General features: G+C 54.9%; 41 protein-coding genes and 1 CRISPR repeat array (2 of these 42 only partly in view). Of the genes, 4 read left to right on the top strand and 37 right to left on the bottom strand.

What is annotated here, in order from left to right:
• The 8 genes from FEF65_RS07030 to carB all read right to left on the bottom strand — a co-directional run.
• A protein-coding gene (locus FEF65_RS07030) for a type II toxin-antitoxin system RatA family toxin (protein ID WP_138239093.1) crosses the window boundary here: on the bottom strand, positions 1 to 392 show its 5' portion. 37 nt of this gene lie to the left of the window's left edge; only the first 392 of its 429 coding nucleotides appear in the window; the start codon lies at positions 390 to 392; its stop codon lies beyond the left edge, outside the window.
• Between the two features lie 54 nt (positions 393 to 446).
• Positions 447 to 1,829, bottom strand: coding sequence for a ribosome biogenesis GTPase Der (der, locus tag FEF65_RS07025; RefSeq protein WP_138239092.1), 1,383 nt, complete (start codon positions 1,827 to 1,829; stop codon positions 447 to 449).
• Positions 1,830 to 1,848: 19 nt separating this feature from the next.
• Positions 1,849 to 3,042: an outer membrane protein assembly factor BamB family protein gene (locus tag FEF65_RS07020; protein WP_238701241.1), complete on the bottom strand. Its 1,194-nt coding sequence runs from the start codon at positions 3,040 to 3,042 to the stop codon at positions 1,849 to 1,851.
• Between the two features lie 8 nt (positions 3,043 to 3,050).
• Positions 3,051 to 3,713, bottom strand: a complete 663-nt coding sequence (locus FEF65_RS07015; RefSeq protein WP_138239090.1) for a tetratricopeptide repeat protein — start codon at positions 3,711 to 3,713, stop codon at positions 3,051 to 3,053.
• A gap of 341 nt (positions 3,714 to 4,054) precedes the next feature.
• Positions 4,055 to 5,122 carry an AI-2E family transporter gene (locus FEF65_RS07010; RefSeq protein WP_138239089.1) on the bottom strand — a complete coding sequence of 356 codons (1,068 nt, stop codon included), beginning with the start codon at positions 5,120 to 5,122 and terminating at the stop codon, positions 4,055 to 4,057.
• Entirely contained in the window at positions 5,107 to 5,610 is a 504-nt protein-coding gene (locus tag FEF65_RS07005; protein WP_138239088.1) for a DUF4149 domain-containing protein, read from the bottom strand. Before FEF65_RS07005 ends, FEF65_RS07010 begins: the two co-directional genes overlap by 16 nt.
• Positions 5,611 to 5,893: 283 nt before the next feature.
• Complete coding sequence (gene greA / locus FEF65_RS07000; protein ID WP_420813962.1) at positions 5,894 to 6,352, bottom strand: transcription elongation factor GreA; 459 nt, start codon at positions 6,350 to 6,352, stop codon at positions 5,894 to 5,896.
• 93 nt (positions 6,353 to 6,445) lie between these two features.
• Entirely contained in the window at positions 6,446 to 9,676 is a 3,231-nt protein-coding gene (gene carB / locus FEF65_RS06995; protein WP_138239086.1) for a carbamoyl-phosphate synthase large subunit, read from the bottom strand.
• A 420-nt stretch (positions 9,677 to 10,096) separates the two neighbouring features.
• Between carB and FEF65_RS06990 the strand changes: the two genes are divergently transcribed.
• Positions 10,097 to 11,341: an SPOR domain-containing protein gene (locus FEF65_RS06990; protein WP_138239085.1), complete on the top strand. Its 1,245-nt coding sequence runs from the start codon at positions 10,097 to 10,099 to the stop codon at positions 11,339 to 11,341.
• 340 nt (positions 11,342 to 11,681) lie between these two features.
• Here the strand turns inward: FEF65_RS06990 and FEF65_RS06985 are convergent, their stop codons facing one another.
• From FEF65_RS06985 to ppnN, 19 genes are all read right to left on the bottom strand, one after another.
• Complete coding sequence (locus FEF65_RS06985; RefSeq protein ID WP_138239084.1) at positions 11,682 to 12,821, bottom strand: aminotransferase class V-fold PLP-dependent enzyme; 1,140 nt, start codon at positions 12,819 to 12,821, stop codon at positions 11,682 to 11,684.
• A gap of 64 nt (positions 12,822 to 12,885) precedes the next feature.
• A complete protein-coding gene (gene truA / locus FEF65_RS06980) occupies positions 12,886 to 13,668 on the bottom strand; it encodes a tRNA pseudouridine(38-40) synthase TruA (RefSeq protein ID WP_238701239.1) in 783 nt (260 codons plus the stop codon).
• Between the two features lie 5 nt (positions 13,669 to 13,673).
• The gene (locus FEF65_RS06975) at positions 13,674 to 14,399 is read right to left on the bottom strand and encodes an energy-coupling factor transporter transmembrane component T family protein (RefSeq protein ID WP_138239082.1); all 726 of its coding nucleotides are present in this window, start codon (positions 14,397 to 14,399) and stop codon (positions 13,674 to 13,676) included.
• A 95-nt stretch (positions 14,400 to 14,494) separates the two neighbouring features.
• Positions 14,495 to 18,328, bottom strand: coding sequence for a type IV pilus assembly protein FimV (locus FEF65_RS06970; protein WP_138239081.1), 3,834 nt, complete (start codon positions 18,326 to 18,328; stop codon positions 14,495 to 14,497).
• Positions 18,329 to 18,372: 44 nt separating this feature from the next.
• Positions 18,373 to 19,404, bottom strand: coding sequence for an aspartate-semialdehyde dehydrogenase (locus FEF65_RS06965; protein ID WP_138239080.1), 1,032 nt, complete (start codon positions 19,402 to 19,404; stop codon positions 18,373 to 18,375).
• Positions 19,401 to 20,483: a 3-isopropylmalate dehydrogenase gene (gene leuB, locus FEF65_RS06960; protein WP_138239079.1), complete on the bottom strand. Its 1,083-nt coding sequence runs from the start codon at positions 20,481 to 20,483 to the stop codon at positions 19,401 to 19,403. Before leuB ends, FEF65_RS06965 begins: the two co-directional genes overlap by 4 nt.
• Positions 20,484 to 20,485: 2 nt before the next feature.
• Positions 20,486 to 20,944: a transcriptional regulator NrdR gene (nrdR, locus tag FEF65_RS06955; protein ID WP_138239078.1), complete on the bottom strand. Its 459-nt coding sequence runs from the start codon at positions 20,942 to 20,944 to the stop codon at positions 20,486 to 20,488.
• A 12-nt stretch (positions 20,945 to 20,956) separates the two neighbouring features.
• Complete coding sequence (gene glyA / locus FEF65_RS06950; protein ID WP_138239077.1) at positions 20,957 to 22,216, bottom strand: serine hydroxymethyltransferase; 1,260 nt, start codon at positions 22,214 to 22,216, stop codon at positions 20,957 to 20,959.
• Between the two features lie 197 nt (positions 22,217 to 22,413).
• A complete protein-coding gene (gene hflX, locus FEF65_RS06945; protein WP_138239076.1) occupies positions 22,414 to 23,727 on the bottom strand; it encodes a GTPase HflX in 1,314 nt (437 codons plus the stop codon).
• Positions 23,728 to 23,838: 111 nt separating this feature from the next.
• Positions 23,839 to 24,756, bottom strand: a complete 918-nt coding sequence (miaA, locus tag FEF65_RS06940) for a tRNA (adenosine(37)-N6)-dimethylallyltransferase MiaA (RefSeq protein ID WP_138239075.1) — start codon at positions 24,754 to 24,756, stop codon at positions 23,839 to 23,841.
• On the bottom strand, positions 24,753 to 25,988 hold the full coding sequence (locus tag FEF65_RS06935) for a cation:proton antiporter (RefSeq protein ID WP_138239074.1): 1,236 nt from the start codon (positions 25,986 to 25,988) through the stop codon (positions 24,753 to 24,755). The genes miaA and FEF65_RS06935 overlap by 4 nt, the downstream gene beginning before the upstream one ends.
• A 5-nt stretch (positions 25,989 to 25,993) precedes the next feature.
• Complete coding sequence (gene mutL, locus FEF65_RS06930; protein ID WP_138239073.1) at positions 25,994 to 27,826, bottom strand: DNA mismatch repair endonuclease MutL; 1,833 nt, start codon at positions 27,824 to 27,826, stop codon at positions 25,994 to 25,996.
• A gap of 465 nt (positions 27,827 to 28,291) precedes the next feature.
• Complete coding sequence (locus FEF65_RS06925; protein WP_138239072.1) at positions 28,292 to 29,608, bottom strand: enoyl ACP reductase FabMG family protein; 1,317 nt, start codon at positions 29,606 to 29,608, stop codon at positions 28,292 to 28,294.
• Positions 29,609 to 29,767: 159 nt separating this feature from the next.
• Positions 29,768 to 30,898 carry a fatty acid desaturase family protein gene (locus FEF65_RS06920; RefSeq protein WP_138239071.1) on the bottom strand — a complete coding sequence of 377 codons (1,131 nt, stop codon included), beginning with the start codon at positions 30,896 to 30,898 and terminating at the stop codon, positions 29,768 to 29,770.
• 192 nt (positions 30,899 to 31,090) lie between these two features.
• Entirely contained in the window at positions 31,091 to 31,885 is a 795-nt protein-coding gene (pflA, locus tag FEF65_RS06915) for a pyruvate formate-lyase-activating protein (RefSeq protein WP_138239070.1), read from the bottom strand.
• A 54-nt stretch (positions 31,886 to 31,939) separates the two neighbouring features.
• Positions 31,940 to 34,192 (bottom strand): formate C-acetyltransferase, encoded by a 2,253-nt coding sequence (gene pflB, locus FEF65_RS06910; protein ID WP_138239069.1) that lies wholly within the window; start codon positions 34,190 to 34,192, stop codon positions 31,940 to 31,942.
• A gap of 146 nt (positions 34,193 to 34,338) precedes the next feature.
• Positions 34,339 to 36,219: a DEAD/DEAH box helicase gene (locus FEF65_RS06905; protein WP_138239068.1), complete on the bottom strand. Its 1,881-nt coding sequence runs from the start codon at positions 36,217 to 36,219 to the stop codon at positions 34,339 to 34,341.
• 247 nt (positions 36,220 to 36,466) lie between these two features.
• A complete protein-coding gene (locus FEF65_RS06900) occupies positions 36,467 to 39,079 on the bottom strand; it encodes a hybrid sensor histidine kinase/response regulator (protein ID WP_161595199.1) in 2,613 nt (870 codons plus the stop codon).
• A gap of 42 nt (positions 39,080 to 39,121) precedes the next feature.
• A complete protein-coding gene (gene ppnN / locus FEF65_RS06895; RefSeq protein WP_138239066.1) occupies positions 39,122 to 40,495 on the bottom strand; it encodes a nucleotide 5'-monophosphate nucleosidase PpnN in 1,374 nt (457 codons plus the stop codon).
• Between the two features lie 730 nt (positions 40,496 to 41,225).
• Between ppnN and FEF65_RS06890 the strand changes: the two genes are divergently transcribed.
• Together FEF65_RS06890 and FEF65_RS06885 are read left to right on the top strand one after the other, a co-directional pair.
• Complete coding sequence (locus FEF65_RS06890) at positions 41,226 to 42,194, top strand: ABC transporter substrate-binding protein (RefSeq protein ID WP_138239065.1); 969 nt, start codon at positions 41,226 to 41,228, stop codon at positions 42,192 to 42,194.
• A 2-nt stretch (positions 42,195 to 42,196) separates the two neighbouring features.
• A complete protein-coding gene (locus FEF65_RS06885; protein ID WP_138239064.1) occupies positions 42,197 to 44,371 on the top strand; it encodes a PhnD/SsuA/transferrin family substrate-binding protein in 2,175 nt (724 codons plus the stop codon).
• A gap of 182 nt (positions 44,372 to 44,553) precedes the next feature.
• A CRISPR array of direct repeats spans positions 44,554 to 47,991; the repeat unit is 37 nt; unit sequence GTTTCAATCCGCTCCCGACCCGGAGGCCGGGAGAAGC.
• Positions 47,992 to 48,201: 210 nt separating this feature from the next.
• On the opposite strand, the gene cas2 is transcribed toward FEF65_RS06885, so the two are convergent.
• The 10 genes from cas2 to FEF65_RS06835 all read right to left on the bottom strand — a co-directional run bounded on the left by cas2 (position 48,202) and on the right by FEF65_RS06835 (position 57,177).
• Positions 48,202 to 48,492 carry a CRISPR-associated endonuclease Cas2 gene (gene cas2, locus FEF65_RS06880; protein ID WP_138239063.1) on the bottom strand — a complete coding sequence of 97 codons (291 nt, stop codon included), beginning with the start codon at positions 48,490 to 48,492 and terminating at the stop codon, positions 48,202 to 48,204.
• Between the two features lie 3 nt (positions 48,493 to 48,495).
• The gene (cas1c, locus tag FEF65_RS06875) at positions 48,496 to 49,527 is read right to left on the bottom strand and encodes a type I-C CRISPR-associated endonuclease Cas1c (RefSeq protein WP_138239062.1); all 1,032 of its coding nucleotides are present in this window, start codon (positions 49,525 to 49,527) and stop codon (positions 48,496 to 48,498) included.
• Entirely contained in the window at positions 49,512 to 50,135 is a 624-nt protein-coding gene (gene cas4, locus FEF65_RS06870) for a CRISPR-associated protein Cas4 (RefSeq protein WP_138239061.1), read from the bottom strand. The genes cas1c and cas4 overlap by 16 nt, the downstream gene beginning before the upstream one ends.
• A complete protein-coding gene (locus FEF65_RS13795) occupies positions 50,132 to 50,425 on the bottom strand; it encodes a type II toxin-antitoxin system RelE/ParE family toxin (protein WP_138239060.1) in 294 nt (97 codons plus the stop codon). Before FEF65_RS13795 ends, cas4 begins: the two co-directional genes overlap by 4 nt.
• A complete protein-coding gene (locus FEF65_RS06860) occupies positions 50,422 to 50,640 on the bottom strand; it encodes an addiction module protein (protein WP_138239059.1) in 219 nt (72 codons plus the stop codon). Before FEF65_RS06860 ends, FEF65_RS13795 begins: the two co-directional genes overlap by 4 nt.
• Position 50,641: 1 nt before the next feature.
• Positions 50,642 to 51,523 carry a type I-C CRISPR-associated protein Cas7/Csd2 gene (gene cas7c / locus FEF65_RS06855; RefSeq protein ID WP_138239058.1) on the bottom strand — a complete coding sequence of 294 codons (882 nt, stop codon included), beginning with the start codon at positions 51,521 to 51,523 and terminating at the stop codon, positions 50,642 to 50,644.
• Positions 51,516 to 53,243 carry a type I-C CRISPR-associated protein Cas8c/Csd1 gene (gene cas8c, locus FEF65_RS06850; protein ID WP_138239057.1) on the bottom strand — a complete coding sequence of 576 codons (1,728 nt, stop codon included), beginning with the start codon at positions 53,241 to 53,243 and terminating at the stop codon, positions 51,516 to 51,518. Before cas8c ends, cas7c begins: the two co-directional genes overlap by 8 nt.
• Positions 53,240 to 53,905 carry a type I-C CRISPR-associated protein Cas5c gene (gene cas5c / locus FEF65_RS06845; RefSeq protein WP_138239056.1) on the bottom strand — a complete coding sequence of 222 codons (666 nt, stop codon included), beginning with the start codon at positions 53,903 to 53,905 and terminating at the stop codon, positions 53,240 to 53,242. Before cas5c ends, cas8c begins: the two co-directional genes overlap by 4 nt.
• A gap of 7 nt (positions 53,906 to 53,912) precedes the next feature.
• Positions 53,913 to 56,117 carry a CRISPR-associated helicase Cas3' gene (gene cas3 / locus FEF65_RS06840; protein WP_138239055.1) on the bottom strand — a complete coding sequence of 735 codons (2,205 nt, stop codon included), beginning with the start codon at positions 56,115 to 56,117 and terminating at the stop codon, positions 53,913 to 53,915.
• A gap of 100 nt (positions 56,118 to 56,217) precedes the next feature.
• A complete protein-coding gene (locus tag FEF65_RS06835; RefSeq protein WP_161595198.1) occupies positions 56,218 to 57,177 on the bottom strand; it encodes a helix-turn-helix transcriptional regulator in 960 nt (319 codons plus the stop codon).
• 174 nt (positions 57,178 to 57,351) lie between these two features.
• Here FEF65_RS06835 and rlmN point away from each other — a divergent pair, with 174 nt between their 5' ends.
• A protein-coding gene (rlmN, locus tag FEF65_RS06830) for a dual-specificity RNA methyltransferase RlmN (RefSeq protein ID WP_138239053.1) crosses the window boundary here: on the top strand, positions 57,352 to 57,671 show its 5' end (the start). The gene runs 781 nt beyond the window's last position; 320 of the gene's 1,101 nt are visible here — the first part of the coding sequence; the start codon lies at positions 57,352 to 57,354; its stop codon lies off the right edge, out of view.

Below are 57,671 nucleotides of genomic sequence, written 5' to 3'. Positions count from 1 at the left end.
ACCATCGATTTGCACGCAGTTGAAAAAATTGGACTGGCAACAAGATCAAGCATCATGCTGCGAAATTCGAACTCAATTGAGAAGTGAACCTTACAGCGATCTTCACCCGCCACCTCAAACGTCCAGACACTTTCAAGAAAGCGGAATGGACCATCGAGCAGACGAATTTCGACCAGTTTATTGTTCACAAAACGATCGACTGTCCTGAATTTGTGATGGGTGCCGGCAAGATCAGCCACAAGTTCAGCCGTCAGCTGCCCATCCTGGCGAGTTAAAACTGTCGCCCCGGCCACCCAGGGAAGAAAATCGGGGTAGCGCTCAATATCCATAACCACGGCAAACATTTTTGCCGGCGAGCATGCAATCGTACGCGTCTCCTCGAAACTTCGCATGGACTACATGACCCCGGGCATGGCGTAAAAAATATCGCTCAACATGTCTGAACGTTAATCCTTCTTGTCCACATACGGGTTCTTGCTGGAGGAAAATGAAAAACGGACCGGTACACCGGCAAGGTTGAATGATTTTCGGAACGATTGCTCAAGATAACGACGATAGCTTGTTTTCAGTGCTGTCGGTCGGTTACAGAAGATCTTGATCGAAGGGGGATTGGTTCCCGTCTGGGAAGCATATTTCAGGCGCACAATGGCGCCATCCGTGCCCGGCGGATGCTGGGCTTCCTGAGCAGCTGTCAGCCAGCGATTCAGCTCACCGGTGCCAAGACGGAAATGGTTGCGTGCAGCAGCCCTGACCGCTTCATCCAACAGTTTCTTAACCCCTTTACCCTCTTTTGCAGTAATGCGAAACACCTGCACATCGGAAAGAGCCCGCATACGGAAATGAAGACGTTCTGCGTAGTACTTCCAGTCCTGCTCGGTCAGCAGGTCCAGCTTGTTCACAGCCACCAGAAGTGCACACCCTTCATCCTGTGCCAGTTGCATCAGGCGCATATCCTGCTCAACAATTCCCTCACCGCCATCAAGCAGCATGACAGCCACATCCGCACGCTTAAAGGCCTGCACAGCCTTTACCCGGGCCACAAACTCAATCACATCGCTAATGCGACCATGCTTACGCTGCCCCGCTGTATCGACGAGGCGGACAACACCATGTTTGTAGGGAACCGTGGAATCAATCGCATCGCGAGTCGTCCCGGCAATCGCACTCACCACCATGCGCTCACGACCAAGCCAGGCGTTAATCAGTGTTGATTTACCCACATTCGGACGCCCGATCACCGCAATATTTGCCAGCGGCTCTTCGCCCTCCTCTTCTTCCTGCCCTTCAACGACCGGTGGCAGAATCGATTCAAGCCGCTGAATCAGCTCAGGAATGCCCTGGCCATGAACCGCAGAGACAGGCAGCGGCTCAGCGATGCCCAATGAGTAAAAATCAACAGCACTACAGAAACGCTCGGCCTTGTTTACCACCAGCAGCACCGGGATTCCCTGACGGCGAAGTTTATCGGCAATCAGTCCATCGACACCTGTCGCCCCTGCCTGCCCGTCAGCAACAAAAAGAACAATATCGGCAATCTCAAGTGCAGCCTCAACCTGGCTGTCGATGGCCGGCTGCATCACATCATGCGTTCCTTCTCCGATACCGCCGGTATCAACCAGCACAACATGGCGTGCCCCGAGCAAACACTCCCCTTCAAGGCGATCAACTGTAACGCCCGGGCGATCGCCCACTATCGCCTGCCTTCTGCCAACCAGCCGGTTAAAAAGCGTGGATTTACCGACATTGGGTCGTCCGACGATCGCTACGACCGGTAGCCGGCCGGGAAGCCTGTCAGCCGGCCGGTCATTCGAAATGGTGTTTCCGCTCATGTGGTATCCTGTGTCCTGATTAGCGCAGCATATAGAGCACGCCCAGGTTGTTCCTCACCAGCACACCGCCGGAGGTAGCAACCGGAGCACGATCAATGCGGCCGGAGAGTTCAATCTGACCGGAAAGGTGACCTTCCTGATCTATTCGGTAAACCTTACCCTGATCATCCGCCAGCCAAAGCATCCCCTGCGACAGGACCGGGCCTGTTAATTCACCCTTGCTTAGCTGCAGTTTCCACCGGGTTTCACCACTGCCCGCATCCAGGGCACTGACAGAACCGGCCGTGTCCGCCACAAACAGGCGCTGACCAATCAGCAATGGAGTTGACTTTACTGACAGGTGACGGGCCCTGAGCTGACTGCCATCCTGCAGGGAGAGAAAGCTCAGCTCCCCCTGAAACAGCGATACAGCAAGAAGATCTTCATCACGCCCTGATTGGGCGGCAGGAATCACTACAGGCGAGGCAACCGGCACCTTCAATTCACTCAGAACGGCAGCATCGTTATTCAACACCATCTGCCGCTTCCACAAAAAGCCGCCATCGCCGGCCCTCATGGCGACCACATCACCATTGCTGAGTGCGGCATAGACGTGATCTTCATAGACAGCCGGAGATGGTGTGAGATGCATGCCAAGCCCACCCAGGTTGCCTGAAAAACTCCATACCTTGTTACCGTTGGCTGTGAATCGGTATATCTGATTGTTTGCTGCCTGGATGATAAAGTCGTGATCGACCGCTACCGGGCGCCCGATCAGGGCAGAACCGAGGGCATAGCGCCATTTGATCGCAAACGTCTTCAAATCCAGACCGTAGAGGTTACCGGCAACATCACCAAGCACCACCAGCCCGTTATCCAGCTGCAGCGCACCGGACTCACCCGCTGCCTCAATGCTGATGCGTTGCTGCTCACTGCCGTTGTCGCGATATACTCTGACACGGTTATCCTGTGCCCCGGCAATGATAAGATCGCCCTCCGGCGTCGTAATCACAGCCGGAAGACTGAATCCGGGCGGCGAGGCAGGTTGCCGCTGGTCAAGATTGTTTCGCCAGACCAGCTCAATCGGTGCACTACGCAGAACGACAGCAGCATTTTTGGCGATCTCTGACGAGGCAGCGGCTTGCTCAGGCGTATTCATCGCAGAACAGCCCGAGGCAAGCAGCACAGTCGCCAGAAGCGGGCTTAACAGCAAGGTCGTAGATGTGCGCTTCATAACAGCCATCAGGAGGCAAGCAGAGCGAGCTGTTTCTGAATCTTCTGCTTCAGCTGCTCATCCGGTGAAGCGGCATCGAGAGCTTTTTGCAGCTGCTGCTTTTTCTCATCCGCATCTTTTGCAATGGAAGCAAGCAGGTAATAGCGCAGTTGCTGATACTCTTTACCCACCGGCTCCTGCAGCAGTGTGGCTGCGGCAGCGTTATCACCGGCTTCGATTTTCATGCTGGCCAGGTCAAGGCGGGCCTGCCACTTCCATTCATCCATCGCAGCCGGGTGATGCTCCAGTGCCTTCAGGTGTTCTTCGGCATGTCCGGCGTCGACCACAGCCAGCTGCATCTGCGCCAGTGCCGCATAACTGCTTGAAGAAAATCCTGACACCAGACTGTTAAAATAGGCGCTTTTTTTCGCCTTGTCTTCCTCATTCACGGCCTGCTGATAGAGGGTTGCCGCAGCAGCCTGTTGCGAGCGGCTATGCTCCAGCCACATACCGCCGGCGACCAGACCACCAGCCAGCAGCAATGAAGCAACCACCAGTGACTGCTGGTTCTTTTTGGCCCAATCCTGCCACTGAGCCGAACGCATATCGCGTTTTAACTCTTCCATTTCCGTCTTCAGCAGGATCTCCTGCTCAACGTCATTCACGCTCTTGTCTGATCCATTCTGGTTCATTGATTCCCTTCCTGAAACTGCTATCCGTATTACATCTGCAAATCAGACTGCAGCCAAGCTGTGTGACTCCAAGGAGGTGCTGATCATTCAGCTCTTCCTTGCGGGCCATGGACGACCCGCCAAATCGAGCGCGCAAGTGCCTGATTTGTAAGCAAAGGCAAAATCACGCTTTTGCTTTTGCGGACTGATTTTTGTCAGGATGGCAACAAATCTGCACCCCCCTGATACACCGCAGCGTGAACACCGAAACAGTATATCGATGTCAACTACAGGCAGGGTGATGAAATTCACAGCCATCGCAAGATGGGTGCAGCCTAAAAGGCAGCCCCCTGCTGTCAACGTCAGCCTTTTTCAGCGCCTGCCAGCCTGCGCTCCAACACAATGGAAACGACGCTCTTGACCAGAGCCGCCATCGGTATGGCGATGATCACACCGACAATACCCCAAAGACTGCCGAACATCAGAATTGCAACAATAATGGCTATCGGATGCAAATTGACAATTTCCGAGAACAGCCACGGCACAATCAGATTGGCATCGATCGTCTGCACAACCAGATAGGCCAATACCCCATACGCCATGGTTTCTCCCCACCCCCACTGAAAATAGGAGAGCAGAACAACCGGCACCGTGACCACGGCCATGCCGACAAACGGCACCCATACAGACAAACCGGTCAGCACCCCAAGCAACAGGGCGTAATCATGACCCATAAGCCAATAGCTCAGCCACATGGCCAACCCTACCACGAAAGCTTCCCAAAATTTGCCGCGAATATAATTACCGATCTGTGTATCAAGCTCGGCCCATACCCGCTGCAGCAGTGTACGCTCACGAGGAAGAAACTGTTGTGCCCAGGCAATGATCTGATGTTTATCTTTAAGCAGAAAGAAAACCAGCACCGGCACCAGTACTGCATAAACAAGCAACGTGATCATGCCGGGTATGGATGCGATGGAAAACTTCAGCAGGGCCCCGCCCCACTCCTGCATCTTTGCTGCCAGCGCGGCGATGACCTGCTGCAGGTAGTCGGGATTAATCCACTCTGCATGGTTGGTTTGCACCTGCTGCAGCATATCGCGCAACGACTGTACATACTGCGGTGCGTGCGACACGAGCCTGCCGATCTGTGCGGTCAGCAGAGGCATCACCGTTAACAGTGCAAACAGCAACAACAACAGCGCGCTTCCAACGGTCATGGCAATGGCCAGCATGCGCGGAATCCGGCAGCGCCTCAGCAACTCGACCACACCATCGAGCACATAAGCCACAGCAATAGCAAACAGCAGCGGAGCCAATACCGGAATCAGCAGCATCAGCAACAGGAAAATGACCAGCAGCGAGGACAGAAGCATGACCAGCTCTGTGTCTGCCAGCCATTCCCGGAGCCAGGCTATAAAGACGGACATGTGCCCTTCTTCGAGTCATTTCCGATCGGAGATGTGGCAACGAGCATCGCAGCCACAATGCTTGCCAGCAGGTGCAATACCGCACTGATGCCATGCCACATACCAAATTTCTGACGCAGCGGATTGTCTTTCGGAATCAGATCAATGGGCCCCATCTGGTGCTTGATATCTGCCATCAGGGGGGCCAGTCCAAACACATTGATGGCCACCAGCAGACAAAGAGCCGCCAGCAATATCCAGCTGCGCCGGCCGATAATCTGACCGTCACTTTGCATCCGCCACCAGAATGAGGCCACAGCAGCCGCCAGAAACAGCAATGTAACCAGACTAAGATGAAAAATTCTGCCGGCCAGCTCGCCGGCAAGCGCCTGACTGCCGGCCCCGGCAAACAGAACAGGTGCGACGATATATCCCGGTATCACCAGCAGAGCCAGCATCATGGCCAGACACAATCGAATTGCGCCGGCACGCAAGCAAGTCATTTTCATACTACCTCCCGACCTTCACCAGGCTGCCTCACTTGATGCAGATCATCATCACTATGAAAAAACGAAGCCGCCCCATGCCACACCGATCAAGCCGTGAGCACAAGCGGCTATCGCAACAGGATGATCAGATATGATGACTTCGAATGAAGTCATCAACGCGCCCATGGACGGGCGCGCAAATCAGATACTTGCAGTGCAAGCATCTGATTTGTAAGGAAAGTGAACATCACACCTTTCGCTTTCCGTGGAGGAAAAGGGCCACGATGGACTTTTTCCGAGACCATCAGATATAATCAATCGCCTGAATTTCAAACTCACGCTCGCCACCGGGCGCCTGAACCACAGCGACATCACCGAGCTCCTTGCCGATCATGGCACGGGCGATCGGAGAGGTAATCGATACTTTTCCCTTCTCGATATCAGCCTCATCAACACCAACGATCTGGTAAACCACCTCGGTACCGGTATTCACATCGATCAGCTCAACAGTGGCACCAAACACCACCTTCTCTGCCTTGATCGTGGATGGCTCGATGATGTGTGCTCTGGCCAATTTGTCTTCGATATCAGTAATGCGGCTTTCATTCAGCCCCTGCTCTTCCTTGGCAGCATGATATTCGGCATTCTCTGACAGGTCACCGTGCGCACGTGCAGCTTCAATAGTCGCAACAATCCGGTGGCGATTTTCACCCTTGAGATATGCCAGTGTCTGTCTCAATGTTTCAGCACCGCTTTTGGTCATGGGAACACGTTCCAACTAACTCTCCTTGGTTGATGTGGTTAAAATAGAAACGGGAGGCAAAGGATCGCCTCCCGTTCCGGTACTGCAAAATGATTAACCTTTTCTGTGATATTCCTGAATACTCTTCACCTTTGTCACATCGAAATGACCGGCCATTGCACTGGCTGCCGCCAGTCCGCCTGCCATGGTGGTAAAATAAACGATACCGCGCTCAAGGGCCGCCTGACGAATGGACTTCGAGTCATGAATCGCCTGCGCCCCTTCGGTTGTATTGACGATAAAGTCGACCTCATCATTGATCAGGCGATCAACAATATGGGGCCGCGCAGCATCCATCACCTTGGGAACGGACTGTACTTCAATGCCTGCATTGACCAGGGCCGCATAGGTACCACTGGTCGCCAGCAGGGTGAAGCCAGCCCCGGAGAGAATGCGGCCAATCTGTACCGCCCCATCCTTATCAGCATCTTTTACCGAAATAAAGGCGGTACCACGTTCCGGCAGGCGCTGACCGGCACCCAGCTGAGCCTTGGAAAAGGCAGCCGGGAACACCTCGGCAATACCCATCACCTCACCGGTCGACTTCATCTCGGGTGACAGCAACGGGTCAACACCACGGAACTTCACAAACGGGAATACCGCCTCTTTCACCGCTCTGAATGTAGAAGGCTGCGGAATTTCAGTGATTCCCTGCTCATCCAGTGACTGGCCGGCCATAATACGGGCGGCAATCTTGGCAAGCGGCTTGCCGGTTGCCTTGGATACGAACGGTACGGTACGGGATGCGCGCGGATTGACCTCTAGTACATAGATGGTCTCACCCTGAACAGCAAACTGGATATTCAGCAGTCCCTTCACATTCAGTGCCAGTCCGAGTGCTTCAGTCTGCCTGCGCACCTCACTGGTAATCTCTTCGGAGATCGAATGCGGAGGCAAACAGCAGGCTGAGTCGCCGGAGTGAACACCTGCCTCTTCGATATGCTCCATAATGCCGCCAATCACAACGCGGGTTCCGTCAGCCAGCGCATCGACATCCAGCTCAATGGCAGAGTTAAGGAAGCGATCAAGCAGTACCGGGTGATCCGGTGATGCCTGCACGGCCTCCCGCATATAACGCAGCAGCCCTTTTTCATCATGAACGATCTGCATGGCACGACCGCCAAGCACATAGGAAGGACGTACGACCACCGGATACCCGATTCGCGCAGCCACAGCCACAGCTTCTTCAGTAGAACGGGCAGTCCCGTTTTCTGGCTGCCTGAGTCCAAGTTCATGGAGCAGCTTCTGGAAGCGCTCACGATCTTCAGCCAGATCAATCATATCAGGGCTGGTACCAATGATGGGTACTCCGGCCTCTTCCAGCGCAGCAGCCAGTTTCAAAGGTGTCTGACCACCGAACTGAACAATCACACCATCCGGTTTTTCCACATCGACAATTGCCATCACATCTTCAAATGTCAGCGGCTCAAAATAGAGTCGGTCCGATGTATCATAATCGGTCGAAACCGTTTCAGGGTTGCAGTTCACCATAATGGTTTCATAACCATCATCGGAGAGCGCGAAAGCGGCATGCACGCAGCAGTAATCGAACTCGATACCCTGACCAATACGGTTCGGGCCACCGCCAAGCACCATAATTTTCTTGCTATCTGTAGGCCGGGACTCGCACTCTTCTTCATAGGTGGAGTAGAGATACGGGGTGTGCGCCTCAAATTCGGCGGCACAGGTATCCACGCGCTTGAATGCCGGACGAACACCTGCCTGCTGTCTGAGCTGGCGCACTTCACGCTCAGTGGTTGCCATCAGGCCGGCAAGATGCTGATCGGAGATGCCCTCTCGCTTGGCATTCAGCCACTCTTCTGCTGACAATGAAGCAGCGCTGCGACCGGAAAGGGAGCGTTCCAGATCAATGACAGCATTGATCTCGCGCAAAAACCACGGGTCAATGCGGGTCAGTTCAAACACACGCTGCTCGGACCATCCTGCATCAGCACCCAAACGCAGGGCTTCACCCACCCACCACAGGCGCTGCTCGCCAGGCACAGTGAGTTTTTCCTGCAGGAAACGGTCACGATCCACATCGTCCGGAATGACACGATCAAAACCGCTGGTTCCGGTTTCAAGGCCACGCATTGCCTTGCCGAGCGACTCGGTAAAGCTGCGGCCAATGGCCATCACTTCACCCACAGACTTCATCTGAGTGGTCAGACGAACATCGGCACCGGGGAACTTCTCAAAAGCAAAGCGTGGCAGCTTGGTCACCACATAATCAATGGTTGGCTCAAACGCAGCGTAGGTCTCGCCGGTAATATCATTGCGAATCTCATCCAGCGTATAGCCCACTGCAAGTTTGGCGGCAATCTTGGCAATCGGGAATCCGGTTGCCTTGGAGGCCAGTGCAGAAGAACGCGATACACGCGGATTCATCTCGATAACAATCAGACGACCATCGACCGGATTCACGGCAAACTGTACATTCGACCCGCCTGTTTCCACACCGATCTCACGCAGAATTGCGATCGAAGCATCACGCATACGCTGATACTCCTTATCGGTCAGCGTTTGCGCCGGCGCAACAGTAATGGAGTCACCTGTGTGAACACCCATCGGATCAAAGTTTTCAATAGAGCAGATGATCACGCAGTTATCCGCATGATCACGCATCACTTCCATCTCGTACTCTTTCCAGCCGATGATGGATTCCTCGACAAGAATCTCCGAGGTCGGGGATGCTTCAAGGCCTGAGCTGGCAATCTGCTCAAACTCTTCCTGATTGTAGGCAATACCGCCACCTGAACCACCAAGCGTAAAGGAGGGGCGGATAATAATCGGATAGCCGATCTCTGTTGCCAGTGCACGCGCCTCCGGCAATGAGTGGGCAAAACCACCTCTCGCCATCTCAAGGCCGATACGATCCATGGCCTGTTTGAACAGCCCGCGATCCTCGGCTTTGTCGATGGCTTCCGGTTGAGCACCAATCAGCTGAACACCGAAACGCTCCAGCACACCGTTCTGATGCAGATTCAGAGCACAGTTCAATGCTGTTTGACCGCCCATCGTTGGCAGGATGGCGTCAGGACGCTCCTTCTCAATGATGTTGGCCACGACTTCCCATGTAACAGGCTCGATATAAGTGGCATCGGCGAATTCAGGGTCGGTCATGATGGTTGCCGGATTGGAGTTCACAAGGATCACCCTGAACCCTTCCTCTTTCAGTGCCTTGCAGGCCTGAACACCGGAATAATCAAACTCGCAGGCCTGACCGATCACAATCGGCCCTGCCCCCAAAATCATTATGGATTGTATATCCGTTCGACGTGGCATGTTCTCAGCGACTCCTTGGGGAAGTTACGGTTCCAGACAGAGAAAACGGGTAAGCCCATGACTCACCCGCCAGCGCGCCAACCCTAGCGCAGCTGATGGTATTGGAAAAGCTGCAAGCGGAATCCGGCAAAAAAGAAATACCCGTACAAGCACCCCATGTATTGCGGAGGTATTTATTTCATAACGGTTAATCGCCATTTTATCCGGTGATTTTTTATGCCTTGCAAGTGGACGTATCGACACCGCTACGGCATCATTGCAGCAAGATCGGCCATGGCGTCCATCGGGAACTCCGGCTGTCGTCTGAACGCATGAAAAGGAGCAAGTATGCCGGCAGGTCCAGTTCCACCTCATTTAGATGACCATGACGATTCCCCCATCTTCCCCAAAGCAGGAAATTCCGACGCCTTTAGTGATGAAATGGACTCCAGTGCTGAGGATCTGTTCTCCCAGATGCAGGAGGCATTTCATGCACTCGATGATGATACTCCGCCAGCCTCTGTTGCCGCCTCAGCAGTTGATGAGCTGACCGCACATGCTGCCCCCCCGGCCACCCATCCCGAAGCAGCCACCCACATTCACAACGACGGCCGGGCATTTCTGACAACATTAGCCCTTGCAGTGGGCGGACTTGCCGTTATCGCAACCATTTCCGGAACCTTGTTGTCGTCCGGCACACATTCATCCGGCCATACCGCACCTCCGGCCGCCTTTGTTGCCGGCCAGATCCCTCCTGTAGCTGACAAACAGCCTCATGAACATGCCACTGCTGCCACTGCTGCCACTGCTGCCACTGCTGCCACTGCTGCCACTGCTACCGCTGCTACCGCTGCTACCGCTGCTACCGCTGCTACCGCTGCTACCGCTGCTACCGCTGCTACCGCTGCTACCGCTGCTGCCACTGCTACCGCTGCTACCGCTGCTACCGCTGCTACCGCTGCTACCGCTGCTACCGCTGCTACCGCTGCTACCGCTGCTACCGCTGATACCGCTGATACCGCTGCTACCGCTGATACCGCTGATACCGCTGATACCGCTGATACCGCTGATACCGCTGATACCGCTGATACCGCTGATACCGCTGATACCGCTGATACCGCTGATACCGCTGATACCGCTGATACCGCTGCTACCGCTGATACCGCTGCTACCGCTGCTACCGCTGCTACCGCTGCTACCGCTGCTACCGCTGCTACCGCTGCTACCGCTGCTACCGCTGCTACCGCTGCTACCGCTGATACCGCTGATACCGCTGATACCGCCCGGATGAATGAAGCCCCATCGTCAGTGGTGACCATTAATAGCCCGCTCGATCCTGAAGAAGAGTCGACACACGCATACGAAATCAGCTCAGGGACAGTCCTGCTGACACCGGCATGGCGCATTAATCTGATCTCATTCAGGGACCGTGAACTGGCTGACCTGGAAGTGAACCGCATGGGCAAAGAGGGAGACATGGCTGCCATCAAAAAGGTTTCTGTGGCCAGTCATATCTGGTACAGAGTCTATATCGACGGCTTCCCCACTCCGGCCGAAGCCACACTGCGAATGAATGAGCTCGCAGCGAAATACGGCTACACAACAGCATGGATCAGTCGCTCGAAATTACACACGGATTCCCGGGGGACAACCGGCGCATTCTCCACAGCCGCCATGGAGCACTGAGCGAATCACCCATTCGACTTAAGGAATCGCTGATTAATCCGGCAATTCCGGGCGGGCCATGGACGCTTTTGTCTTTGCGAACTGATTTTTTGCCAGGAGGGCAATAAATCAGCATCTCCCTAAGGAAGCGCTGATTAATTAGGCGCTTCCGAGCGAGCCATGGATGGCTCGCCAAATCAGGCGCGTAAGTGTCTGATTTGTAAGCAAAGACAAAATGACTCGGGCATCATGCCCTCGCCCTGCGGGCGGCCTTTGGCCGTCCAATCGGCTTCCTGCCTCTTTGTCACGCTTTTGTCTTTGCGAACTGATTTTTGCCAGGAGGCAATAAATCAGCATCTCCCTAACGAAGGGAGCTTCTCACCTGCGACCAGACCCCGGCCAATGGTTCGAGATTCGAATAGAAGTGCGGTGAAAACCTGATGGCACCGGCGCGGCAGGCACATATGAGCCCGGCCCGCATTAACGCCTGCCATAACTGCATATGCCCGACAGCATCAAGTTCTCTACAGCGAAAACTGACAATGCCTGCATATCTGAGAGAATCAGGCGGGGTGACCAGCTGTAACTCCGCCTCATCTTCAACCCAGCGCATCAACCGGTTCGCTCGATCCAGAACTTCGGCTTCAACCGCTGCCATGCCAACCTCCTCAAACAATGAAAGACTGGCATGCAAAGCATGAATACCGAGCATATTCGGGCTACCCGGCTCAAAACGACGTGCAGAGTCAGCAATCGACCACGTCAAACGATCAAAGTCCCCCACATGTTCAACCATATGCCAGCCGTACTGCTGCAAGCCAAGCTGCTCCCGGGCCTCAGCAGAAGAGTAGAACAGAGCCAACCCCTCCGGCCCCAGCAACCATTTATGGGCATCAGCGACGACAAAGTCCGCATGACAATGTTGCAAATCGAACTTCAGCGCCCCCAGGCTCTGAATAGCATCGACACAAAACAGCACAGAGTGCTCTCTGCAGTAATCCCCCAGCACCTCCAGATTCATACGCAAACCGCTGGCATACTGAACCGAACTGACCGTAAGCAATCGGGTCCGCGCATCGCACATGGCAAGCATCGCCCCTTCCGGGTCATCAACTGAAATATCGGCTTGCCGCAACTCGACACCGGCCCGGGACAGTGACTCCCAGACAATACGATTTGAAGGAAATTCCTGGTTACTGGTGACGATGTTGTCACCCGCCCGCCATGTCAGCCCGTATGCGATCAGCGAAAGTGCCTCAGAGGTATTTTTGCAAAGCGCGATATCATCTGCCGACTCCGCATTCAGCACTCCCTTTAACTGCTCACGCAGTCGCTGCTCGACCTTCAGCCACGCCGGATAGCCGGCTGCACCGCGATACATATTCTCATCAGCAAAGGCACTGACCGCATCCCTTGTTCGTCTTGGCCATACCCCCACAGCTGCATGATTAAGATAAATCAGCCCCTCATCGAGTGGAAATTCATCGGCCCACGCCCTCATAGTGCCCCCGTCGCAACCATGCATGGTCGCCGCATATTCCCCTTACCACTGCCGCCCCGGCAAATTAGTCGCATCCGGCGATCAGGTCCCGGGCATTAAAATCATCATAAAATGCATTGGTAAAATAGAGGCCATGTGCAGGTGCAGTGGCAGCGCCACGCTGACGATCACGACTGGCCAACAGGCTGGCAAAATCATCCGGTGTTCGTTTGCCGGCCCCCACTTCTACCAAATTGCCAACCAGGTTTCGCACCATATGATACAGAAAGGCATCAGCAGCAACCTGGATATGGATACAATATCCGTCCCGGCTCACCTCAAGCATACGAATTTCCTTTTCGGCATGCGCTGCCTGACATCCTGCTGCCCGCAAAGCGCTGAAGTCATGCTTGCCAAGGCAATGCATAGCCGCCTGTTGCATCAGCCCGATATCCAGTTGCCTTGGCAGCCACCAGTGACGCCACTGTTGCAACGCCGGGGCCGTCTGCCTGTTCCAGATCTGATAGCGATATGAGCGCCCCCGACAATCAAAGCGGGCATGAAAATCGGCCTCGACGGCACGCACCCCCACCACTCGAACCGAATCAGGCAATCTGCTGTTACAGCCATGCAGGTAGGCTCGATGAGAGCGCTGCCAGCGACTGGCCGACACATCCGCATGCACCAGCAAAGCCTCCCCGTGCACGCCCGCATCGGTGCGCCCGGCAGCAACCGTCGATACAGTACGTCCTTCAATGGACTGCAAGGCATCCTGCAAACTCCCCTGCACAGTGCTGGCATGATCCTGCTGCTGCCAACCATGAAATGGGCGTCCATCAAACTCCACCGCCATTGCGATACGTTGCATGGTGATCATCCTCCAGCTATGACAAATATCAGCAGAGTGCTCAACCCGAATCCGGCCACGGCCATAGTCTCGATATTGAACAACCCCTTCGCATCATGACCCGCATTAAAATCAATACTTTCAGGCCAGCGCAACCACAATACCCTGGCCACCGGCGCCGCAGTCGACAACGCATGCTGGCAGGCGGACAGAAGCAGATCCGGCACATCACGCCAGCGTCTGCGCAGGCGATACTGGCGGTGAATCAGTTGCAAACGCATGCGAATTTCTGCATGCAATGGTCTCATCATCAACAAATAAGGCAGCAACTTTCTTCCAAACAGCGGAACCGAAGCGATCATCCCCAGCCACTCGGAGTGAGAACAGAGGCGGAACCATACCAGTGCCATGATGAAGATGGCTGCCAGACGACTACTAAGCAAACCCCCATGCCACAACCCTTCCCTTGTGACCGGAAACCCGGTTCCCGGAAAGATCAGCTGCCCGGGAGAAAGCAGTGCGTGCAGTAATAAAATCGGGATGACAAACCAGCCAAGCATGCGAACAAGCCGGTGGATTGCCAGCCAGCTGCCATCGAAGAGACGGATAAGAGAGGCACCGGCAAGTGCCAGAAACAGCGTAACGAAGACAGAGTGACTGAGTATTGCCGGTATCAGCAATCCCATGCCAGCCAGCAGACGTGCAACCGGATGTGCCAAATACAATCTGGACAGCAGCACTGATTTAATCATGCAAAAGGGCAATCATGCAAGAGGGCAGCCTTTTCAGGCTGCCCTCGTTGACTATCCATAAACCGGTTCGAATCAAACAGCAGAATCAAACCAGCTCAGCTTTTCTTTTTGCCTTTATCCGCAGCACTGGAAGGCTGATCAAAATCGAGATGATCCAACCCATCCATAGACCCCTGTTCGGCATAATAGTTGAGGAAGTCATCTTCATCGCCTTCATTGAACTTGCTGATCAGCGCATCCAGTTCTGCAGCGGTATCACTATCCGGCTTCTCTTCTTCGGCAAAACCGCTCAGCAGTGAACCAAGCTCTTCAGTGGCATCCTTCTGATCGTCTTCGGCAAAGCCGCTCAGCAGTGAACCAAGCTCTTCGGTGGCATCCTTCTGATCATCTTCGGCAAAGCCGCTCAGCAGTGAACCAAGCTCTTCGGTAGCATCCTTCTGATCATCTTCGGCAAAGCCGCTCAGCAGCGAACCAAGCTCTTCGGTGGCGTCCTTCTGATCATCTTCGGCAAAGCCGCTCAGCAGTGAACCAAGCTCTTCGGTGGCATCCTTCTGATCGTCTTCGGCAAAGCCGCTCAGCAGCGAACCAAGCTCTTCGGTGGCGTCCTTCTGATCGTCTTCGGCAAAACCGCTCAGCAGTGAACCAAGCTCTTCGGTGGCATCCTTCTGATCGTCTTCGGCAAAGCCGCTCAGCAGTGAACCAAGCTCTTCGGTGGCATCCTTCTGATCATCTTCGGCAAAGCCACTCAGCAGCGAACCAAGCTCTTCGGTAGCATCCTTCTGGTCATCTTTATGAACTGAACTGCTCTGCAGCATATCGAATTCATCGAGATCACTGACATCTTCAAGCGCAAATGAAAGATCCGTCTCATCGCTCTTGCCGGCGGCAAGATCACGCTGCAACAGGTCAAATTCATCCGCTGCATCGTCTGCGCCGGTCAGGGCCAAATCATCCTCTGACGCAGAAACCTCAGCCACTTCATCCGCCGAGGTCAGCTCGGAGAATGTGCTCTCTTCCACATCCGCAGCACCGTCGGAGAGCCAGTCAAGTTCGTCAACCGGAGCATGGAACTCTTCTGCAGCCGCATCAATCAGCTCTTTCTGCCCGGCAGCCTCTGGCTCTTTAACAACCGGCGAGGCAGGTGCAGCAAAGGAAGGCTGTACCGGTGCAGCCTCAGGCTCGACTTCAGCCTTGATGAATTCACTGAGCAGACTGTCCAGCTCCTGAGTGGCGCCATGATCAAACTCGGCAGCAGAGTCATCGAATGCATAGTCAACATCAGCGACAGAGAAGGTCGAGCTATCCAGCTCCGCTTCCTCATCAAAATTGATCAGCTCGTCATCACCGAAATCAAACTCTCCGAGCAACTGATCCAGGCGCATGGTTGCGCCCATCTCTTCATCCGCGATTTCCTCAGCCGATTTTACACTTCTCTCGGCAACAAATGAGCTGGCTGCCGCTTGCGGCTGACTTGCTACCGGAGCATCGAATGAAGGGAACTCAAAAGATGGGGCTTCAAATGATGGTGCATCAACCTCAAGACGATCAGCTACAACAGGTGCGATCTCTTCTTGTGCATGAGCATCGACAGATTCTTCTTCATCCGCTTCGTCAGCAAAGGCCTGGAGAAGATTATCAAGCTCGAGCGTCGCACTTACCTGATAATCGAGTGCACTTTCCTCTTCGCTCTCATATGACACTGGGGCAGCGACAGGTGCTGCTGCGGCAGCAGCAGGCTCTGCTGCAACCGCCTGCTCAACAGGAAATTCACCGAGCAGATCATTCAGGTGCAGCGTTGCATCGACAGCGCCTTCGCCTGCGTTGTCAAAGGACTCGTCGAACAACCAGTCCATGCCACCTTCATCACCAGATGCAGCGGCAACCTGTGGCTGTGATTCAACCGCAGCCGCATCATCATCCACTTCAAACTCGATTGGCAGATCATCAACATCAGCCTCATCCAGCAAAAGGGTATCAGTCGCCACATCATCAAGCGCAGGCAAATCATCCGCCACAACCTGAACCGGCGACTTGACACCTGTATCCGTACCCAGGCCTGCAACGGCCTGTCTGAACTGTACAACCTGTGCGGCTGCAAGTGACCGGTTGGCAAGAGCAACAGCTGCCTCAAAGCCCTTACGATCATCATTTCCAAGCAGAATTTCAGCCTTTTTGATGTGTGCATCCACATTGGCAGGATTCAGACGCAGCGCCATATCCAGCTGCTGAAGCGCCTCATCCGCCATGCCGTAACGGATATAAACCGCTGCTTCGGAGAGATAATCCACATTCGGATCAGGCTCCTGAGCCGACTCATCAAAGGAATCCAGTTCGGTCGTGTCGGTATCGGTCAGCGCATCCACGAGACTGTCGACAGCATTTGGCTTGCTGTCATCTCTCTCGATAGCAGCCACTTCCTCTTCGATTGCAGCGGCGAGGAGATCACCTGCCTCCTGAGCGACCGGGGCCTCCTTCTCTGTTTCAACGGCCTGTTCAGCAAGGCCAGCGACAGTTGCCGGGTGAGCAGGCTCGCGACGGAGCAATACGACAACCACAGCCAGCAAAGCGAGTACTATTGTTGCCAGAAGCCATGCAACCCAGTCACCAAGGCCGGATGCATTTTGCTGAACAACCGGCTGACGCTCTTTCTCAAGCTGGCTCTGCAAACGCGCAATCAGAATCTCAAGCTTGTCAATGCGGGCCTTGGAAGCTTCAACGGCAAGAGAATCGATCTTGTTGCTGAGGGCCTCCATGTTCTGGTTGTTCTTATCAAGCTGCTCCTGCAGCTGGTCATTTTTCTGCTCAATCTTGCCCAGAATCTGATCGGTCTGCTCACGCGCCGCGTCAAGCAACGCACGTTCACGGGCTGCGTCAATGGCTGCCGTATCCGGTTTCTCGGTGGTATCGGCGGATGGCTGTTCAGCGCTGGCGACAGCGGCGTCAGTTTCTGCAGAAGTCGCGGTGACAGGCTGATATACCGGCTCGGTGCGACTCTCGGCTTCAGGGGTTAGAGCCGGAGCAGCCGTTCCGCCAGTTGCCTGCTCACCGACACTGATGCGTTTTGTATAGCGGGTGCGCTGCTCTTCGGCTGCGACAGCATAGCGTGGCTGCTCAACCAGCTCTTTCCATGCTTTCTCATGCTCACGCAGTATCTTGCGAGCCTCGGCAGCCGAGTGACTCTCTACCTCAGCTGCGGTTGGCACCTTGAGAACACTGCCGGCCATCAGCAGGTTCATATTCTCTTTGTCAAACTTGTCGCGATTTTTCTCGAACAGGGCAACCATGGCCTGATTAACGCTGTAGCGGTCATCCGTGCGCAGGCGGCTGGCAATGACTGAAAGAGAGTCGCCCCGCACAATAGGTCCGTAGGTATCTGTTCTTGCCCAAGGACCCGGCTGGGGAGCAGCCTCTTTTGTTTCGACAGCGGCCACCTGCCCCGTGGTTGTGGTCACGGGATTGATCGGCTGGTTATCTGCCGGCTGAACGGCATCCGCCTGCGGCGCACGTGCTGCCACCTCAGCCGTTTTGGCCGTATCGATCATGACAGGATATTTGCGGAAGTGAGAAACGCGGCCGGTCCGAATCTTCAGAACCAGATTAAAAAACGGTGAGTTGATACTGGTACGGGATGAAAGCTCTACACGGGTGCCGCGTTTATCACTCACGATATCAGCACGAATGGCGTCGAGTACCGGATCACGATAAACCTCGAAAATCCGGTAATCGCCGCCATCAGCAATTTCAACAAGGACTCTGGATGCAACCTCATCCGCATCCAGTTCAAGTGGAACTTCTGCATAAAACGGTTCCCCCAGCCGACTGTTAACTTCAATTCGGCCGAGTGACGCGGCATTCGCATTGCTCGTCAGAAATAATGGAATCGCCCATAGCCATGCAGCAACCGCGACTTGCTTCATCCACTGTTTCATGCATACCCTCCATAACCCATGTTGCGGAGGATAGGGGAAACTTTTCAGGAAATCAAAATTTCCGCTATCTGCACTGCATTTAGGGCCGCACCTTTACGTACATTGTCGGCAACAACCCAGAGGTTGATCGTATTCGGATAAGAGAAATCATCGCGGATACGGCCAACCCAGACCGGATCAGTCCCGGCTGCCTCACTGGCAAGCGGATAATCCTCCCCTGCCGGATCATCCACCACAGAGATTCCATCTGCCTGAGCGAGCAGGTCACGCGCCTGAGCCGCATCCATCGGACCGGAGAAGGTAACATTGACAGACTCGGAGTGGCCATAGAAAACAGGCACGCGCACGGTTGTGGCGGTCACCGCAATGTCCGCCTCCATAATCTTGCGCGTTTCATCCATCATCTTGCGCTCTTCCTTGGTATATCCATCATCCATAAAGAGGTCGATCTGAGGAATGACATTAAAGGCAATACGGGCAGGAAACACATTTACATCAGCCGGCTGACCGTTAAGCAACTGACCGGTCTGTTTGGCCAGCTCTTCAATGGCACGTCCACCGGCCCCTGAAACAGCCTGATAGGTGGAAACCACAATACGCCTGATCGGCATCACATCATGCAAAGGCTTGAGGGCAGCGACCATCTGAATGGTAGAGCAGTTGGGGTTGGCAATAATTCGGTTGACCCTCGCCATCTCCAGCGCATGCGGATTGACCTCAGGCACAACCAGACAAATATCCTCATGCATACGCCAGGCACTGGAGTTATCGACAACATAGCAGCCTGCCTCGGCAAAACGGGGCGCATGCTTGAGGGATGTACCTCCTCCGGCAGAAAACAGGGCAATATCCACACCGGCAGGATCAAAGGTTTCCAGATCCCGAACCGTATATTCGCGCCCGCGGAAGGTAATGACAGAGCCGGCACTGCGACTGGAAGCAACTGGAATCAGGTCGGCGATCGGAAACTTGCGCTCATCCAGAATCTCCAGCATCGTCTGACCCACTGCGCCGGTTGCACCCACGACAGCGACCACATAACCATCTTTTTCAGGTAAAAAACGTTCAGCAATCATGCCAGAGCCTCCAGAGCACGACAAACAGCATCACCCATGGCTGAGCACGAAACCGGCTTTTCGCCACCGAAACAGAGATCACCCGTACGCACACCGGCATCGAGGGTATGTTCAACCGCCTGCTCCACCTTCACCGCAAGATCATCACGACCGAGCGAGAAGCGCAGCATCATGGCAACCGAAAGAATGGTGGCCAGCGGATTGGCTTTATCCTGACCGGCAATGTCAGGGGCCGAGCCGTGAATAGGCTCGTACATGGCAAATTTTTCGCCGATCGATGCCGATGGCAGCATGCCGATTGAACCCGTCAGCATCGATGCCTCATCGGAAAGGATATCGCCAAACAGATTACCGGTCACAATCACATCGAACTGACGCGGATTACGAATCAGCTGCATCGCCGCATTATCCACATACATATGAGACAGCTCGACATCACTGTATTCAGCCTGATGAAGCTCAATCATCACTTTACGCCACAGCTCTGACACTTCAAGAACATTGGCTTTTTCAACACTGCATACACGATTGGAACGAAGCCGGGCCGCCTCAAACGCGGTGCGTCCGATACGTCTGATTTCACTCTCGGTGTAAACCATTGTGTTGTAGCCACGGCGTTCGCCATTGACCATATCGATGGCACGCGGCTGACCGAAGTAGATACCGGAAACGAGCTCACGCACGACAAGAATATCCACACCGTCAATCACCTCAGGCTTCAGCGTAGAGGCATCGAGCAGCTGGCTGTGCACCTTTGTCGGGCGATAGTTGGCAAACAGACCGAGGTCGGCACGAATGCGCAACAAGCCGGCCTCAGGCCGTAACGGTTTATCGAGAGCCTCCCACTTCGGCCCTCCCACAGCACCCAGGAGCACCGCATCCGATGCATGTGCAAGCTGCTGCGTTGCGGCAGGATAAGGATCACCGGCCGCATCATATCCGGCACCGCCGATCGCAGCCTCCTCCCATGTCGCATCCAGGCCAAAGTGACTGTTCAATACATCCAGCACCTTCACCGCTTCGCGCACAATCTCCGGTCCGATTCCATCACCGGGCAACACAGCAATCCTGACTGCCATCTCTACTCCTTTTTACCCACTGCGGCCCTGACCGCAGTAAGAAAATCATCCACATCTTTAAATTCTCGATACACCGAAGCAAAGCGCACATAAGCAACACCATCAAGGCGGCGCAATTGCTCCATGACAAACTCACCCAGGGTCTGGGCCGCTATTTCGGCCTCCCCTGTCTCCTGTACAGCGCGCACAATTTCGTTTAACCCCTGCTCAAGCTGAACGGCTGAAACAGGACGTTTTTCCAGTGCTTTTTGCATACCTGAACGGATTTTTTCCAGATCAAGGGACTGCCGTGTACCATCCTTCTTTACGACAAGCGGCAAGCGCAATTCAGCCCGTTCATAGGTTGAAAAACGCTTGCCACATGCTTCACATTCACGTCGACGGCGGACTGCAGCCCCCTCTTCCACCACACGGGAATCGACAACGCGCGTGTCATCGTGGGTGCAAAACGGGCAAAACACAAAAGTCCCGAATTAATCGTTGTAAATCGGGAATTTGTCAGTCAGCTCACGAACCTCGGCGGCAACCGCCTGATGCACAGCAGCATCTTCCGGTGCCTGCAGCACTTTCAGAATCAATCCACCAATCTGCGCAGCCTCTGCCTCTTTCATGCCGCGAGAGGTGATCACGGAAGCACCGATACGGATACCGCTGGTGACAAAAGGTGAAGCCGGATCAAACGGAATCGTGTTCTTGTTAACGGTGATGCCCGCAGCTTCCAGCGCCTCTTCGGCCTGCTTGCCGGTAATGCCCTGCGGACGTACGTCCAGACGGAACATATGGCAATCTGTACCACCGGAAACAACACGAAGCCCGCCCGCGGTCAGGGTAGCAGCCAGAGTCCGGGCATTTTTTACGACCTGTTTCTGGTCAGTCTTGAACTGATCACCCAGAGCCTCGCCAAAGGCCACAGCCTTGGCGGCAATCACATGCATCAGCGGACCACCCTGAATACCCGGGAAGATGCGTGAGTTGATCTTCTTGGCCAGATCATCGTCATCGGTCAAAATCATACCACCACGCGGACCGCGCAGGGTCTTGTGGGTGGTTGTGGTAATGACATGCGCATGCCCAACCGGACTCGGATAGGCACCGGCAGCAATCAGGCCGGCATAGTGAGCCATATCCACCATCAGCAATGCACCGATCGAGTCGGCAATTTTACGCATACGGGCAAAATCGATCGGACGCTCATAAGCGGAGGCGCCACCGATAATCAGTTTCGGACGCTGAATTTCAGCCAGCTTCTGCATCACATCGTAATCGATCAGCTCGTTATCCTTACGGACACCGTAAGCCACAACCTCATACAGACGGCCGGAGAAGTTGACCGGCGATCCGTGCGTCAAATGACCGCCGTGCGCAAGGTCCATACCCATAATGGTATCACCCGGCTTCAGTGTCGCCATAAAGACGGCCATATTAGCCTGGGAACCGGAGTGTGGCTGCACGTTGGCGTGCTTGACGCCGAACAGCTCACAGGCGCGCTGCTGGGCAAGACGCTCCACCTTGTCCACATGCTCGCAACCACCGTAATAACGACGCCCCGGATAACCCTCTGCGTACTTGTTGGTCATCACTGATCCCTGAGCCTGCATCACCGCCCGGGACACAATATTCTCACTGGCGATCAACTCCAGTGTGTGCTGTTGACGACCAAGTTCGTCATTGATGGCCTCTGCAACTGCCGTATCGCTTAGGGGCGCATTAAAAAATTGACTGCGGTCAGACATGGATGCTCCTGAATTAGATAAAGAGGCGGGCAGGATTTTAATTGCACTTCCCGCATCATGCTACGCCGGCCATTGCCGGACATTAGAGCGCGCATTATGTCGAAAGAGGATGGCCACGTCATCCCTGACTTCCGTCACCGGGAATGAGCGTGTCAAAAGCAGCCAGGCATCCACTCCGACAAGCCAATCGTGATGGCTTAATGCTGCCTCTGTTTCAGAAAATGGACGTCACCATCACAGTCAAAGCGGGCGGCATCAGCAGGCCCCATGCGGACGCTCAGACACAGCACCTCATCTTCCGTATGCGTGGAAAGAATCACACCATGCTCATGGCAATAGGCCAGCGAGCGCCCGTCACTGACATCAAGACGCAGGTGCAAAACATTCATCTCCTGACCCAGCCACTGGCACAGCAGCGTCTTGAGCTCGTCGATCCCTTCACCACTGAGTGCCGATATCGCCAGTCGCGAGGAGATCAGTGTCTCACCATGGAAAGAGACAAGCCCCTCCACGCGATCTTTTTTATTCAGCAGCTCGATCACGGGTGGCGCATCATCCCCCACCACCCCCAGTTGATGCAGTGTATCATGCACCACATTTGCCTGCTCTGACTGCATCGGATCGGAAGCATCACGCACATGCAGAATCAGATCCGCCTCTATCACCTCTTCAAGGGTCGCCCGGAAGGCATCGACCAGCTCATGCGGCAGCTCCTGCACAAATCCCACGGTATCGGAAAGCATCAACCTGAGCCCCCCCGGCAATTCAAGCAGCCGCAACGTCGGGTCCAGCGTCGCAAAGAGCTGATCAGCCACATAGACCCCCGACTCCGTCAACCGGTTAAACAGGGTTGATTTGCCGGCATTGGTATATCCGACCAATGCAACCGTTGGAATATCCTTGCGTTTTCGACCCGAGCGCTGGGTCGACCGCATGCGCCGCACCTTTTCAAGATCCCGCTCAAGGGCACTGATGCGCACCTTGATCATGCGCCGGTCCAGCTCAATCTGGCGCTCACCCGGCCCGCCCATAAAACCGAAGCCACCACGCTGACGCTCAAGATGGGTCCAGCTGCGTACAAGCCGCCCCAGCTGATAGTTCAAACTGGCAAGCTCCACCTGCAGCACGCCTTCTCGTGTTCGCGCCCGGGCAGCAAATATCTCCAGAATCAAACCGGTCCGGTCGACAACCTTGGCATTCCATGCCTTTTCCAGGTTTCGCTGCTGCACCGGTGTCAGCGGATGATCCACAAACACGACGGCGGCCTCGTGGATCTCCACCTGTCTGGCAATCTCCTCGACCTGCCCTTCGCCGAGCAACATTCCGGCCACGGCCTTGCGAACCGGAAATCGCCGTGACAAAACGATCACGCACGCGGCGGCATCAACCAGCCGGTCGAACTCTTCGGCACGTGCTTTCCATGTTTGTTCGCCAAGCCTGCGGTTCGCCAGCTCCGGATGAACCGTGATCACCAGATCCGGCCCCTCGCCTGTTTCCCATGTACTGCTCATCTGGCAGCCCTCTCCCTGTTCATCATTCGTACAGAGTCACATTGCAATGTCATCACCCTGTCTTTTTGCTACAGAAAATTAAAACTTCGAAATATGCACCCGGCGCGGCAATCACTCGCAACGGGTGAATTGCGCCAGCAACTGCGGCGCAAGAGCGGCGGCATCCCCGTGAATTGCACCAGGCGTCTGATGGGCAAACCAGGTCACCTGTCGCTTGGCATAGCGATGGGTTGCCGTGATCCCCTTTTGCACGGCCTCCTCCAGCGTCAGATGTCCGTTCAGGTAATCAAGCAACTGCCGATATCCGACGGCACGCATGGCCGGATGGGTTTCGGGCAATGTCTGTGACGCAAGCCAGCGCGTCTCATCAAGCCAGCCGTTCTCCATCATACTACGGAACCGCTCACTGATACGCCGGCGCAATGGATCGCGTGGCATATCCAGCACAAAGACCGGGCACGCAATGGGCACTGCCGTGGCCGGACGCTGTTGCCATACACTTAATGGAATACCGGTGCTCTCGTTCACACATAATGCCCGCATAATGCGCTGGGTATCATGCGGACTGAGAATGGCCGCCATATCCGGGTCCTTGTGCTGTAACAACTGATAAAGAACCTCGACACCGGCCTCGACAAGCAGCGCTTCAAAGCGACTGCGTACCACCGGGTTCTCCTGCGGAATATCTGCAAAACCTTCAAGCAGTGCGCGCAAATAGAGACCGGTCCCACCCACAATCAAAGGCGTGATTCCTTCGCTATTGGCCTGACGAATACACTCAGTCGCTTCAGCCGCCCAGCGCGCTGCCGAATATAGATCTGGCAGCCGGCAGCAATCCACCATGGCATGACGCACCTCAGCCAGCTCTGCCTGCGTGGGCTTCGCCGTACCAACATCCAGACCACAATAGAGCTGCATCGAATCACATGCGATGATCATACAGCCGCTTTGCCTGGCCAGCGTCATCGCCAGCGCTGACTTCCCTGTGCCGGTTGCTCCCATCAGGGCAACTGCATGCAAACCACTCACTGCCTGTGCTCCTTCTCCAGCAATGTCTGATGTGCCCGCTCGCGCATCGAGGCCTCCTGGCCCGGATTCTCCATCACCTGTGTCTCCTCATGCAGCATAAGCCGAACTGCCAGCATCCACAATGGGCTGAACATCAGACTCAGTGCAATCACGGCCATTGCCATCTGATGCCCGTCCTCGCTCAACAGTCCGAAGCCGAGCCCCATTGACGCCAGCAGAAAGGAAAACTCACCAATCTGACTCAGTAACCCGCCTGTCAGCAATGCCATCGCCCATGTTTCTCCGAGTATACGCAAGATAACGGCATTGATACCGGAGTTGACGATAAACACCAGCAGCGTCATTGCCATCAGCATCAACAGATGTTGAGAAACGAAGTCGAGGCTGACCAGCATCCCGACCGACATGAAAAATATGGCCACAAACACGACGTAAAGCGATCGCAAATGCTCTTCCACCCACTCCGACTGATCCGATGCATGCAGAATCATACCTGCCAGAAATGCTCCGAACGGGGCTGATAAACCGATTTCAGCGGTCAACGCTGCTGCCGAAAAACAGAGCAGCAATCCCAGCATAATCTTGCTGTCCAGCGACTGTTTCAGTACGCCGGGAAAGCGCCAGCCAGGTCGCCGCATCAACCAGACAGCCAGCGCCAGAAGCAATGTCCCCCCGACCACCTGCATGGCAATGGTCAGCGGCTCAACATCGCCCTCACCACCCACGACCCCGAGCACGATCATCATCGGAACAATGGCCATATCCTGAACCAGCAGGATACCAAGCGCATTCTGACCAAAGGGAAGATCAAGCTCGTCGGCATCCTTAAGCAACGTCAGCACCACGGCAGTTGAACTCATGCTGATCAGAAAACCGAAAAGAAGCCCCTCCTTCCAGGTCGAGCCAAACAACCAGGCACCGCCAATACATACTGCGACACTTAAAAGAATCTGCGCCAGCGTACCAACCAATGCGATTCGCCAGCCATCAATCAGACGCGGTAATGACACTTCCATGCCGATAAAAAACAGCAGCATGATCACCCCGAGATCGCCCATGTGGGTCATCAACTCACGATCATTCACCATCCCCAGGCCGGACGGCCCGACAATCACGCCGGTGATAATATAGGCAATTGCAGCGGGAATACGCATGGAGCGTAATACAAAAGCGAACAGCATGGCACAACCAATCACTGCCACCAGCGCCAGCAGAACGTAGTTAATATCCATCCAACTTACTCCTGTCGGCCAAACAGCCGGTCAAGCTCAGCAAGCGAAAGCCTTACATAGGTGGGACGCCCGTGATTACACTGGGCAATATTCGGGGTCCGCTCCATTTCGCGCAACAACAACTCCTGCTCATCGTGGGACAGAAGACGCCCGGACTTGATGGAGCCCTTGCAGGCACGATTACCCAGCCAGCGCTCCAGTATTCTGGCGCCGCCACTGCTGCCGGCCTCGGCATCCGCCCCGAGCAGGCGACAGCTGTCCACCAGCTCAGCCACCAGTTCAAGCAGAGGCTCTCCCACCAGCATAGCCGGCACTGAACGGATCAGAAAAACTTCATGACCTGCCACCTCAAGTTCAACACCGAAGCGATGCAGTTCATCGCTGTGATCGGCCAGCCACGCTGCCGCCTCACCGGAGAGTGTCAGCGACTCAGGCGTCAGCAGCATCTGGGTGGCAATACTTCCGCCAGCCAGCTGGGCCTTCAGCCGTTCATAGGTCATGCGTTCATGCGCAGCATGCTGATCCACCAGGACCACGCCACTATCGGTTTGCGCCAGAATATAGCAGCGGTGCACCTGCGCCAGCGGCCGTCCAAGATCAAGCGGGGAAGAGGCATCGGCGGCCACAGTAACCGGCTCCCCGCCACGCATCGATGCAGGCGCAGAAAACAGCATACGATTCATGGCCGGGGGCAGCGAGCGCTGACCGCCGCCAGACTGAAATGCACCGGAACTGAATCGCGGCATGGATGAGAGGGGCTCACGTACCGATGGCGGTGAGGAGGTTCCGGCAGAGCGCTGCAATGTATACAGCGCCTGATCGGTCGTCGTTGAGGCAACCACCTGCCCCATTCGCTCAATGCCGGCCCGAACACAGGCAACAATACCGGCACTGACCGACTGAGGGGATTTAAACTTCACCTCACGCTTGGCCGGATGCACGTTAATATCGACATCTGCAGGATCGATCTCGATACGAATCACCGCAACCGGATAACGGTCATGGAATATCACATCCCGGTAGCCGGCACGAAGCGCTGCAATCAGCTGCTTGTCACGGATCACCCGCCCGTTGACCAGGAACATCATCCGGTTTGAATCCCGGTGATGAAACGTCGGTAAGCCCAGCCAGGCAGAAATCCGCATGCCATCATGCTCAATCACCTGCTCAATGCAGTTATCGGCAAACTGATCACCCATGATCGCCAGCACACGCGCCCGCTCCGCCTGAACGGGATATTCGAGCCGTGTACGTCCGTCCACCTCAAGCCTCATCGCCACCGGCGGATTGGCCAGCGCCAGCGCACGGAACACGTCGATAATGGCCGCCTCTTCTGTCTTATCGCTACGCATAAAGTTCAGGCGCGCCGGCGTATTCAGAAACAGGTCAAGCACCTCGATGCGGGTACCGCGACGGGGGGCGGCAGGTCGTACAACCGTCTCACCGCCACCATCCACACGAACTTCGATCCCCTCACTTGCGCCGGCAAGTGCGGTCTGCATACGAAATCGGGAGACAGATGCGATCGAAGGCAGCGCTTCACCGCGAAACCCGTGACTGGCGATCCGGTGCAAATCCTCCGAGCTCTCGATTTTACTGGTCGCATGACGCTGCAAAGCCAGCGCTGCATCCGCAGCCCCCATACCAAAACCGTCGTCGTCCACCTCGATACGGCGCTTGCCAGCCCCTTCGACACGCACAGTCACAGCGGCAGCACCGGCATCGATGCTGTTTTCAACCAGCTCTTTCACCGCCGAGGCGGGACGTTCCACCACTTCACCGGCAGCAATCTGGTTGGCAACTTGAGGGGAAAGAATATGAATCAGGTGATCAGACATGGTAACTGGATCGATACTGGGGCACGACACGCTCCGAATTCAGAATGGACGAAACCTGAGCATATCCGCCGCGCGAGTCCACCTGCACAGCTTCATGCGTGCAGATGGAACAAAAGCGGCTGTGCCTGCGCTACAGACTCAGCGCAGGCACAGCCAATTCATCGGTGCGGTTGCCCTGGGAGAGACTGATTCATTGGCATCCTGGCAAACTTCAGTCCGTAAAGGCAACAGCGTGACAAAGAGGCAGGAAGCCGATTGGACGCGGCCAACGGCCGCCCGCAGGACGAGGGCATAATACCCGGGTCTTTTGCCTTTACTTACAAATCAAACACTTACGTCTCTGATTTGATTCGCTGCATCCTGCAGCTCACCCGGCGGCGGCAAAGCCGTCCAATCCGGCTATCCTGCCGCATTGTGGCGTCCGTCCAAGGCTCGCTCGGAAGCACTGAATGAATCAGTGCTTCCCTAGCCATGCATGCGGTTAAGCTGCCTTGCGATCACATCGTGATTCAACCACAACACCGGCGCCGACGGAGCGGACATCTCATGGAACATCAACGGCCCCGTCCCTTCCAGCACCAGACTGCTCAGGTGATCGGTAATCAATGCGTTACGGTCGGCATGCAGGGCCGTGATTTCTCCGGAGGTACCAATCATGACATCCGCAAGCTGCTCACTATTGTCCATCGGCCACGCTTCATAATTACGGAATTCGGTGATGACACTATCCGCATTGTAAGCCTCGATCTGAGCCAGCAGCGCTTCAAGGGAGTGCCCTTCTGCCAGCAAACGACGACATTGCTCCCACTGGGCGTCAGCCCATGCTCCGCCCTCCTCCTTTTTCAGTGCATTGAGCAGAGGAAACAGGGAAAGCTCAACACCGACAAAAATATCGGATGAGTTGGTGCGAATCTCGGGGCAGTTGAATACGGTTGCACGGATGCCATGAGCCCAGGCCGCCTCGGCAATTCCTTCCAGCCGCATTTTGGCATAGCCCTGCGTATAATTACTGTAGCTCTGCCATGTATAGACATCATTGATCAGAATCTCGGTTCCATGATAGCCGTAAGCACTGTAACAAACCTTGCCCCCGCTCAGCTCCAGACGCTTACGCAGCGCACCTGTGGCCTCAATCAGATAGCCAAATGTGTTGGCTGAAACCTCATCGAAATTCATCAGAATAAATTCACCCAGATCGCTTTCCAGCAGCGTACGGGAGGACATAAAGCGAGCGCCCTGGCCTTTATAGACGCGGTTGGCGATGGCAAGAAACACCTTCACCTTGGGAATACCGCCGGCCATCGTGTGGGCAAAATAGACATTGGCACCATCCGGAATCATGGTTTCAAGTTCTGCAACCACCTGTGCCAGTGACGATTTAAAGCGATTGACACCAACCTCACGACAGCGCTCGATATGTGTCCAGTCGAGCTTGTCATCCGGCCAGCTTTTAATGGTCATTCTGGCAAGCAACTCTGCAGGTGTTGGCTCCCCTTCAGGGGCATCCAGATCGAAGCCGGCCATCATCGGGATATTGATAATTTTGCCGCCAAGATTGGCCTCAGCTGCCGCCAGCTCCTCATCATTCAAGGGGCGCAGCCGGTTCTTCTCATCACGGCGCCCCACAGTCACTCCGACAATCGTCATGCCTGCAGCGCGCGCTTCATCGATCAGGCCATTGACATAGCCGCGCCCGAACAGCTCACCAAACAGGACAAACACATCACCCTTTCTGAAAATATTTTGGGTGGGAATTTCACGAAGCGGATTCAGTGCAGTCATATCACTCTCTTGTATTTGATTTTAAAGCCCCGGGCCCTGGCCATTGCAGAGGCACAACCTCCGCAGTCTAACCCGATGGCAGCAATTGCATCCAGTAGATGCATCGGCGCACTCTTCATGCGCCTGATATAGAGCTCGCAAAGCCACAACCCGGACGAACTATTGATCCGCTTTCACCGGTTTTAACATCGATGTACGCCCGACCATAATATCCACGGCTTTCAGCAACCGCCTGAACACCGACTGCTGACAATACGGTATGCCGTGCTTTTTGCACACCGCCGCCACTTTCGGCTGAACAAACTGATATTGCCGCAGCGTCAGATCAGGCCAGAGATGATGTTCCACCTGATAATTCAACCAGCCATAAAAGAAGTCGTTGATATCAGAACCGGTCGGATAGTTCACCGAGCCCAGAATCTGACGCAGATAAAACTCACCTTTACCCCGGCCTCGCTCCTCAAACATCATCACATCATCACCGGCATGATTCGGCACAATCACCAAAAACGTATGCATGTTGGTAAACACTTCCGCCATCAGGGAGGTCAGCAACACACTGATGGCGGCCGTTGTGCCTAACGGCAAAAACAGTGATGGCAACAACAGGAAGCGATATGCGACATAGGGAAGAATACTTTGCAGCCATAATGCCCGCCCATGACGGGTCAACGGACTCCAGCCACTGCCTCGTTGCATGCGCGGTGCCGGCTCACCATTTTTTTTCGCCTGCCGGAGCATGAGCTCCTTATGTGTTCTCGGTGCGTAATAGACCAGCTTCCAGACCATTGAAAACAGCGCCACCAGTATGATTCGCAAAAAGAGCGGCATGGCCGATTGCCGCAACCATGCCGTGTTGTGCTGCAAATGATCGGGATCGCGCCTCTCGCCCAGGTTGTAATGATGTAACACATCATGTTCATGATGCCAGGCCTGTGGCGTAATCCAGTCCGGCCAGTCGATAAATCGCCGCCAGCCACCGGCGTATGTTTTACTGGTATATTTGCCCGGAACGCCATCGACCTTATCATACCCTTTGTGCACAAGTGGATGGGTCATCTGAGTCCAGCGTGTAAAGCTGCCCTGACTGATCAACAGTGCCGAGACAGGGTTCGGGGCAATCCATGCGGTGGCATAACCGGCCAGCGTACAGAACCTCCCCCAGCGCTCCATTTTCCTTAAATGAATAAAATCCTCATCACTGATCCGCGCCATGGCTTCACGATGGATGGCATCAAGATCCTTCGCCAACTGCTGCCTGTCTACGGTCTGGTAACTCTTGATACTCACACACACTCCCGATTTTCCCGGCGTAAATATTACAAGAGAAACCGCTTTTGTCTTCTCCCATAGCTCCGGGCATCGGCCACAGCAATGACATCCGCCAGATTTCCCCAGCCGGGGTCACATCCGGGGTCAGGTCTTGATTTGCTAATTTTATTAGCAAATCAAGACCTGACCCCGATCAAATCCCGGTCAATCTCAGCAGGTATACAGCCCGCGGGCGCGGAACTGCCCCACCACCCGCGCTGTCAGCTCGGCACCCGGAGGCTGAACCTCTTTCAGCTGATATTTAAAGCCCAGCTCCTCCCACTTATGCTCCCCAAGCTTGTGGAACGGCAACACCTCCACCCGCTCAACCCCATTCAGCGTGGCAATAAACTCCGCCAGCTTCTCCACATCCTCCACCGCATCGGTATAGCCGGGAACCAGCACATAACGAATCCACATGGCTTTCCCCGCATCGGATAAACGGCGGGCAAAATCGAGCGTCGGCTGCAACTCATGGCCGGTCAGTGCCTGATACTTGTCTGCATCGATATGCTTGATATCAAGCAATACAAGATCGACATCATCAAACCATTCATCCTCCAGCTGTGCAGCCAGAAAGCCCTGTGTATCCAGAGCGGTATGTAAATGCAGGTCATGTTTGGCGAGGTAGAAAATTTCGCGAATGAAATGGGCCTGCATCAGCGGTTCTCCACCCGATATGGTAATCCCCCCGGCAAAACGCAAAAACGATGCGTATTCAGCCATCTCACCGATCACATGATCGACCGTCATCAGGGTGCCGTTATGCATCTTGATGGTATCCGGGTTATGACAATACAGGCAGCGCAAGGGGCAGCCCGAGACAAACAGAACAAAGCGCATGCCCGGTCCATCGACGGCACTCCCCATCTCAAATGAGTGGACAAAGCCGGACAAACGCCCCTGCTCATCAATACAGGCGGGCGCTATATAGACCGGGTGCCTGATCGGCGTCTGCTGACTCAATGACACAACCTGCGATCACCCTGTCTGCCGGTCAGGCAGACAGGGGCTGCGCCATTAAAAATGAAGGTGAAATGTCCGGTTAATAACATCCAGCTGCTGCTCACGAGTTAATTTGATGAAATTTACCGCATAACCGGATACGCGCAGGGTCAGCTGCGGGTATTTCTCCGGATGCTCCATGGCATCAAGCAATGTATCCCTGCTCAGCACGTTGACATTCACATGAAAACCATTGGCATTGCAGAATACATCGATGCAGTTACTCAGATTGTTCACCCGATCGCTGAGCGTATGCCCCAGTGCATCGGGCGTACAGGTTGCTGTCCATGAAATACCATCGAGTGCCGCGTGATAGGGAAGCTTGGCCACCGATGCCCCGGAAGCAATAAATCCTTTGGTATCACGACCGTTCATCGCATTGGCACCCGGTGCAAATGGCTCCCCGGCCCGACGGCCATCCGGCGTATTACCGGTCTTTTTGCCATAAACAACATTGGAGGTAATCGTCAGTACCGACTGGGTCGGCACGCTGTTGCGATAGGTTTTATGCTTGCGGATCTTCTCCATGAAGGTTTCCACCAGCCAGACCGCAATCCGGTCGGCACGATCGTCATTGTTACCATACGCCGGGTATGCCCCTTCAATATCAAAGTCGGTGGCAATCCCCTGCTCATTCCGGATCACGCGCACCCTGGCATATTTGATCGCGGCCAATGAGTCGGCGGCAACAGAGAGCCCGGCAATACCACAAGCCATGGTGCGATAGATATCACGATCATGCAGCGCCATTTCGATACGCTCATAGTGATATTTATCGTGCATAAAGTGAATGGCATTCAGCGCCTTGATATAGATCGAGGCAAGCCACTCCATCATACGATCAAATTTTTCGATCACTTCATCATAGTCGAGGTATTCAGATGTCACCGGCTCAAAGCCATGCGCAATCGTCACGCCGGATTTTTCATCCACTCCGCCATTGATCGCATACAAAATCGTCTTGGCCAGATTACAACGCGCGCCAAAGAACTGCATCTGCTTGCCAATGCGCATGGCCGAAACACAGCAGGCAATGGCATAATCATCACCCCACTGGCGGCGCATCAGATCATCCGACTCATATTGAATCGAACTCGTCTCATTCGAGACCCGGGCACAAAAATCCTTGAATCCGCGCGGCATGGCACTGGACCACAGCACCGTAAGATTCGGCTCGGGTGCCGGTCCAAGATTGTAAAGTGAATGCAGGAAGCGGAAGCTGCTTTTACTGACCAGTGTACGACCGTCCTCGCCCATACCACCAATGGCCTCGGTCACCCAGGCAGGGTCGCCTGAAAAGAGCATATCGTACTCAGGCGTCCGTAAAAAACGGACGATGCGCAGCTTGATCACCAGATCATCAATCAGCTCCTGTGCCGATGACTCATCCAGGGTCCCCTCACGCAGATCACGCTCAATATAGATATCCAGGAAGGTGGATATACGGCCGATCGACATCGCCGCACCATTCTGCTCCTTGATCGCCGCCAGATATCCGAAATAGGTCCACTGCACCGCCTCACGCGCTGTCGTAGCCGGACGAGCTATATCAAAACCATAGGCTGCCGCCATCTGGCGCAGCTCATCCAGCGCCCGGATCTGCTCGGATAACTCCTCCCGTGTGCGCAACACCTCTTCACTGAACACAACATCATCCAGCTCCGCCTTTTCGCGACGCTTGTCCGCGATCAGAAAATCGGTGCCGTAGAGTGCAACACGCCGATAATCACCGACAATTCGGCCGCGACCGTATGCATCGGGCAAACCGGTAATAATTCCTGATTTACGGCAGGCAAGAATATCCGGGCTATACACGTCAAATACGCCCTGATTGTGATCCTTGCGATAGCGCTGATACGCCTGCCGGACCGACTCATCGAGCGTAAACCCGTAGGCCTGAAGCCCCGCTTCAACCATGCGAAGGCCACCATTGGGAACAATGGCACGTTTTAATGGTGCATCGGTTTGTAATCCGACGATCAGTTCAAGATCCTGATCGATATAGCCCGGCTTGTGGGCAAGAATGGAGGCGCCAATATCACTGGATACATCCAGCACACCTTTGACTCTCTCCTCTGCAATCAGTGCCGATATCCGTTCCCACAAGCGGGCGGTACGTGGCGTTGCTGATGCAAGAAAGCGATCATCCCCGTCATAGGGGGTATAGTTTTTCTGAATAAAATCACGAACATCAATACAGCGCTCCCAGTTACCGCCACAAAATTGGGCCCAGGGTTGCCGTACGGAATCGTTCACTGTTGCGTTCATGATGACACTTACCTCGTTTACGTGTGCGATACAAGACACGATGAGCAAGTTGTTCGCCACACGGTTGACAGCTTAAAGGTGAGCCCCGACTGCAGGGCTCACCTTTCGCTTACGGCTTACATATTACCGTATCGTCGGCAATGATGTTACTTTTTCCTGCGCTCGGGCTTGCGATCCGGCTTACCCTGACGCACCGGTTTACCACGACCACCGCCTGCCCTTTTCGGCTCGGCAGCGCCATCATTGCGACCGGGACGGAACTGCTTGCGCTTGAACGGGGTCTCGGGAAGGTGACGGCCCAGCTCCAGTGAGGCATTCAGCGGGTGACCGCATACACGCAACTGCTGCAGCTGTTTGAATACCGTTTTTGGCATGCCTTCCGGCAGATCCACGGTACTTGAATCATCGCTGATCGAGATATTACCGATAAATTCGGACTCAAGACCGATCTCATTGGCAATCGCACCGACAATATGACGCGCCTCAATACCATGCGCACGTCCGACCTCAAGACGGTAACGATCCTGGCCACGAGCCGGAGCCGGACGGTCGATAGAGTCCCGGCTACGCGGTGCAGGGCTTTCACGACGCGGCTTGCGCTCTTCACCGAGATACTCCTCCACTGTTTCACTGCGCAGGTTACGCATGCTTCTGCGCTTATCCTGCGGCTCATCGAAACGGGCCTGAGAGACCTCCCGCTGCGGGCGCGGTTCATCCTTCAGCAGCAGCGGCTTGTCACCCTGAACCATGCAGGCCAGTGCAGCGGCAATCTCCTGAGCCGGCACGTTATGCTCCTGCTCATACTGCTCGATGATGCTGGCAAAGGACTCAAGCTGCTCGCCTGCCAGCGTGTCTGTAATGCGCTGTTTGAACTCGGCAATACGAAGGTTGTTGATATCCTCGGTACTCGGCATCTCCAGCAGCTCTACCCGCTGCCTTGTCGCCTGCTCGATTGAATAGAGCATCCGTTTTTCGCGTGGCGCAACAAACAGAATCGCATCGCCCTTGCGGCCGGCACGACCGGTACGGCCGATACGGTGAACATAGGACTCGGTATCGTGCGGAATATCGTAGTTGATCACGTGTGAAATACGCTCTACGTCCAGACCACGGGCAGCCACATCGGTGGCCACAACAATATCAATCTTGCCACTCTTCAGGCGGTTTACAATCTGCTCACGCTGGCTCTGCTTGATATCACCGTTAAGTGCCATAGCGGCATATCCACGTGCCTCAAGCCTTTCAGCGACCTCGTCGGTGGCAGTCTTGGTACGCACGAAAATAATCATGCCATCAAATGACTCGAACTCGAGAATACGGGTAAGCGCATCGATCTTGTTACGACCGCTGACCATCCAGTAGCGCTGACGAATGGTCGGTGCTGTCTCGGTTTTCACCTGAATGGTGACCTGTTTCGGATTATTCAGATGCGACTGGGCAATCTTGCGGATCACTGGCGGCATGGTTGCCGAGAACAGTGCGATCTGACGCTCTTTCGGCGTCTGCTCAAGAATCCACTCAACGTCATCGATAAAGCCCATGCGCAGCATCTCGTCCGCCTCGTCGAGAATCAGCGTCTTGAGCTTGCCGAGGTTGAGCGTCTTGCGACGGATATGGTCCATGACACGACCCGGGGTACCAACCACAACATGGGCGCCACGGCTAAGCTGACGCAGCTGAATATCATAGGACTGTCCACCGTAAACCGGCAGCACATGGAATCCCGGCAAGTGATGGGCATAGAGCTGGAATGCCTCGGCCACCTGAATGGCCAGCTCACGGGTTGGTGCCAGTACCAGCACCTGCGGATCTTTTTGGGACAGATCAATATTGGAGAGCACCGGCAGCGCGAAGGCTGCGGTTTTACCGGTACCTGTCTGCGCCTGGCCGAGCACATCCCGACCGGCAAGCAGCAGAGGAATGGTTTCCGCCTGAATCGGCGTAGGCGTTTCATAGCCGGCTGCTTCCAGAGATTTGAGAACCAGCTCATTCAAGCCCAGTTCGCTAAACGTTACATCAATAGTCATTCACACACCTGTTTCACAGGGTGCTTTAACCCTGCAATCGAATAAATAAGGGGCCGCACACGCATGTGCAGCCCCCTCAATCGCGCACCCTACCCTAATCAACAGCATAAGGCACGAAACGCTGATCAATGCATGACCGGGGCAACCTGACCGGATTCTGCGCCCCTGGTTCTGCATCGTTTTCACGGCTGCCGATCATCTTGCCGGCCATGCACACAAGCCGATGGATCAGCGCACCTTCCGCTCATCACTCGACGCTGATTCCCGTCAGTTTCTCATGAATCAGCCGGCTTAATTCATAAATGTCATAAGGCTTGGCCAGCACCGTTTCACTCCTGCTGACTTCACACTGAATGACCTTCATCCGGTCATATCCGGTGGTAAAAATGCAGGCGATATGAGGGGTAATCGCACGCATCTGTTTGAGTGCATCCACACCGCTCATGCCCGGCATCACCACATCAAGAATCACCAGACTGATCTCATCCCGGTGCAGGCGAAACTGGCGCACGGCCTCAATACCATCGTTAGCCACCACCACCTTGTAGTTCATCCCCTGCAGAATATCACGATGGGTGGTGACCAGCGTGCTGTCATCATCGACCAGCAGAATCGTTTCACCATGGCCCTGACAAGGTTCATCTTCAGCTTTTTTACTCGATAGCAACTCACCGTCCTTCGGACGAATCAACGGCAGATAGATATGAAATGCCGTGCCATGGGCCGGCTCGGATTCAACCTCAATGGCGCCGCCATGTGACTGAACCGAGCCATAGACCATCGCCAGTCCAAGACCGGTGCCGCGATCCACCTCCTTGGTGGTAAAAAACGGTTCAAAAATCTGATTCAGATGCTCCGCTTCAATGCCACTGCCATTATCACGCACCGTGATACAGGCAAACTCACTGGCATCGGTATACTGGTGACGGTCACAAAACTTCTGATCCGCCTCATAGCGGCGTAACTCCACCGTAATCACCGGCTTGATTGTGGACTCCAGCGCATCCCGTGCATTATTGACCAGATTCAGCAGCATCTGCTGCAACTGGTTGGCATCGGCACTGACATAGAGCTTTTCGGAGGTCACCTGCACATTGAATTTAATACTGGCAGGAATCGACACCTCATGCAGGCGGACCGTCTCCTTGATAAAGGGTGGCAGGTAGATCGGCTGCTTGCTGATGATATTACGCCTGGAAAATGCCAGCAGCTGCTGAATCATCCCGGATGCCCGCTGTGACAGCGTCTCGATCGAATCAATTCTGGAGAGTAATTCCGGCTGTCCGCTTGCCCTTCGTTTCAGCAGAAACAGATTACCGGTGATACCCGCCAGGGTGTTATTGAAATCGTGCGCAATACCGCCAACCAGCGTGCCGATCGCCTCCATTTTCTGAGCCTGCTGAAAACGTGCCTCAAGCTCCTCATAGGCCTGCAGATTCTGCTGCAGACCGATATAGTGGGTAATCACCTGACTGGCATCGAAAATGGGCGAAACCGTCAGTACAGCCGGGAACAACGTACCATCTTTTTTCCTGTCAACGATCCGCCCCTGCCATGACTGCCCGCTTTTCAGCGTATCCCACATCTGCTCATAAAACCGGCGATCCTGCTTGCCGCTGCTGAGTATGCGGGGATTGTTATTGATAATCTCTTCCGGCAGATAACCGGTCATCTCGGTGAAAGCCGGATTGACATACTCCACAATGCCCCAGCGATCGGTAATGATGATCGACTCACCGGCCTGCTCAATGGCCTGCGATAATTTACGCACCTTGGCATGCTCACGCTTCTCCCTGACCAGGTGAACCGCCAGGAACCAGGCGATAATGCCGATCAGCAGAATCGACACCCCGCCCCACAGCAGTGCATATAAGCGCGTATCTGATAATAGTTCGTGCAGCCGGGAAGCCGAATCATAGGCAACGATCCGCCATGACAGTGCTGTACCATTCGTCGTAACCATACCGGCAAGAGGCTTGATCACTGTATAGCAGTAGAGACCATCATCATTGCGAAGCTGCCCGGATTCCGTGCCACTGATCGCATGCCAGGCCGCTGCATGCGCATGCTGAAACTGAAACGACTGGCGGTCATTCAACATAAACCCCCACTCCAGCGCATGCTCGCGGGCATATAACCAGTAACCATCACGGTTTAACAGATAACTCTCGGTCAAGGCACTGCCGTTAACAGCCGCGAAGTTATCCAGCAGATGCTGCCCCAGGTAGTTCAGCATAAGGATACCGAGCCTGTTTCCCCGCTGATCAAAGATCGGTGTGGCCAGGCGGATCACCGGTTTGTAGGGCACCTCAACCACCTGATGTTCGACATTCAAATCCAGCGGAGAGACATAAATCTCTCCATGGGCCAGACCGGAGGCCGCCGTGTAATAGTAGCGATCTTTTTTCGATTGCAGCGCGCTATCCGGCACGATCCCGGCATGCCCTCCGTTCGCATTGATACGGATACGCTCCATGCCATCGTTATCGATCAGGCGAACCTGATCATAAAGCTTCTTGGTACTGGCAAAATCAGCCAGGTTGCCGGCGAGAATGGCGTTCAAATCATCACTGCCCTGCCGTAACTGTACAATCAGTTCAACCTCGCGGGAAAGATAGAGCAGATCGGAGGTAATCCTGGAAAGCTCCTGCTCGATTCCCTTTTTTTGCAGCGCGATGGTGCCCATGTTCCGCTCAACCTGCAGGTTGATACGGGAGTTTGCCTCAACACAGTAGATCAGCCAGGCAATGGCCGACACCAGCACGATGGCAGGCAGCAGAATGGCCGCAAAATAATGCACCCGCCCCCAGTTATCCGGCATCTTCAGGCGAATTCTCGAGTTGGCGGCGACGTCATACATGCCACTCAGCAAGCAAAACAGATGCCCCGAAAGCATGATCGTTTAAAAATCAGAAATTTTGTAACACGGCCGATAATTCTCCGCTGTGACCTTCATGCGCCCCTGTGCCACAAAGGCTGACAGCAATGCATCCACCGGTGCCATGATCTCCCGCTCACCATGAATCTCGAAATCTCCGAACTGCTCAACCGCACGAATCCCCTCATCCTTCACATTGCCGGCAACCAGTGCGGAAAAGACACGACGGAGATTCGCCGCCAGCAGCGCCGGTGGCTGCTGCCTATGCAGGGCAAGTCCCCTGATATTTTCATGGGTGGGTGCAAACGGGTGCTGAAAAACAGGATCGATCGTCAACGACCAGTTGAAGTACCAGGCATCCCCCATCTGGCGACGATATTCCCTGACCTGCTCCACCCCGCTGTGCATGGCTCGGGCCACGGCCACCGGATCATCGATGATCACCTGATAACATTGTCTGGCCTCCTCGCCCAGTGTCTGGACAATAAAATCATCAATGCGGGCAAAATAGGCACGGGCCGATTCCGGACCGGTAAAAATCAACGGGAATGGTATGCCGCGATTTTCCGGGTGCAGCAGTACGCCGAGCAGATAGAGAATCTCCTCGGCCGTACCGACGCCGCCGGCAAAGACCACCACCCCGTGGCCGGTCCGCACAAAAGCCTCCAGCCGTTTTTCAATATCAGGAAAAATCGTCAGGTTATTGACGATCGGATTGGGTGATTCTGCCGCAATAATGCCCGGTTCGGTCACCCCCAGGTACAGACCGTTATCAATGCGCTGTTTGGCATGACCGATCGTTGCCCCTTTCATCGGCCCCTTCATCGCCCCCGGCCCGCAACCGGTACAGACATCCAGCCCGCGCAAACCAAGCTCGTAACCCACCAGTTTACTGTAATCATATTCATTGCGCGAAATCGCATGACCGCCCCAGCACACCACCAGCCCCGACGCACGCATCGACCGGAACACACCGGCATTGCGCAAGATATAAAAGACGGCATTGGTAATGCCGGCGGAAGCAGAGAGATCAATATTGGCGTTATTGGTGATCTCATCATGCACAAACACGATATCGCGGAGCACCGAAAACAGATGCTCATGAATCCCGCGAATCATTTTGCCATCGACAAAAGCCCTGGCCGGTGCATTCAGCAGCTCCAGACGGATGCCGCGTGCCACCTGATGCACACGAATGTCAAAATCACTGTATCGTTCCAGCAAAAGCCTGCCATCATCCAGCTCACCATCGCAATTCAGCACGGCCAGCGCACAGCTTCTGAACAGATGATGCAAGCCGCCGCTGCTGTTATTGAGCAGCTGTTCCACCTCCAGCCTTGAGAGCACCTCCAGCCGGTCCAGCGGCTCAATCATGGCATTCATCACTTCATAACTCATGGCACTCTCCCTTCCTGTCTGATGCTGCACCGTTCGATCATACAACCGGAGCCCATCCAAATACTGTGCTCTTTCACAGCCATACTGAGCAAGCACCATGACAAGGCGATGACAATCAAAAGGTCATCTGACTTATGCAGAAGTATCCGTCGCCCCCAGGCTCTTGCATGAATAATTCCTTTGTTTCATTGATCTTTATAAAGCAGCAACAGACCGCAGCAGTAAGTGCCGGTGCTCCCGGGCGCGACAGGCTCTGTTTTTAAGGAGATGCTGATTTATTGCCCTCCTGGCAAAAATCAGTTCGCAAAGACAAAAGCGTGACAAAGAGGCAGGAAGCCGATTGGACGGCCAAAGGCCGCCCGCAGGGCGAGGGCATGATGCCCGAGTCATTTTATCTTTGCTTACAAATCAGACACTTACGCGTCTGATTTGATTCGCTGCATCCTGCAGCTCACCTGGCGGCGGCAAAGCCGTCCAATCCGGCTATCCTGGCGGATTGTGGCGCCCGTCCATGGCTCGCTCGGAAGCGCCTAATTAATCAGCGCTTCCTTAAGGGAGATGTGTGTCCTTTGCGGCAAATCGGTTTTAAGTGACTGCCTCTTTTAATGCAATGGACCTGCCGTCGCCCGCGCGCCGTTTGACCCCGACCAATCACCATTTATAATCAGAGCGGATCTGTTCACCTGCCATTCCGGGGTTGAGCGGACAGGGAAATCTCGAGGTATCGCCCATGCGATGGATTCTACAGTGTCTTGTATTAGCGTCGGTCATGCTGCTCACGTCCTGTTCGGGCTCTGACAGCGTACGCATCGCCATGCATCACTGGCTCGGCTATCAGACTCTTCCCGTCGCTGTGAATATGGGCTGGATTCACCCCGATCTGCTGACAATCACGACCACCCCTTCGGCAACAGAATCGATGCAACTGATGCGAGAGGGCAAGGTGGATGCAGCCGCCCTGACACTGGATGAGGCCATCCAGCTCAGCAGTGAGGGAGTGAATGTGGCTGTCATCATGGCCTTTGATATCTCATCCGGTGCCGATGTGGTGCTCTCCCGTTATGATAGCGCCACCCTGAAGCAGATGAGCCACATCACCATCGGGCTGGAAAAAAATGCACTGGGCAGCCTGATGCTGGCCAAACTGATTGAACAATCGGGCCTTGATCAGGACAAATTTATCATCTCGAATATACCGGCTGATCAGCACCTTGATTTCTGGCAACAGCAACAGCCCGATATGCTGATCACCTACGAACCGATGGCTGCGACCCTGATCCAGCAGGGGGCGATCCGTTTTATGGATACCCGTGAGATTGCGGATACCGTCTTTGATGTGCTGGTCGTCAACCGCTCATTCGCTGAAACGCATCGGGATGCACTGGCAGCGATCATCCGAGGTCAGTTCATCGCTGTCAGTAATCTGATGACACAGCCGGACGACACCATCTACCGCCTGGCACAGGAGGCAGGCATGGAGAGCAGCGAGGTCAGGCAGACGCTGCGTGGCCTGATCCTGCCCGGTGCCGGCTACAATGCCCGCTTGATGCAAGGGGAACCATCGCACCTGCAGGCTACGGCCACCGCACTCTCCAGACTCTTATACCGCCAGGGCATGATCGGCAACGAACTACACGGACCTGCACTGGTGATGCCCGACATATTGCTGCATGTGTATCACAGCATGCCGGAGCAATAGCCTTGAAACAGATCCTGCTGCTGCTTGTTATCATCCCCCTGTTCAGCTCCCCGGCATGGGCCGAATCACTGCGTATCGGCATACTATCGCTTGCCCCGACAAATCAGACCACCAGCCGCTGGCACCCACTGCAACACTACCTTGAAAACAAGCTGGCTACCCATATCGAGATCATTCCGATGGATGATGCACAACTTCTGGGGGCGATCCAGAAGCGGAGCATCGACTTCGCCATCACCAGTCCCGGTCATTATGTGCAGCTGGAATTTCATGGCCTGGTCTCCAGAGCACTGGCCACACAGGTCAAGCTGATCGATGGCAAGGCGGTCGCCTCATTTGGCGGCGTCATCATCACCCGCAGTGACCGCAAGGAGATCCGCTCGCTGCATGATCTGAAAGGGAGACGCATAGCCGCCACCGCACCCGACTCCCTGGGCGGCTACCAGATGCAGGCCTATGAACTGTTCCGGGCAGGTACCGATCTCTCCGGCTTGCGCATGGTCTGGACCGATATGCCGGACAACAAGGTCATTCAGGCGGTGCTGCACGGCGTTGCCGATGCCGGATTCATACGTGCAGGCATCATCGAGCAGCTAATCAGCGCAGGTAAACTCAAGGCCGATCGCCTGCGCATCATCCACCGTCAGATGCTCGGCGACTATCCGTTTGCCACCTCCACCCGCCTCTATCCGGAATGGCCCGTGGTGGCACTGCCCCAGGTGCCCTCATCCACCGTCAACAACTTTACCGCAGCCTTGCTGTCCATGCCTCATGGCGGTGCGCTGGCCGGCAGCATGGGATTGCATGGATTCAACGTCGCCGCAAACTATGAACCGGTCAGAAATATTATGCGCACCATGGCGGTCAACCCCTACGACCAGATTCCAGACTACTTTTATCTGCAGCTATGGAAAAAATATCACTATTTTTTCATTGCCATCGCATTGCTGCTGGTGCTGATCCTGCTACTGATGGTGAAGCTTCGTATCTCCAATGCATGGATCAAGGCATCCAGCCTGAAGATGGAACGACTGATTCGCAGCATGCCCGGGGTCTCGTATCAGCGACAACATGATGAACACGCCACCATTCTTTTCATCAGCGAGCAGACCCGCAGCCTGTTCGGATACCCGGCTGACGATTTCACCCCTCCCGGCCAGCGCAACCTGATCGACATGATTCATCCGGATGACCGCTCCCGTGTGCTCGCCACCATTGAGCAGGCACTCGATGAGCACAGTGAATATTCCATTGAATATCGTGTCATGCATCGCGATGGCTCAAGCCGGCGAGTATTTGAAAATGGCCAGGGCATCTATCAGGGCAATGGCAGCCTCCACTCACTGGTCGGCACCATTGTCGATCACTCGGCCGAATATCAGCTGCAGCAACTTCGTATCGAAAAGGAGAAGATGGCCTCAACCTCCGTACTGATTGGCGGCATCGCCCATAACTTTAACAATATTCTGGCCGGCATGGCGGTACAGCTCTATCTGGCCAAAGGGGCCTGTCAGGCCGAACCCTCCCTGCGCAATCGACTGGAAAAGCTGGAGGGTATGACCTTCCAGATGGGCAATGTCATCCGCCCGCTGCTGACTTTTATCCAGCATGACCTGGTGGAGAGAACCCCGCTTGTGATTCAGCCGGTGATTCAGCAGGCCATCGACTCATTTGCAAGGCGAACAAAAATCACCGTACCCATGAACATCACACTGCTGCCGGATGACTTCATCGTGCTCGGTAACCAGGCACAGGTCGAATCCGTGATACATAACCTGTTGCAGAATGCAGCCGATGCAGTGGCACAGGTACACTCCCCCGTCATCACCATCACCCTTGAGGAGAAACAACCCGATAGCGAGTGGCTCGACAAATATGTGTTCAGGCAACCCGAATCACTCTGCCGCTATGTCTGCCTGACCATTCAGGACAATGGCGCCGGTATCGACAAAAAAGATCTGCCGCATGTGATGGAACCGTTTTATACCACCAAGGAACCCGGCCAGGGTACCGGCCTCGGTCTCTCCGTCGTTTTTGGTATTGTTCAGGAAATGGCCGGCTTTCTCGGCATCGACAGCTCCCCCGGCCTCGGCACCAGGGTTCAGATCTATCTTCCCCACTACACCACCGAGCCCGCCTGCCCGCCGCAATTGCTGCCCGGCCACTCCGGCATCTAACGACCGCATTGACTCCTGCCGAGAAAGTTCAGACGACTACGGCAGGCATGGTTCCAGATTCGTTGAATTCGGGGGACTGTACAGTTCAAACATAGTTGCAGTCGCATGTCAAAATCAAATCCATGCCGAACTTGATGTCGGATAGAACAAGTTAACTGTATGCAGAACAATGCAATATGCGTGTTTCAATCCGCTCCCGACCCGGAGGCCGGGAGAAGCAAGCTTACACGCTGACCGAGGCCGACGAAGCCAACGTTTCAATCCGCTCCCGACCCGGAGGCCGGGAGAAGCATCAGGTAACAATGATCGGGGCCCGTGGAGCATCCGCGTTTCAATCCGCTCCCGACCCGGAGGCCGGGAGAAGCAATCTCGCTCATGGCAAAGAGAATTACGAAAGCAGTTTCAATCCGCTCCCGACCCGGAGGCCGGGAGAAGCCTGGCATCTCCTGCGCTGACATATATGGGATGCAGTTTCAATCCGCTCCCGACCCGGAGGCCGGGAGAAGCTCATCGATATGCACGTTATCCCACTTGGACGCGATGTTTCAATCCGCTCCCGACCCGGAGGCCGGGAGAAGCCACTAGCCAATGCTGCGCAATGATCGCGCACATCTGTTTCAATCCGCTCCCGACCCGGAGGCCGGGAGAAGCGTAGAGATGGATGGTGGCCAGAACTGCAAGTGCATGTTTCAATCCGCTCCCGACCCGGAGGCCGGGAGAAGCGTTGCAGCAGTCAGCATTTCCTTCAACTCACCATTCAGTTTCAATCCGCTCCCGACCCGGAGGCCGGGAGAAGCGTGTTCGCGGACATTGCGCCGCTTGCAACGGTTGCTGTTTCAATCCGCTCCCGACCCGGAGGCCGGGAGAAGCTTCCATACCAGCCAGCGACCGCGCAGAGATGCTGGCGTTTCAATCCGCTCCCGACCCGGAGGCCGGGAGAAGCGACTCACCGGCAGGTCATCGCATCTTTAATCGACGTTTCAATCCGCTCCCGACCCGGAGGCCGGGAGAAGCCCATGACGCCGGCACAGCTTGCGGCACGCCAGTGCGTTTCAATCCGCTCCCGACCCGGAGGCCGGGAGAAGCGATAGTTTTACTCACAATGACGGATGCAAATACGTGTTTCAATCCGCTCCCGACCCGGAGGCCGGGAGAAGCATATTCAGCCTCAAGGTTTCTGTATATCCAGCCTGCGTTTCAATCCGCTCCCGACCCGGAGGCCGGGAGAAGCGTCTGCCCGATCAGCGATGCATTGTAGGCATGATGGTTTCAATCCGCTCCCGACCCGGAGGCCGGGAGAAGCATTACCTCTTCTTGGCAAGCGTCGCCTTACTGTGCCGGTTTCAATCCGCTCCCGACCCGGAGGCCGGGAGAAGCCATCGATATGCACGTTATCCCACTTGGACGCGATGTTTCAATCCGCTCCCGACCCGGAGGCCGGGAGAAGCGAGTCGTCTTGTCGGACTCCCACTGCTGAATGGACTGTTTCAATCCGCTCCCGACCCGGAGGCCGGGAGAAGCTTAGCCGTATGCCAAGCAGCTATGCGATCTGAGGAGTTTCAATCCGCTCCCGACCCGGAGGCCGGGAGAAGCGCTCCGCTAAGGTCAGCCCCGTGGAGGTCAGCCTCACGTTTCAATCCGCTCCCGACCCGGAGGCCGGGAGAAGCGTTGCTGTTTTCTGCTGATACCAGCAGATCGCAAGTTTCAATCCGCTCCCGACCCGGAGGCCGGGAGAAGCCCCGTGAGACTGACAACGTAGCGCAAGCTTTGCGCGTTTCAATCCGCTCCCGACCCGGAGGCCGGGAGAAGCTTTCGCGGCCATAAATTGCCAGTAATTGTCGACTATGTTTCAATCCGCTCCCGACCCGGAGGCCGGGAGAAGCCTAAACTTGATGCAAATGAGATAGCTGAAAAGATCGTTTCAATCCGCTCCCGACCCGGAGGCCGGGAGAAGCGCGTAGGGCGTAGCTCCAGACTCCAATTCCCCCGAAGTTTCAATCCGCTCCCGACCCGGAGGCCGGGAGAAGCGGATGTCCCTGCGGCGGTTTGGTGGTATTCTGCGGGTTTCAATCCGCTCCCGACCCGGAGGCCGGGAGAAGCGCGCTGGGGGATGCCGTGGCCGCTATGTTCCCTGCAGTTTCAATCCGCTCCCGACCCGGAGGCCGGGAGAAGCTGGGCGGCGAATAAGGGATATATTGAAGTTGAGCAGTTTCAATCCGCTCCCGACCCGGAGGCCGGGAGAAGCGGGTATATCCGTAGGCCGGACACTGCAGCCAACATGTTTCAATCCGCTCCCGACCCGGAGGCCGGGAGAAGCGTGGCTGCAGGGCTTGGCCCTGTCGATCGCGTACACGTTTCAATCCGCTCCCGACCCGGAGGCCGGGAGAAGCACCTTTCGCAGGCGAACAGCTGCACCCAAGTGTTGTTTCAATCCGCTCCCGACCCGGAGGCCGGGAGAAGCGCGCTAACGGATGCCGAATCAACAGGCTTACTCGTGTTTCAATCCGCTCCCGACCCGGAGGCCGGGAGAAGCCTTCATTTTAACATCTTCAACATGGGCGGTCTGGAAGTTTCAATCCGCTCCCGACCCGGAGGCCGGGAGAAGCGGTTCAACGCCATCAATCACCGGCTCATTCACTCTTGTTTCAATCCGCTCCCGACCCGGAGGCCGGGAGAAGCTTGGTCCATTTGCGGGTGCGAAGCTTTCCGCCGATGTTTCAATCCGCTCCCGACCCGGAGGCCGGGAGAAGCAACACTATGCAGGAGGCGATTGCAGGCGTTAAGGTTGTTTCAATCCGCTCCCGACCCGGAGGCCGGGAGAAGCAGTTACTTGCAGCAGCACGCGCCACTTCATTACTGTAGTTTCAATCCGCTCCCGACCCGGAGGCCGGGAGAAGCGATTGAAAAAGATTGACACCTCTTTCCACTTCTATAGTTTCAATCCGCTCCCGACCCGGAGGCCGGGAGAAGCACGCTGTTTATCGGTTTTGCGGATGAGAGTGGCATGTTTCAATCCGCTCCCGACCCGGAGGCCGGGAGAAGCGAGAATGGACTGGTTGAATTTAAAGTAAAGGTAGGTGTTTCAATCCGCTCCCGACCCGGAGGCCGGGAGAAGCGGATTGGTACGCTGTCTATTCAGGCAGTAGTATTGGTTTCAATCCGCTCCCGACCCGGAGGCCGGGAGAAGCGAAGAAAGCGGCTAGTGAGAGACTGGCTAAGTGGCTGTTTCAATCCGCTCCCGACCCGGAGGCCGGGAGAAGCGCTGCATGCCCGGTTGGCGGTGCTTAACGTGCTAAAGTTTCAATCCGCTCCCGACCCGGAGGCCGGGAGAAGCGTTAAATATATTCCCTGTTTTAGCCTGCACAAAACTGTTTCAATCCGCTCCCGACCCGGAGGCCGGGAGAAGCGCAATATTTCTGACTTCAAGGTTGCGGATCGTCTGTTTCAATCCGCTCCCGACCCGGAGGCCGGGAGAAGCAGTCATGGGCTATCGACCACGTGATCACCTTCGGGTTTCAATCCGCTCCCGACCCGGAGGCCGGGAGAAGCGATGAAACTTCACCATTCTCCAGCTCGTACATAAGTTTCAATCCGCTCCCGACCCGGAGGCCGGGAGAAGCTCCACCTGTTTAACTGGTGAAGCGGCAATGAAAATATCCGGGCTTTTCGCGAACCACTTCAAGCAAGCCCGGAAAGTTTCATCACCTTCGACATATTCCCAAATATATCCATGAAAATCAAACAGATAGTTCAATCGCGAAGCCCCCGTGTGTTCAGACATCACTAAGGGTTCGCGCATTTGATTCCGAATTATAAAGAACAACTGCGCCTCAGATAACCAATGGTGCTGAAAAATCCCGATATGAATCTCTGCCCAGCGTATAAACAGCCCCACTCCGCTGGCCATACAGGCGATATATTCGCAAGCTATCAAGCTCTGTATTTATCTCATCGCTCAGCGCAGCCAGCATCGCATCCATCTGCATCGGCTCTACCGAGCACTCAAATACCGAGTACTGTACGCGTTGCCCATAGTCTTCACATATCTTGGCCACTCTGCGCAATCGACGGCGTCCCTCTTTTGTCTCTGTATTTACATCATAAGTAACAACAATATTCATACTCTATCTCGGCATGTAAGGCGTATATTCAGCCGACTCCCCACGTATAAACCGCGCCAAAAGCCTTGCCTGCACCATGGGCATCAGGGCAATCGGCACAGATTGTCCAAGCTGCTCATGCTTCACTTCATCCTGTTTACGCTGCTGCCATGCAGTCAACAACGTCCGGCGCGCATCTTCGGACATCTGTACAGAACCACCCGGCCGCACCTCGAAATCATCCGGCTTAATTTGTTGCCGGTTGATCAGTGTTAGCGCCAGTCGATCCGCCAGCAATGGACGAAACTCCTCCATCAAATCGAGGGCAAGCCCAGGCCTGCCCGGACGAAGTGTATGTAAATAGCCAACCTGCGGATCAAGCCCAACGCTTTCAACCGCAGATACACACTCGTTGGCCAACAACGCGTAAAGGAAAGAGAGTAATGCATTGATTCGATCCCGTGGCGGCCGCCGATTGCGCCCCTTCATTGCAAAGGCATCCTGGTTGTGCCGCAATAACGCATTAAATGAATCAAAATATTCTCGCGCTGCCTGCCCTTCGATTCCACGCAAGACATCCGCGTCTATCGCCTGTGGCAAAGCCCGAATGGAGCCTGCCAGATTATCGGCAGCCAGGCGCAACCGTGCCGCATACTCCGGTGAGCTTGCCTCGCGGGCACCGCGCAACAAAACAGCACGGCTATTTTGCAGCTTGCCAGCCACCACTATTCGCATCAGCTCAACACTGCGCTTTTCATCATCAAGCAACTGATGTTGCGCTCGTCTGAGCAGAACATTGCCTGATTGCGGACCTTCAAGCCTTGCTCTGAATCTGCCCTGCTCGCTTAACATCACCACACTGCGTCCATCTTCTGCACAACGGTGCAATGCAAACGGACTCACCATCACATTACCGAACAACACAATGCCACCGATATGATGCATCGGCACACGCAATTTCGTTTGCTTGTCGATTTCAAGCTTCAGCGTCTCGCGCTCAAGGTGCAAATACGAACCCTGCGTCATCACAAACAACGTATTTAATACCTGACGCATAGCTCCTCCGCCATCGGTTCATACAGATCTATCGCTCTTGCCTGCATTTCCGGTAAACAGATCTCTTTCAGTGAGCATTGCTCACAATGCCTGGCCAACACAGGGCCGGGTATCTCGCCTGATTCAACCATCGCCCGAACCGCCACCACCGTTTCCCGCAGCTTACCTCGCAACATTTCATTAAAGGCCACCACTCGCCGCCGTCTGCTTTTGACGTGATAGATAGCCCCTTCCGCTATCGTCACATTCAGCATCTCTTCAAGACAGATCGCCTGGGCGCAGAGCTGTATATCGTCGTGCAGCCCCTTCTTGCGCGGCCCGTGCTTATACTCAACCGGGTAAACAGCTCCGTCGTCATGGAATTCGACCACATCGCATTTACCTATCAATCCGAGAGTTTCAGACCAGACAGGAAGGGCCCGCTCGATACGCATCCCTGCCTTCACCTCATACTCCGGCACATCGACACGATCATGCTCACGCCGACCTTTCTGGGTATGCAGATTCTCACTCCACACCTGCGCCACGTGGATCAACCCACACTGGCGCTGGCAGTAGATGAAATGCTGCAATGCCGAGATCGGGATGGGGTCGCTGCTGCCAGTCAACTTACTCTGCCTTGCCAATAGCCTGGCTCACGATGGAGATGAGCAACCGCAATCACCAGAATCTGACCCTCTCGCAGTTGGTAAACGACCCCATAAGGAAATCGCCTCAACCGGCAACGGCGGGTACGCCTGGACAATTGATGCCAACCTTCGGGGAAGGCCGCTATCGAATTCAACGCATGGGTAAAATCGTTGAGAAACCTTCGCTCCAACCCAGCTTGCTCCCGTTCATACCAGGCGACCGCTTCATCCAGCTCTGCAATAGCCGGTGGCAGAAAACGGATTTTCATTCCGTCTTATAACGGGCTAATACCTCATGAACGGATACGGACTCCATCTCCCCGCGTTCATAGGCATCGAGGCGGCGTTCCGCCTCTTCAGCCCACCGCGCATCAATGGCTTTGTCCGGCTGGTCGAGACTGGCCAGCAATTCGTCCACAAGTTCCGCCCGGCTGGTCGCTTCCAGCGCCAGCGCATCTTTGAGCAGGTTTGCAGGTACAGCCATGTCAGACCTCCAGAATCGTAACTCCACTCGGCAGATTATCGGAATTCACGCTGATGTCATAATCTGCAAAACTTCTTGGTGCGGTAACGCCGTCTTTCAACTCTGCCTGCACCCTGTCGAAAAGCACATGCGCCGGAGCGTTGCCCATATTCGATTCATGCTTGAACACCACCAGTTTACGGGTGGCCATCATGCCGCGCGCAGCCGAACGATCGTGCTCGAACATATTGTTCAGCGACTCCCACAGCAAAGAGAGATCCCCTTCGGAGAAGCCTGTCTGCCCTGCCAGCGATGCAGAGACAAAGCCATGGGCGACATAGAGACCGTAAGGCACGGTGAACTTGCGGCCCATGGTGCGGTTATCGCCATCCTGTTTCTCGGCTTCGGCCTCAGTTGCCACGGCCATACGGGTGATCGAATGCTCCAGCGTGACGACCGGATCGACACTGCGGGCGAAGGTGATCTGCACAGGTCCGCGTACCTGGCCGCAATTCGCCTCTTTCAAGCCCATGACGGCACCGAATGTGCGAATGTCGAAAAAATTCCTGCACATCCAGTCGCGAGCCTTATCCACGTCGTCCCCGCCTTTACGCTTGCCATCCTTGCCCTTCGGATCAAGCCCGAGCGCAATGTATGCTTTCTCCTGTTGATTGGTCAGCACGGCCTTCTCTTTCACATAAATCTCGTAAGGCGGCTTCTCGCCATGCTTAAGTCCTACATAGTTGCGCACCTTGCGTTTGAGGCAGACATCAGTGACCAGCCCTTTGCCGGTTTCGGCATCGACGCGCGGCAGATTGCCTGCATCGGGGTCGCCGTTGGGATTGCCGTCCTGCACATCGAACAGCAGTACGAAGTCATATCTATTTTGAATGCAATTACTCATGGATCATCTCCTTCTCTTCTGATTTTTTGGTAAAAAAGTTCTGGCGCTGGTGGTAGTAGCCGATGGCAAAACGCCCCTGATCGGCAAGTGGCAGGTGCGCCGGAAAATCGGCAATTCCAGCAACGATTTCGCCCGTCAGTCGTTCCAGGTTTACTGCCCGTCCTTTGCCCAGCTTGGCAATATGGTGCTTGTTAAGCTTCATCAGGGTTGAAAATACCGTGACCGGTGAGCTGGAGGCTGAGCCGTAGTAGCGATCCCGGATCGTCGCGTTGATACCCGGATTCGCCTCCTCCTGTGCCTTTTCCAACACAGCGAACAGCCGTCCGAGCCGGTAGCCAATATTGGTGTTGTTTTCGTCGAGTGACACTTTCAGTTCCTCCTTTATTTCCGAATTCGAGTAGCGCGTTGCGCGATTTATGCACGCCTTGATCAGTGCGGCGCGCTGATAGTTCACATGTTGTTCGGCCCTGATACGCCGGATCGCAGCTCCAAGCAGGGTCTGCGGATACGGCAATCCTTCAAGAATGGAGCGCATGAAATCGCCGGCCAGATTGGGAGGGATGTTTTCAGATTTGCCGAGGCTTGCCGTGGCAACCAGCAATCTGAACAGCGACAGAAACTCCGGTTCCTTCGGGCCGTGCATGATTTTCAGGTCAACGAAGTGCTGAACGATGCGTTCGGCCATATTAGCCACCGTGCCGACATGCCAGAAGCGCACGGCAATGCGCGCCGCATTGGGAGCAAGACCGAGCACATAAAAACGGGTATGTCCGTCATCAGGGGTGTAACGACCATTCTGAACCGAATTGAAGAGCTGTTCGACAGCCCGAGCATGCCTGTCCGGATCGTCCTTCGGTGATTCGCCAAAAATGTTTGGCACTGCTGTTTCCAGATCAGATCGTTTCTCGGCCCAAAATACAGTGCTGGCATCCCCGACTTGCATACGTTGTTCCGAATCTTTGCCAAGCAAGTGATTGAGAGCCGTGGTATAGGCAAAGGCTATCTCTTTTCCGACAGGAGCATTGTGGCCTTGCGTTTTGCCGTAGGAGTTGAAGGCATCGAGATTGAATGAAACCACATTCGCACCTGATGATTGCGCCCCCCATACACCCTTAATGGCAGTGTGAAGGCGTTCAATTTCATCTTCCTTACCGGAAATCAGACAGCGCCCTTTGCCTGAGATGTCTCCTATCGCCATAGCCCGGATCGCAGCAATCACAGCCGGGCGTTGACAAATCAGTTCACGGTCACCCTGCAACCTGAATGTCATATTCGGATTGGATTCGATTATCTCCTTCCATTCAGGTATGGCGGCAAACGTGTCCAGATCGAGCAAGCTATAGAACTTATCAATCGCCTCGATGCCGGGATCGCTTTCAACACCCGGCAACTGCGCGATGCGGCCTTTGAATGCCGCAAGCTGCTCGGCCACGCGTTCCGGTTTACCCCGCGTATCGACGCCAAGCAGATACTCAACCGTATCCCAGAGCAGATTCGCCGCCACACCCGATGTCTTTTTTACGCCTTGCGGAACCAACACCGAACGGGCGCGCTTCTTCTTTCCGACCTGTTCGCGGGTATCCTCGATCTGGACCAGACTCCCGTTCCGATCGATTTCCAGAACAAATGGAATCTCCTTGTTTTCGAATCCTGCCGGGGCGAGACCATCACCCGCCTTTGTTTTTCGATCATAATATTCAGCCAGTGCTTGCAGAATCATCCGCGCACCTCCTCGCTATCGAATGCCGGCACTTCGATCACTCCGTTTTTTAACTCAGCCCGGAAGAAGAGAGGTTTCGGGTCTTTCGGATCACCGTAGTCCAGATCGTAAAGCATCCAGCCCAAATCGCGGCATTCGCTGATTGATGGGGCGGTTTCCTCTTTCGGGTTCACCAGTTTGAAGTTGGCGGAGAACTCGCGGCAGCCGAGATAGGGCTGATTGAAGCACTGTCCTTTTGAGGCGCGCCGCTCGAACATTTCGGAGAACTTAACCGACGTATCGCCATCACCTGCCTTGTCGGTCATCTCAAATGCGGCATGGATGCGGTATTTCACATCGCGCAGGAATAGACTCGCCCGTTGCTGTCGTTCCTCCTCGATATTAAGCCCGAGGTTGCCCTTGCCCTGATTCATCGCGGTTTTGACATTGCGCTCTGAAATAACAGCGCCCACCTCATTGCGCCGCACATTGATCCATTTGATCGGGGCCAGCACCTCGATCCTGCGTACATGCCAGCGAATCGCAGGCTTCCAGAGAATCGCCTCGAAAATCGCCCTCGCCGAGGAGGGCGTAATCACATCGTAGGAGACTCTTTCCACCTTCATTTCAGGGCGGGTGAAACAGGCAAAATCACCCCACACTTCCAGACAAAAGTTCTTCATATCCACCTCACCAAATCGTCTGCTCGGCAGCCATTGGCTCGCCTTCAAGCAACAACCCGAATTCCCTGTGATAAAGCGCCGGACTCACCAATGCAAAAATACCGGAATGAATCTCGATCACATCGCCGCGCGCTTTCATCTTGTCGAACCAGAATTGCGATACATTGACCGAGTATCGCTGAAGCTTTCTCATCAGTTCCCGATATGGGCCTGTAACCTTCAGCTGATCCAGCAATGCTTCACTCTCCTCATTTGCCGGAACCAGAACCTGCACACCGGCATCTTTGATCAACTGCATTTTCATAGCCGCAGTGCGAAACTGCACACCCGCCAAATCAGCTTCCGGGCAAAGCAAGCTTTCAATGCCCTCTTTATCCAATTCGCACTTGTCATAAAAATGTTCGAAGAAGCGCTTGAAGTTCCCCCTCGCCAAGGGATCGCCTTTGTAGCCACTCATCAGGGAAACCGTAGTCGTTTCAGCACGACGCAGATGCCCGACTGGCGCTGGCTTCGGTGGCACGAATACCACGACTTTCCCCTTCTCCTGCAACTTACCTTCGCGATTACAACGGCCCGCAGCCTGCGCAATCGAGTCCAGCCCAGCCATGGCGCGATAAACCACCGGAAAATCGAGATCAACACCGGCTTCAACCAATTGCGTACTAACCACTCGCGTCGGAAGCCCTGATTTCAAACGTTGTTTGATTTCGGCAATCACCTGCGAGCGGTGCTCGCCACACATCAATGCAGAGAGGTGAATCGTGCATTCCGGCATCAGACGATACAGTTCACGCGCATCCTGCCGGGTGTTCACAATGGCCAATACAGATTCATAAGCACCAATTTCTGATGCCATATCCTCCCAGCTGTTTTGTTGCTGAAAGTCATCCGGCATTTTCACTGACACGCGCTCAAGCTGACTATAAAGCTCATCCGGATCAGAAATGATTTCCTTCACATCATCCAACCCATCCAGCGACACTCTGCCAAACGGATCTTTCATTGATCCCAACGCCGGCTGTGTTGCGGTAGAAATTACAAAGGTTACGCCATAATGCTCACTCAGCAGATTCATCACCTTGAGAATAGGCTTCAGAAATTCTGGTGGCATCAGTTGAGCCTCATCGAGTATCACGATGCTATTGGCAATGTTGTGCAGCTTGCGGCAACGGCTGGTGCGTGCGGCAAACAATGACTCGAAAAATTGTACATTGGTTGTCACCACAATCGGCGCATCCCAGTTTTCAGATGCCAGACGTGATCGGTGGTTTTCTTTATCGGGATCGAGGCTGCTATGGTGCTCAATCACGCTGTCACCGAATATTCCCCGAAAAATATTAGCCGTCTGCTCAATAATGCTGGTGTATGGGATCACATAAATGATTCGTGACTTGCCATGTCTCACCGCATGTTCCAATGCGAAGGCCATCGAGGAGAGCGTCTTGCCTCCGCCGGTTGGTACGGTCAGCGAAAAAATGCCCGAGCCCTTCAAACCGGCACGACGGCAGTCGGCAAGGATTCCTGCGCGAATTCGGTTCACCTCTGTATCGTCAGCCTCTGCCGAAATCACTCGCATATGGTTATCGAACTTGCACTTTAAGTCGCAGAGATACGGATAGTTGCCTCGCTGCCCTGCCTTGTCCGGGTCATAAAACGATTCGGTATCGAGAAAGTCTGCATCGACAAGTGAGGAGAACAGCATCCGTACCCAAAGGGCGAAACCATCACTGCCACCAACCGGTGCTTGAGTCGGTGTTGCTCCAGCCAGAATTTCATATGGAATATCGGCTTTGCGCGCATCTTCAAGGTGTTCCTTTTCCTGCAAACGTTCGCCCAATGCCTGCCCCGGCGCATCGACCTTAAACCAATCAGGCAACCCCGCATGATGTCCGGCGATCAGATAGGCCAAAACACGTCCGGCAACTCCCAGTTTTTCGACCGCGTATAAAGCGCCCGCTGATGAGTGATTGCGAGGACCGGAAGTCTCCGGTTCAACATGCGCATCCATCCCATTGGCTTCATAAATCATCTTCTGGAATGTAGCTGAATACTTACCCAGATCATGCCAACGCCCAGCTAATTCAGCCCACAGTTCCGAATGAAACGCTTCTGCATATCCGGCAGCCTTGTGAGCCACTTTCAGAAGATGCTCCTCAAGATGGTGAATTTCTTTCGCCTCATTAATATGAGCTGCATATTTGGTACTAGCCATCAACATCCACCTCACTGCACCAGCGAGTGCCTGATAATATTTCGAAAAGTCTGTGACCATGCGCCACAGCCTGACAGCTGAATGTCTTAAAACTCGGTACTTAAGCATATTGATTTGCAGCTTTGCGAAGATGATCGGCGACGGCCTGGCGCAGCGAGGCCGGAGCCAGCACCTCGACTTCCGGGCCATAGCGGCAGATATCCATAATCAGCTCGGTGGGATTGCCATAGGGAATCAATATTTCATATCGACCATCCGCCAGCGGCTTGACCTCCTGATCGGGAAACCACTCCTCTTCTGCCGCCCAGCGGGCAGCTCTGGCGGTAAAGCGCAGGTGCGCCTGAGCATCCGGTTCGCCGCCGAAAATGCCATAACTACGGGTCAGTTTGCGATCAAGCTCTTCAGCGTCGATATCAAGTGCCGCTTCTGTCAGTACGGTGGCTGACACCATCCGTTCCACAGCAAAGATACGCAGTGCCTGTCGCTCATGACACCAGAGATCGAGATACCAGTTATTTTTGTAGTAGACCAGTCGCTGCGGCGAAATTTCGCGCTCACAGGACTCATTCTGGCTGCGGCTGTTATAGACTACCCGCAACCGCTTACGCTCAAACAGCGCCCCTGTCAGTTCGGGAAAAAGGGGCAGCTCTTTGCTCCTGCGTCCAAAATCGGGAATACGGATTCTGGCCAGCTCCTTTAATGCCGAGGATGAGACCCTGCCCAGACTTTTTTCCAGCCTGTGCTGAAACTTGCCCAGCTCTTCATTGAGGAAACCATCACCAATCCCTGCCACAGCCCTTTGCATGACCAGCAGTGCCAGCATCTCCTGCGTATTAAACCAGACGCCGGGCAACTCAAAAGCGACATCACGGTCGTAATTGTAGCCGACGCCGCGCTGGCTTCGTATGGGCGCACCGAGAATGTCCTTCATCTCTCCGAGCAAGCGCTTGACGCTGGAAGCAGAGCACTCCAGCTCGTCACACATTGCCTGCAATGACACCGGATAACGGCGCGCCGTAAACATCCGGTGCAATGCATAAATACGATCAAATTTATCCATTTCCCAACCCCTGTGCGACCACAGCCCGTTACTGCATCGCACCCGTTCCCCATCAAAATCCCCATTGTAGCAGCAATTCGCCATATGCAATGTGACATGGCCATTTTTTTTACCCTCCGCCCCCTCCTCCCCTTTCACTATGCCGCACTGCAACTCTCTGTCACAATTGCGCACATGACAGAAACCATGGTAACCAAACCCGCTTCACAGGATCTTGTACAACTGAGCGCATTAACACTGCCTGCGCTACAGCATCTGATGGAGGCCTGGGGACAGCCGAAGTTCCGCGCCAAACAGGTACTGGACTGGCGCAACAAGGGCATCCTTGATCCGGTCGAGATGAAAAATATTCCCGAGGCACTGCGCGACCGCCTGAGCAGCTCGCTGATGTGCCAGCCGCTCAGACTGGTCCGGCGAGAGTGCTCCCGTGATGGTACACGCAAATATGTATTTGCCCTCAACCGCCCCCGCCTGGCCGGCAAAATGGTAGAAGC

Source organism: Mariprofundus erugo, assembly GCF_005818865.1.
GTDB lineage: Bacteria > Pseudomonadota > Zetaproteobacteria > Mariprofundales > Mariprofundaceae > Mariprofundus > Mariprofundus erugo.
Note: the sequence above shows the minus strand (reverse complement) of the source record. Positions and strands in the feature narration are given on the sequence as shown.

Coding starts and splice junctions, on each gene's coding strand:
- der (WP_138239092.1), bottom strand. CDS start 1,829: ATGAGCGGAAACACCATTTCGAATGACCGGCCGGCTGACAGGCTTCCC.
- FEF65_RS07020 (WP_238701241.1), bottom strand. CDS start 3,042: ATGAAGCGCACATCTACGACCTTGCTGTTAAGCCCGCTTCTGGCGACT.
- FEF65_RS07015 (WP_138239090.1), bottom strand. CDS start 3,713: ATGAACCAGAATGGATCAGACAAGAGCGTGAATGACGTTGAGCAGGAG.
- FEF65_RS07010 (WP_138239089.1), bottom strand. CDS start 5,122: ATGTCCGTCTTTATAGCCTGGCTCCGGGAATGGCTGGCAGACACAGAG.
- FEF65_RS07005 (WP_138239088.1), bottom strand. CDS start 5,610: ATGAAAATGACTTGCTTGCGTGCCGGCGCAATTCGATTGTGTCTGGCC.
- greA (WP_420813962.1), bottom strand. CDS start 6,352: ATGACCAAAAGCGGTGCTGAAACATTGAGACAGACACTGGCATATCTC.
- carB (WP_138239086.1), bottom strand. CDS start 9,676: ATGCCACGTCGAACGGATATACAATCCATAATGATTTTGGGGGCAGGG.
- FEF65_RS06990 (WP_138239085.1), top strand. CDS start 10,097: ATGGACTCCAGTGCTGAGGATCTGTTCTCCCAGATGCAGGAGGCATTT.
- FEF65_RS06985 (WP_138239084.1), bottom strand. CDS start 12,821: ATGAGGGCGTGGGCCGATGAATTTCCACTCGATGAGGGGCTGATTTAT.
- truA (WP_238701239.1), bottom strand. CDS start 13,668: ATGCAACGTATCGCAATGGCGGTGGAGTTTGATGGACGCCCATTTCAT.
- FEF65_RS06975 (WP_138239082.1), bottom strand. CDS start 14,399: ATGATTAAATCAGTGCTGCTGTCCAGATTGTATTTGGCACATCCGGTT.
- FEF65_RS06970 (WP_138239081.1), bottom strand. CDS start 18,328: ATGAAACAGTGGATGAAGCAAGTCGCGGTTGCTGCATGGCTATGGGCG.
- FEF65_RS06965 (WP_138239080.1), bottom strand. CDS start 19,404: ATGATTGCTGAACGTTTTTTACCTGAAAAAGATGGTTATGTGGTCGCT.
- leuB (WP_138239079.1), bottom strand. CDS start 20,483: ATGGCAGTCAGGATTGCTGTGTTGCCCGGTGATGGAATCGGACCGGAG.
- glyA (WP_138239077.1), bottom strand. CDS start 22,216: ATGTCTGACCGCAGTCAATTTTTTAATGCGCCCCTAAGCGATACGGCA.
- hflX (WP_138239076.1), bottom strand. CDS start 23,727: ATGAGCAGTACATGGGAAACAGGCGAGGGGCCGGATCTGGTGATCACG.
- FEF65_RS06935 (WP_138239074.1), bottom strand. CDS start 25,988: ATGGATATTAACTACGTTCTGCTGGCGCTGGTGGCAGTGATTGGTTGT.
- mutL (WP_138239073.1), bottom strand. CDS start 27,826: ATGTCTGATCACCTGATTCATATTCTTTCCCCTCAAGTTGCCAACCAG.
- FEF65_RS06925 (WP_138239072.1), bottom strand. CDS start 29,608: ATGACTGCACTGAATCCGCTTCGTGAAATTCCCACCCAAAATATTTTC.
- pflB (WP_138239069.1), bottom strand. CDS start 34,192: ATGAACGCAACAGTGAACGATTCCGTACGGCAACCCTGGGCCCAATTT.
- FEF65_RS06905 (WP_138239068.1), bottom strand. CDS start 36,219: ATGACTATTGATGTAACGTTTAGCGAACTGGGCTTGAATGAGCTGGTT.
- FEF65_RS06900 (WP_161595199.1), bottom strand. CDS start 39,079: ATGTATGACGTCGCCGCCAACTCGAGAATTCGCCTGAAGATGCCGGAT.
- ppnN (WP_138239066.1), bottom strand. CDS start 40,495: ATGAGTTATGAAGTGATGAATGCCATGATTGAGCCGCTGGACCGGCTG.
- FEF65_RS06890 (WP_138239065.1), top strand. CDS start 41,226: ATGCGATGGATTCTACAGTGTCTTGTATTAGCGTCGGTCATGCTGCTC.
- cas2 (WP_138239063.1), bottom strand. CDS start 48,492: ATGAATATTGTTGTTACTTATGATGTAAATACAGAGACAAAAGAGGGA.
- cas1c (WP_138239062.1), bottom strand. CDS start 49,527: ATGCGTCAGGTATTAAATACGTTGTTTGTGATGACGCAGGGTTCGTAT.
- FEF65_RS13795 (WP_138239060.1), bottom strand. CDS start 50,425: ATGAAAATCCGTTTTCTGCCACCGGCTATTGCAGAGCTGGATGAAGCG.
- FEF65_RS06860 (WP_138239059.1), bottom strand. CDS start 50,640: ATGGCTGTACCTGCAAACCTGCTCAAAGATGCGCTGGCGCTGGAAGCG.
- cas7c (WP_138239058.1), bottom strand. CDS start 51,523: ATGAGTAATTGCATTCAAAATAGATATGACTTCGTACTGCTGTTCGAT.
- cas8c (WP_138239057.1), bottom strand. CDS start 53,243: ATGATTCTGCAAGCACTGGCTGAATATTATGATCGAAAAACAAAGGCG.
- cas5c (WP_138239056.1), bottom strand. CDS start 53,905: ATGAAGAACTTTTGTCTGGAAGTGTGGGGTGATTTTGCCTGTTTCACC.
- cas3 (WP_138239055.1), bottom strand. CDS start 56,117: ATGGCTAGTACCAAATATGCAGCTCATATTAATGAGGCGAAAGAAATT.
- FEF65_RS06835 (WP_161595198.1), bottom strand. CDS start 57,177: ATGGATAAATTTGATCGTATTTATGCATTGCACCGGATGTTTACGGCG.